The 57671-nt window shown below is 29.5% G+C and carries 62 protein-coding genes and 1 other RNA gene; 38 read left to right on the top strand and 25 right to left on the bottom strand.

Going from position 1 to position 57671, the window contains the following annotated elements; translation table 11 throughout:
* The first annotated feature begins 31 nt into the window (after window positions 1-31).
* On the top strand, window positions 32-2485 hold the full coding sequence (locus tag L8U98_RS05400; RefSeq protein ID WP_263725101.1) for a hypothetical protein: 2454 nt from the start codon (window positions 32-34) through the stop codon (window positions 2483-2485).
* Here L8U98_RS05400 and L8U98_RS05395 read toward each other — a convergent pair whose 3' ends face one another.
* A complete protein-coding gene (locus tag L8U98_RS05395; RefSeq protein ID WP_263725102.1) occupies window positions 2486-3709 on the bottom strand; it encodes a sensor histidine kinase in 1224 nt (407 codons plus the stop codon).
* 56 nt (window positions 3710-3765) lie between these two features.
* Complete coding sequence (locus L8U98_RS05390) at window positions 3766-4425, bottom strand: response regulator transcription factor (RefSeq protein WP_263725103.1); 660 nt, start codon at window positions 4423-4425, stop codon at window positions 3766-3768.
* Window positions 4426-4510: 85 nt separating this feature from the next.
* On the opposite strand from L8U98_RS05390, the gene L8U98_RS05385 reads away from it, so the two are divergent.
* From L8U98_RS05385 to msrA, 15 genes are all read left to right on the top strand, one after another.
* Window positions 4511-5494 carry a substrate-binding domain-containing protein gene (locus L8U98_RS05385; protein ID WP_263725104.1) on the top strand — a complete coding sequence of 328 codons (984 nt, stop codon included), beginning with the start codon at window positions 4511-4513 and terminating at the stop codon, window positions 5492-5494.
* Between the two features lie 14 nt (window positions 5495-5508).
* Window positions 5509-6423, top strand: coding sequence for a phosphate ABC transporter permease subunit PstC (pstC, locus tag L8U98_RS05380; RefSeq protein ID WP_263725105.1), 915 nt, complete (start codon window positions 5509-5511; stop codon window positions 6421-6423).
* Window positions 6420-7508 (top strand): phosphate ABC transporter permease PstA, encoded by a 1089-nt coding sequence (gene pstA, locus L8U98_RS05375; protein ID WP_263725106.1) that lies wholly within the window; start codon window positions 6420-6422, stop codon window positions 7506-7508. The genes pstC and pstA overlap by 4 nt, the downstream gene beginning before the upstream one ends.
* Window positions 7505-8245, top strand: a complete 741-nt coding sequence (gene pstB / locus L8U98_RS05370) for a phosphate ABC transporter ATP-binding protein PstB (RefSeq protein ID WP_263708403.1) — start codon at window positions 7505-7507, stop codon at window positions 8243-8245. Before pstA ends, pstB begins: the two co-directional genes overlap by 4 nt.
* A gap of 165 nt (window positions 8246-8410) precedes the next feature.
* Window positions 8411-9727: an MATE family efflux transporter gene (locus tag L8U98_RS05365; protein WP_263725107.1), complete on the top strand. Its 1317-nt coding sequence runs from the start codon at window positions 8411-8413 to the stop codon at window positions 9725-9727.
* The gene (locus tag L8U98_RS05360) at window positions 9703-10368 is read left to right on the top strand and encodes a M48 family metallopeptidase (RefSeq protein ID WP_263725108.1); all 666 of its coding nucleotides are present in this window, start codon (window positions 9703-9705) and stop codon (window positions 10366-10368) included. The genes L8U98_RS05365 and L8U98_RS05360 overlap by 25 nt, the downstream gene beginning before the upstream one ends.
* A gap of 73 nt (window positions 10369-10441) precedes the next feature.
* Window positions 10442-11263: a dipeptidase PepE gene (pepE, locus tag L8U98_RS05355; RefSeq protein WP_263675297.1), complete on the top strand. Its 822-nt coding sequence runs from the start codon at window positions 10442-10444 to the stop codon at window positions 11261-11263.
* 100 nt (window positions 11264-11363) lie between these two features.
* Window positions 11364-12878: a hypothetical protein gene (locus L8U98_RS05350; RefSeq protein ID WP_263725109.1), complete on the top strand. Its 1515-nt coding sequence runs from the start codon at window positions 11364-11366 to the stop codon at window positions 12876-12878.
* Entirely contained in the window at window positions 12859-15057 is a 2199-nt protein-coding gene (gene hypF / locus L8U98_RS05345) for a carbamoyltransferase HypF (protein ID WP_263725110.1), read from the top strand. Before L8U98_RS05350 ends, hypF begins: the two co-directional genes overlap by 20 nt.
* Window positions 15058-15120: 63 nt before the next feature.
* Window positions 15121-15855, top strand: a complete 735-nt coding sequence (gene hypB / locus L8U98_RS05340; RefSeq protein ID WP_263725111.1) for a hydrogenase nickel incorporation protein HypB — start codon at window positions 15121-15123, stop codon at window positions 15853-15855.
* Window positions 15855-16136: a HypC/HybG/HupF family hydrogenase formation chaperone gene (locus L8U98_RS05335; RefSeq protein ID WP_263725112.1), complete on the top strand. Its 282-nt coding sequence runs from the start codon at window positions 15855-15857 to the stop codon at window positions 16134-16136. Before hypB ends, L8U98_RS05335 begins: the two co-directional genes overlap by 1 nt.
* On the top strand, window positions 16123-17214 hold the full coding sequence (hypD, locus tag L8U98_RS05330) for a hydrogenase formation protein HypD (RefSeq protein ID WP_263725113.1): 1092 nt from the start codon (window positions 16123-16125) through the stop codon (window positions 17212-17214). Before L8U98_RS05335 ends, hypD begins: the two co-directional genes overlap by 14 nt.
* 1 nt (window position 17215) lies before the next feature.
* On the top strand, window positions 17216-18187 hold the full coding sequence (hypE, locus tag L8U98_RS05325) for a hydrogenase expression/formation protein HypE (protein WP_263725114.1): 972 nt from the start codon (window positions 17216-17218) through the stop codon (window positions 18185-18187).
* Window positions 18187-18552 (top strand): hydrogenase maturation nickel metallochaperone HypA, encoded by a 366-nt coding sequence (locus tag L8U98_RS05320; RefSeq protein ID WP_263725115.1) that lies wholly within the window; start codon window positions 18187-18189, stop codon window positions 18550-18552. The genes hypE and L8U98_RS05320 overlap by 1 nt, the downstream gene beginning before the upstream one ends.
* Window positions 18542-19048: a peptide-methionine (S)-S-oxide reductase MsrA gene (gene msrA / locus L8U98_RS05315; RefSeq protein ID WP_263725116.1), complete on the top strand. Its 507-nt coding sequence runs from the start codon at window positions 18542-18544 to the stop codon at window positions 19046-19048. Before L8U98_RS05320 ends, msrA begins: the two co-directional genes overlap by 11 nt.
* Here msrA and L8U98_RS05310 read toward each other — a convergent pair.
* Genes L8U98_RS05310 through L8U98_RS05280 form a run of 7 tightly spaced genes read right to left on the bottom strand, consistent with a single transcriptional unit; the run spans window position 19045 to window position 25905 of the window.
* Window positions 19045-19245, bottom strand: coding sequence for a DUF2892 domain-containing protein (locus tag L8U98_RS05310; RefSeq protein ID WP_012661495.1), 201 nt, complete (start codon window positions 19243-19245; stop codon window positions 19045-19047). The two genes, msrA and L8U98_RS05310, sit on opposite strands and share 4 nt — an antisense overlap.
* A 57-nt stretch (window positions 19246-19302) precedes the next feature.
* Entirely contained in the window at window positions 19303-19908 is a 606-nt protein-coding gene (locus tag L8U98_RS05305; protein ID WP_263682258.1) for a Crp/Fnr family transcriptional regulator, read from the bottom strand.
* A gap of 39 nt (window positions 19909-19947) precedes the next feature.
* A complete protein-coding gene (gene tpx, locus L8U98_RS05300; RefSeq protein ID WP_012661493.1) occupies window positions 19948-20472 on the bottom strand; it encodes a thiol peroxidase in 525 nt (174 codons plus the stop codon).
* Between the two features lie 54 nt (window positions 20473-20526).
* The gene (locus L8U98_RS05295; protein WP_263725117.1) at window positions 20527-22554 is read right to left on the bottom strand and encodes an ATP-dependent helicase; all 2028 of its coding nucleotides are present in this window, start codon (window positions 22552-22554) and stop codon (window positions 20527-20529) included.
* A gap of 7 nt (window positions 22555-22561) precedes the next feature.
* On the bottom strand, window positions 22562-23803 hold the full coding sequence (locus L8U98_RS05290; RefSeq protein WP_087700579.1) for an ArsS family sensor histidine kinase: 1242 nt from the start codon (window positions 23801-23803) through the stop codon (window positions 22562-22564).
* Window positions 23800-24474 (bottom strand): response regulator transcription factor, encoded by a 675-nt coding sequence (locus L8U98_RS05285; RefSeq protein ID WP_039626094.1) that lies wholly within the window; start codon window positions 24472-24474, stop codon window positions 23800-23802. Before L8U98_RS05285 ends, L8U98_RS05290 begins: the two co-directional genes overlap by 4 nt.
* Window positions 24475-24486: 12 nt before the next feature.
* Complete coding sequence (locus L8U98_RS05280; RefSeq protein ID WP_263725118.1) at window positions 24487-25905, bottom strand: DegQ family serine endoprotease; 1419 nt, start codon at window positions 25903-25905, stop codon at window positions 24487-24489.
* A 149-nt stretch (window positions 25906-26054) separates the two neighbouring features.
* Between L8U98_RS05280 and L8U98_RS05275 the strand changes: the two genes are divergently transcribed.
* The 17 genes from L8U98_RS05275 to L8U98_RS05195 all read left to right on the top strand — a co-directional run bounded on the left by L8U98_RS05275 (window position 26055) and on the right by L8U98_RS05195 (window position 41026).
* The gene (locus tag L8U98_RS05275; RefSeq protein ID WP_263725119.1) at window positions 26055-26927 is read left to right on the top strand and encodes a J domain-containing protein; all 873 of its coding nucleotides are present in this window, start codon (window positions 26055-26057) and stop codon (window positions 26925-26927) included.
* 12 nt (window positions 26928-26939) lie between these two features.
* Window positions 26940-27314, top strand: a complete 375-nt coding sequence (locus L8U98_RS05270) for a heat shock protein transcriptional repressor HspR (RefSeq protein ID WP_039668403.1) — start codon at window positions 26940-26942, stop codon at window positions 27312-27314.
* A gap of 27 nt (window positions 27315-27341) precedes the next feature.
* Window positions 27342-28967 carry a cation:proton antiporter gene (locus L8U98_RS05265; RefSeq protein WP_263663303.1) on the top strand — a complete coding sequence of 542 codons (1626 nt, stop codon included), beginning with the start codon at window positions 27342-27344 and terminating at the stop codon, window positions 28965-28967.
* The gene (locus L8U98_RS05260; RefSeq protein WP_263663304.1) at window positions 28964-29296 is read left to right on the top strand and encodes a hypothetical protein; all 333 of its coding nucleotides are present in this window, start codon (window positions 28964-28966) and stop codon (window positions 29294-29296) included. The genes L8U98_RS05265 and L8U98_RS05260 overlap by 4 nt, the downstream gene beginning before the upstream one ends.
* Window positions 29293-29919, top strand: a complete 627-nt coding sequence (locus L8U98_RS05255) for an HAD family hydrolase (RefSeq protein WP_263663305.1) — start codon at window positions 29293-29295, stop codon at window positions 29917-29919. The genes L8U98_RS05260 and L8U98_RS05255 overlap by 4 nt, the downstream gene beginning before the upstream one ends.
* 3 nt (window positions 29920-29922) lie before the next feature.
* Window positions 29923-30186 carry a DUF2018 family protein gene (locus L8U98_RS05250; RefSeq protein ID WP_039618310.1) on the top strand — a complete coding sequence of 88 codons (264 nt, stop codon included), beginning with the start codon at window positions 29923-29925 and terminating at the stop codon, window positions 30184-30186.
* 29 nt (window positions 30187-30215) lie between these two features.
* Window positions 30216-30623, top strand: a complete 408-nt coding sequence (locus L8U98_RS05245) for an exporting protein (protein ID WP_263679458.1) — start codon at window positions 30216-30218, stop codon at window positions 30621-30623.
* A 47-nt stretch (window positions 30624-30670) separates the two neighbouring features.
* Entirely contained in the window at window positions 30671-31564 is an 894-nt protein-coding gene (locus L8U98_RS05240) for a polyprenyl synthetase family protein (RefSeq protein ID WP_263725120.1), read from the top strand.
* A complete protein-coding gene (gene hemA, locus L8U98_RS05235) occupies window positions 31564-32871 on the top strand; it encodes a glutamyl-tRNA reductase (RefSeq protein ID WP_263706170.1) in 1308 nt (435 codons plus the stop codon). The genes L8U98_RS05240 and hemA overlap by 1 nt, the downstream gene beginning before the upstream one ends.
* Window positions 32858-34558, top strand: a complete 1701-nt coding sequence (locus L8U98_RS05230) for a proline--tRNA ligase (protein ID WP_263725134.1) — start codon at window positions 32858-32860, stop codon at window positions 34556-34558. The genes hemA and L8U98_RS05230 overlap by 14 nt, the downstream gene beginning before the upstream one ends.
* Window positions 34555-34950 (top strand): FxsA family protein, encoded by a 396-nt coding sequence (locus L8U98_RS05225; protein ID WP_263663308.1) that lies wholly within the window; start codon window positions 34555-34557, stop codon window positions 34948-34950. The genes L8U98_RS05230 and L8U98_RS05225 overlap by 4 nt, the downstream gene beginning before the upstream one ends.
* The gene (gene hemC / locus L8U98_RS05220; RefSeq protein WP_263725121.1) at window positions 34941-35867 is read left to right on the top strand and encodes a hydroxymethylbilane synthase; all 927 of its coding nucleotides are present in this window, start codon (window positions 34941-34943) and stop codon (window positions 35865-35867) included. The genes L8U98_RS05225 and hemC overlap by 10 nt, the downstream gene beginning before the upstream one ends.
* A complete protein-coding gene (locus tag L8U98_RS05215; RefSeq protein ID WP_263725122.1) occupies window positions 35868-37661 on the top strand; it encodes a menaquinone biosynthesis decarboxylase in 1794 nt (597 codons plus the stop codon).
* Window positions 37662-37782: 121 nt separating this feature from the next.
* Window positions 37783-38124 (top strand): FlaG family protein, encoded by a 342-nt coding sequence (locus tag L8U98_RS05210; protein ID WP_263679419.1) that lies wholly within the window; start codon window positions 37783-37785, stop codon window positions 38122-38124.
* A gap of 2 nt (window positions 38125-38126) precedes the next feature.
* Window positions 38127-40424: a flagellar filament capping protein FliD gene (fliD, locus tag L8U98_RS05205; RefSeq protein ID WP_263725123.1), complete on the top strand. Its 2298-nt coding sequence runs from the start codon at window positions 38127-38129 to the stop codon at window positions 40422-40424.
* Window positions 40425-40442: 18 nt separating this feature from the next.
* Window positions 40443-40814, top strand: coding sequence for a flagellar export chaperone FliS (gene fliS / locus L8U98_RS05200; protein ID WP_263663313.1), 372 nt, complete (start codon window positions 40443-40445; stop codon window positions 40812-40814).
* Window positions 40790-41026 carry a hypothetical protein gene (locus L8U98_RS05195; protein ID WP_263706161.1) on the top strand — a complete coding sequence of 79 codons (237 nt, stop codon included), beginning with the start codon at window positions 40790-40792 and terminating at the stop codon, window positions 41024-41026. The genes fliS and L8U98_RS05195 overlap by 25 nt, the downstream gene beginning before the upstream one ends.
* On the opposite strand, the gene rnpB is transcribed toward L8U98_RS05195, so the two are convergent.
* From rnpB to L8U98_RS05155, 8 genes are all read right to left on the bottom strand, one after another.
* An RNA gene (rnpB, locus tag L8U98_RS05190) (RNase P RNA component class A) lies at window positions 41021-41345 on the bottom strand. The two genes, L8U98_RS05195 and rnpB, sit on opposite strands and share 6 nt — an antisense overlap.
* Window positions 41346-41371: 26 nt before the next feature.
* A complete protein-coding gene (locus L8U98_RS05185; protein ID WP_263706160.1) occupies window positions 41372-41911 on the bottom strand; it encodes a hypothetical protein in 540 nt (179 codons plus the stop codon).
* Window positions 41874-42884: a hypothetical protein gene (locus L8U98_RS05180; protein ID WP_263706159.1), complete on the bottom strand. Its 1011-nt coding sequence runs from the start codon at window positions 42882-42884 to the stop codon at window positions 41874-41876. Before L8U98_RS05180 ends, L8U98_RS05185 begins: the two co-directional genes overlap by 38 nt.
* A complete protein-coding gene (era, locus tag L8U98_RS05175) occupies window positions 42874-43746 on the bottom strand; it encodes a GTPase Era (protein WP_263725125.1) in 873 nt (290 codons plus the stop codon). The genes L8U98_RS05180 and era overlap by 11 nt, the downstream gene beginning before the upstream one ends.
* A complete protein-coding gene (gene hslU / locus L8U98_RS05170; protein WP_039618284.1) occupies window positions 43743-45062 on the bottom strand; it encodes an ATP-dependent protease ATPase subunit HslU in 1320 nt (439 codons plus the stop codon). The genes era and hslU overlap by 4 nt, the downstream gene beginning before the upstream one ends.
* Window positions 45059-45601, bottom strand: a complete 543-nt coding sequence (gene hslV, locus L8U98_RS05165) for an ATP-dependent protease subunit HslV (RefSeq protein ID WP_039618282.1) — start codon at window positions 45599-45601, stop codon at window positions 45059-45061. Before hslV ends, hslU begins: the two co-directional genes overlap by 4 nt.
* Complete coding sequence (gene rplI / locus L8U98_RS05160) at window positions 45601-46044, bottom strand: 50S ribosomal protein L9 (RefSeq protein ID WP_114640308.1); 444 nt, start codon at window positions 46042-46044, stop codon at window positions 45601-45603. Before rplI ends, hslV begins: the two co-directional genes overlap by 1 nt.
* A gap of 12 nt (window positions 46045-46056) precedes the next feature.
* Complete coding sequence (locus L8U98_RS05155; protein ID WP_263663319.1) at window positions 46057-47277, bottom strand: argininosuccinate synthase; 1221 nt, start codon at window positions 47275-47277, stop codon at window positions 46057-46059.
* A 113-nt stretch (window positions 47278-47390) separates the two neighbouring features.
* On the opposite strand from L8U98_RS05155, the gene L8U98_RS05150 reads away from it, so the two are divergent.
* Genes L8U98_RS05150 through L8U98_RS05130 form a run of 5 tightly spaced genes read left to right on the top strand, consistent with a single transcriptional unit; the run spans window position 47391 to window position 50632 of the window.
* The gene (locus L8U98_RS05150) at window positions 47391-47639 is read left to right on the top strand and encodes an RNA-binding S4 domain-containing protein (RefSeq protein WP_039618276.1); all 249 of its coding nucleotides are present in this window, start codon (window positions 47391-47393) and stop codon (window positions 47637-47639) included.
* Window positions 47636-48043: a tRNA (adenosine(37)-N6)-threonylcarbamoyltransferase complex ATPase subunit type 1 TsaE gene (gene tsaE, locus L8U98_RS05145; protein ID WP_263725126.1), complete on the top strand. Its 408-nt coding sequence runs from the start codon at window positions 47636-47638 to the stop codon at window positions 48041-48043. The genes L8U98_RS05150 and tsaE overlap by 4 nt, the downstream gene beginning before the upstream one ends.
* Window positions 48036-48761: an LPS export ABC transporter ATP-binding protein gene (lptB, locus tag L8U98_RS05140; RefSeq protein ID WP_263725127.1), complete on the top strand. Its 726-nt coding sequence runs from the start codon at window positions 48036-48038 to the stop codon at window positions 48759-48761. Before tsaE ends, lptB begins: the two co-directional genes overlap by 8 nt.
* Complete coding sequence (locus L8U98_RS05135) at window positions 48761-50008, top strand: RNA polymerase factor sigma-54 (protein ID WP_039641436.1); 1248 nt, start codon at window positions 48761-48763, stop codon at window positions 50006-50008. Before lptB ends, L8U98_RS05135 begins: the two co-directional genes overlap by 1 nt.
* Before the next feature lie 6 nt (window positions 50009-50014).
* Window positions 50015-50632, top strand: a complete 618-nt coding sequence (locus L8U98_RS05130; RefSeq protein WP_263725128.1) for a YggS family pyridoxal phosphate-dependent enzyme — start codon at window positions 50015-50017, stop codon at window positions 50630-50632.
* Here L8U98_RS05130 and murG read toward each other — a convergent pair.
* From murG to flgA, 8 genes are read right to left on the bottom strand one after another with little or no spacing between them, the layout of a single operon-like run.
* Window positions 50625-51656, bottom strand: coding sequence for an undecaprenyldiphospho-muramoylpentapeptide beta-N-acetylglucosaminyltransferase (gene murG / locus L8U98_RS05125; RefSeq protein WP_263725129.1), 1032 nt, complete (start codon window positions 51654-51656; stop codon window positions 50625-50627). The two genes, L8U98_RS05130 and murG, sit on opposite strands and share 8 nt — an antisense overlap.
* The gene (cysE, locus tag L8U98_RS05120) at window positions 51653-52258 is read right to left on the bottom strand and encodes a serine O-acetyltransferase (protein ID WP_263725130.1); all 606 of its coding nucleotides are present in this window, start codon (window positions 52256-52258) and stop codon (window positions 51653-51655) included. The genes murG and cysE overlap by 4 nt, the downstream gene beginning before the upstream one ends.
* Entirely contained in the window at window positions 52255-54084 is a 1830-nt protein-coding gene (speA, locus tag L8U98_RS05115) for a biosynthetic arginine decarboxylase (protein WP_039628312.1), read from the bottom strand. Before speA ends, cysE begins: the two co-directional genes overlap by 4 nt.
* A complete protein-coding gene (gene hisS, locus L8U98_RS05110) occupies window positions 54081-55307 on the bottom strand; it encodes a histidine--tRNA ligase (protein ID WP_263725131.1) in 1227 nt (408 codons plus the stop codon). The genes speA and hisS overlap by 4 nt, the downstream gene beginning before the upstream one ends.
* Window positions 55300-55884 carry a dTMP kinase gene (tmk, locus tag L8U98_RS05105; RefSeq protein WP_263706145.1) on the bottom strand — a complete coding sequence of 195 codons (585 nt, stop codon included), beginning with the start codon at window positions 55882-55884 and terminating at the stop codon, window positions 55300-55302. The genes hisS and tmk overlap by 8 nt, the downstream gene beginning before the upstream one ends.
* The gene (gene coaD, locus L8U98_RS05100) at window positions 55875-56354 is read right to left on the bottom strand and encodes a pantetheine-phosphate adenylyltransferase (protein ID WP_261545200.1); all 480 of its coding nucleotides are present in this window, start codon (window positions 56352-56354) and stop codon (window positions 55875-55877) included. Before coaD ends, tmk begins: the two co-directional genes overlap by 10 nt.
* Window positions 56354-56932: a UbiX family flavin prenyltransferase gene (locus tag L8U98_RS05095; RefSeq protein ID WP_263725132.1), complete on the bottom strand. Its 579-nt coding sequence runs from the start codon at window positions 56930-56932 to the stop codon at window positions 56354-56356. The genes coaD and L8U98_RS05095 overlap by 1 nt, the downstream gene beginning before the upstream one ends.
* Window positions 56929-57591: a flagellar basal body P-ring formation chaperone FlgA gene (flgA, locus tag L8U98_RS05090; RefSeq protein ID WP_257928191.1), complete on the bottom strand. Its 663-nt coding sequence runs from the start codon at window positions 57589-57591 to the stop codon at window positions 56929-56931. The genes L8U98_RS05095 and flgA overlap by 4 nt, the downstream gene beginning before the upstream one ends.
* Window positions 57592-57671 lie beyond the last annotated feature (80 nt).

The following is a 57671-nucleotide window of genomic DNA, read 5'->3' as shown; positions in this document are numbered from 1 at the left end:
TTGTAAGTTTATTTATTATCAAAGGTTAAAAATGCAAGAATGGTTAAAAGTAGATGAAGAAATTTTAAAAAACAAAGTGCGTGAAGCGTATTTTTCAAAATTTTCTATAGTTGGTTCTAGTATTGATTTTATTGTCACGCAAAAGCACAAAGACTTAGGCGAGATTAATTTATTTTGGGCTGAAGCTAAGCAAGGCATAAGTGATATCAAAAAATCATTTGTTCAACTCATTATGACTATAAAAAATGGAAGTTTTCATACCATGCAAACACCTGCTTTAATAGGTGCATTTGATGCTGAAAAAATCGCATTTTTACCTTATTATAAAATTCAAGAAATTTTTTATCAAAATGATAGGGTTTGGGGTGTAGCAGCTAGCAAACACACAAGTGAGCAGTTTTTAAAACTTTTAAAAGAATTAGATGAAATTTTAAACGAAGCTTTGATTTTTTACTATGAAAAAAATGATGAGGAATTAAAAAATTTCATAAAAGAAAATTTAACAAACGAAAACATAAGCAAATTTAAAATCGACAAAAACAACTTTGTAAGCATATATCACAAATGGAGCAAAAGCGTAAAAGAAAGCATAAGTATAGATTGGGATTTAGCAAAGAAAAACGGCATTATCGATGCGGACTTTTACCTAGCTGATTTACTCTCAAATGAAAATCAAACCATAGTAGAAAAGCTTTTTGCTATCTTGAAAAAAGATCATTATGAATTTAATGCCAAAAAGACGGATCTAGGCTCTATCGCTACAGAAAAAACGGGCTTTAAAGACAATCAAAAAGCACATAAAGATTTTTGGGCTATTTATGAGCGTCCGCCTTTAGAGGAATTTTGGGATTATATGATAGAACGTAGGGATTTGCTTGTAGATCAAGACATTAGAGAAAGAAAGGGGGCGTTTTTTACTCCAAGAATTTGGGTAGATAAGGCTTGTGAGTATTTATCAAAGGCTTTAGGCAAAGACTATGAAGAGAAATACTATATATGGGACTGTGCTGGTGGGACAGGAAATTTACTAGCAAATTTCACAAATGCAAAAAATGTTTTTTGCTCTACCATAGATAAAGCAGATGTTGATGTAATACATGAGCGTATAAAAAATGGTGCAAATTTATTTGAAAATCATGTTTTTCAATTTGACTTTTTAAATGATGAATTTTTTGATAAAGTAGATGATAAAGGTAATGTCATTTATAAATCAAAACTACCTTCAAATTTACAAGAAATTTTAAAAAATGAAAACAAACGCAAAAAACTCATCATTTTTATAAATCCACCTTATGCAGAAGCTACTACTACATCTACCATAGGAAATACAGGAAAACATAAGGATAAAGTTGCTGTATATAATAAAGTTTATGAAAATTATTTGGGTGTTTGTGGTAAATCATTAAGAGAGCTTTTTGCACAATTTATTATAAGAATTTATTGCGAGATTGATGGAGCTGTGTTAGCTACTTTTTCTACTTTAAAATATATAAATTCTACAAATTTTATAAAATTTAGAGAAACTTTTAAGGCTAAATTTTTAAAAGGTTTTATGGTGCCTGCTTATACTTTTGATAATGTAAAAGGAAATTTTCCTATAGGTTTTTTAATATGGGATATGAGTCAAAAAGATGAGCTTAAAAAGGTAAGGCTTGATATTTTTAATGAAAATGGAAATTTTTTAGGTAAAAAAAGTTTTTTTCCTTATGAGAAAAATATAAAAGATTGGTTAAGACAATATAATGATAAATGTAAAAATAATAAGGATAAGTTGGCACATTTAGTTAGAGGCAGTGTTGATTTTCAAAATAATAATGTTGTTTTTATTACTCTTGCACCATCTCAAAGTGTTATAAATGCTAGTAATGAAAATTCTATATTTAAAGAAAACTTATTAGTTAATTCTATATTTTTTTCTGTGCGACATGCGATAGAGCATACCTATATAAATCACAATGACCAGTTTTTATACCCAAACAAAGCATATCAAAATGATAAAGAATTTCAAAGTGATTGCTTGGTTTTTATGCTTTTTCATGGTAAAAATCGTATAAGTGCAAAAGAAGGTGTAAATCACTTCATACCTTTTAGTGAGAAAGAATTAGGCATTACCCAAGAAGCATTTAAGAGCGATTTTATGTATAAATTTATAAATGGTAAGATAAAAAATGATGATGTTTTGTTTGATGATACGCTAGGCAAGGTGGAATTTTCTAATGAAGCAAAAGAGCTTTTAAAAGCAGGCAAAGAACTTTTTAAGTATTATCACACGCATAAAGAAAAGGCGGGGTATTTAGTAAATGCTTCTTTGTATGATATAAAAGAATTTTTTCAAGGTAGAAATGAAAAAGGCAAGATGAATATGCCTAGCAAAGCAAAAGATGAGCATTATAAAATTTTACTTAGTGATTTGAATTTAGCTTTAGATGTTTTAGCTAAAAAAATCGAACCAAAAATTTATGAATATGGTTTTTTAAGAGAGTGATTAGCTAATACTAAAAGAAAAAATACTACCTTTTTGTGGGTTAGATTGAATTTTTAAAGAACTTTTGTGTAAAGTGAGTATTTTTTTAACTAAAAATAATCCTAGTCCAAAGGAGTTGTTTTGTGTCGAGTTTGCTTTGTAGAATTTTTTTGTTATAAATTTAAGATGTTTTTCTTCTATGCCTATACCTTGGTCTATGATAGTAAAATTTTGATTTTTTATGATGATTAGCACCTCTTTTTTGCTGTATTTTAGGGCATTGTCTATTAGATTAATGATGACTTGCTCTATGAGAAATTTATCCGCTATGATAAAGCTTGTTTGGCCTTGAATTTTCAACCTATCATCTCTAAAACTTTCTAATAAATTTTTACTTAAAGCATATAGGTCGAATTTTTCTAAATTTAAAGAATTAAAATTAAGATTAAAAACAAAATTGAGTTTATGTGTTAGTTGGTTGATTTTTACGCTTTGTTTGTGAATTTTTTCAAGTAAAAATAATTTCATATTTCCATCATTAGTTTCTTTTAAAGATTGCAAGCTCAAATCTATAACGCTTATAGGGTTTTTAAGCTCATGTGATATAGCGCTGATTACATTGCTTAGTTGGGTGTTTTTGGTTTGAATTTTCTTAGCTTGTTTTTTGTTTTTTAATTCTTGCTTGATGAGTAATTTTTTAATTTTCAATAAGCGTAAATTTAAATTTTTTAATTCATAAACGAAATTATATTTTAAAATGAAATTAGTATTTGATTTGATACTTTTAACAAACAATAATAATTCTTGAAAATAATTTTTGAAAAAATAAAATACAACAAAATAAAACACAACAAGTACAAGTAAAAAGAAAGAAAAAATAATAATATTTTTAATCCAAAAATTTTGTATCAAAGAATGTATTTTAGGATATACAATGATGATGTATTGATAGTTTTTATAAGCATAAGCTTTAAAATAAATTTCTTTTTGCTTATAAAAATCATGGGTAAAATTAGATTCAAAGTGATTTAGAAAATAAGAATAATCTTTTAATGATGAAAAAATATCATCATTTTGTTTAATGATAAAATCTGCTCTAGTGTTTTGAGCAAATTGCTTGATGTTATTGGAATTTAGTGTATCTAATAATTGAAATTGTAAAACATCATTGAGTGTTTTTAGTTTTTGCTCATAAGTGTTTTTTACTGTAGTATTGATATAGCTTTCATTGAAAAAATAAAACAATATAAAAAAAACAATACAAAAAAATCCAAGTGTAAAAAGGAAAAATGTTTTTATTCTTAGCACAATTTATAACCCACCGAACGCACTGAAATGATATTTTCTTTAATTTGTGGAATTTTTTGTTTTAATCTTAAAATAGCTGTATTGATTGTCTTATCGCTTGTTGTGTCATTTTTCCATACTTGCTCACTTAAAAATTGACGGCTTAGAAGTTGATTTTTGTGATTAAAAAAACACTTGAGTAATTCCACATCTAGGGTTGATAATTTTTCAAATGTATTTGTTTGATAAATTAATTTTCTTTCTTCTATATATAAAGTAAAATCTTGATAAGAAATTTGTTCTTTTGGAGTTTTATTTCTTTTAGTTACAGCTTTAATTCTAAATAAAAGCTCATTAAAATCAAAAGGTTTGCATATATAATCATCACAGCCTTGCTCAAAACCTTCTAAAATATCTTTTTGCAAAGTCTTTGCGCTAAGAAAAATCACAGGCTCCATATAACCTTTTTTTCTTAATTGTTTTATCATCTCTACACTATCGCCACTTGGTAAATTTCTATCCATGATGATTAAGTCTATTTCATTGGTATCTAGAAAATATTCTAAGTCAAAAAAATCAAAATAATTATAAATTTTTATATTTTCTTGGCTAAGTCTTAGTGTGATTAATTCGTTTAAGTCTTTATCATCTTCTATCAAAATAATATTTAGCATATAAAAATTATATCAAAAAATATATGTATCCAAAATGTTTCCAAGTTTTTTTAAATTTTCATCACTTTTTAACTAAGGAGAAAAAATGAAAAAACTTTTAGCTTTAAGTATAGCTACTTTTGTTAGTCTAAACGCAGCAGAATTAAAAATAGCAGGTTCATCTACTGTCTACCCTTTTACTTCTTTTGTTGCTGAAGAGTATGCTGTTATAAAAAATACAAAAACACCTATAGTTGAAAGTCTTGGCACAGGCGGTGGTTTTAAAGTGTTTTGCGAGGGAATTACTGATATTTCTAATGCTTCAAGAGCTATCAAGCCAAGTGAATTTGAAACTTGTAAAAAATCAGGTGTGAGTGATATAGTCGGGATTATGATAGGTTATGATGGCATAGTTTTAGCTCAAAATAAAATCAATGCCCCGTTAAATATAAGCTTGCATGAGTTATTTTTGGCTTTGGCTAAAGAAATTCCGCAAGATGGAAAATTAATCCCAAATCCTTATACAAATTGGCAACAAATCAATAAAAATCTACCAAATAGAAAAATTACAATCTATGGTCCTCCATCGAGTTCAGGAACAAGAGATAGTATAGAAGAGCTTGTAATGGTAGATATTTCTAAAAAAATTCCTGAATACAAAGGTGCATATAAAACTATACGCCAAGATGGAGCATTTATACCAAGTGGTGAAAACGATAATTTAATTGTTTCAAAACTTTCTGTTGATAAAGAAGCTTTTGGGCTTTTTGGATACGGATTTTTAGCTAGCAATGATGATAAAATTAATGCTGCTTACATTGATGGTGTAAAAGCTGATGAGAAGAATATTTCCGAAGGAAAATATAAACTAGCTCGTTCTTTATTTATATATATGAATGCTAAGAAAAATCCAGAAGTATTTGAATTTGCAAAAATTTACATGAGTGATGATTTAGCTAAAAGCGGGGCAGAATTAGAAAAAATAGGATTAGTTCCTTTGGATGAAAAAACTTTAAAACAAACCCAAAAACATATAGAAGAAAAAGGTTTATTAACTGATGAGCTTGTTAAAGCAGGGAAAGTTTTTTGATTTAGGATGAAAAATTGATAAAAGAAAAAATAATAAAATTAACGCTTTTTCTTTGTGCTTTTGTTAGCGTAGTAGTAAGCTTTGCTATTATGCTAACTATTTTAATAGAGGCATTAAAATTTTTTCAAAAAGAAAGCGTATTTACTTTTTTATTCTCAAGTCAGTGGGCAGCAGATGCTGCATTTGTAGGTGCTGATGGAAGTAGCAAGCATGGTGTTTTTGGTGCTTTGAGTTTATTTTGGGGAACTTTTTATATTTCACTAATAGCAATGCTAACAGCCTTACCTTTAGGCATAATGTGTGCTATTTATCTTGGAGTATTTGCAGGTAAAAAATCTAAAAACTATTTAAAACCTATTTTAGAAATCATAGCAGGAATTCCTACTGTAGTTTTTGGATTTTTCGCAGCCATAGTTGTAGCTCCTTTTATAGTGTGGTTTTTTTCTCTTTTTGGTATAGAAGCTAGTTTTCAAAGTGCCCTAGGTGCAGGTTTTATCATGGGTATTATGATAGTTCCTATAGTGGCTTCACTTTCACAAGATTGCATTGAAGCTGTAAGTTTAAAAAGGATAAATGGAGCTTATGCTTTAGGTATGACTAAAAAAGAAGTTGTATTTGCAGTAATTTTACCAGAAGCAATGCCAGGCATAGTTGCAGCTTGTCTTTTAGGACTTTCAAGAGCTTTAGGTGAAACGATGATTGTTGTTATGGCTGCTTCATTGCGTCCAAATTTAACAATGAATTTTTTAGAAGATATGACAACAGTGACTGTAAAAATAGTAGAAGCATTAAGCGGTGATCAAGCTTTTGATAGTTCTTTAGCTTTAAGTGCATTTTCTTTAGGGCTTGTACTTTTTATTATTACATTAATCATTAATATTTTTAGCGTTTATTTGATAAATCGCTTCCATAAAAGGAAAAATTTATGAAAAAACTTTTTAAACAAAGAAAAAAAGCTTCAAAAAATTTCAAAAGATTCTGTAAAATGGGGCTTTATATAAACCTTATTTTTCTTTGTATTTTTTTATCAAGCGTAGGGTATCTTGGGATAGGAGCTTTTAAGCAAACTTACATTTATGCCCAGGCTGATAGAAATAGCCCTTCATATGAGCTTTTATCGCGTGCTGAACAAAGGAAAATAAGAACAGGTCAAATCAAAGAAAAATCTTGGCTTTTAGCAAATTCTGAAGTTGATCAATATATGAAAAAAAACTACAATAAACTAAGCGATGAACAAAAAACTTTAGTTGATGAATTAGTTCAAAAGCAAGAAATCAAACTAAGTTTTAACACAAATTTTTTCTTTAATGGAGATTCTAAATCACCTGAAAATTCAGGAGTCTTTGCTTCTGTGGTTGGAACTTTACTTGTAATGTTAGTATGCATGGTTGTAAGTATCCCAATAGGAGTTGGAGCAGCTATTTATTTAGAAGAATTTGCTCCGCAAAATGTATTTACGCATTTTATAGAAGTGTGTATTAATAACCTTGCAAGTATTCCTAGTATTTTATTTGGACTTTTAGGACTTGGAGTGTTTATTAATCTTTTTGGGATGCCTCGTTCTAGTGCTTTAGTTGGAGGATTAACTTTGGCTATTATGAGCTTACCTATTATTATTGTTTCAACTAAAGCTGCCTTAAAAAGTGTGGATATTAATATGAAAAATGCAGCATATGCTTTAGGCATGACTAAAATTCAAATGATAAAAGGTATTATGCTACCTTTGGCAATGCCTATGATTTTAACAGGTTCTATTTTAACTCTAGCAGGGGCTATTGGCGAAACCGCACCTTTGATGATTATAGGTATGATAGCTTTCATACCTGATGTAGCAAATAGTGTTTTTGCGCCAACAAGTGTTTTACCTGCTCAAATTTTTTCATGGTCAGCTATGCCAGAGCGTGCATTTTTAGAAAGAACAGCAGCAGGGATTATAGTGCTTTTATCTCTTTTGGTGATTTTAAATTTAGCAGCAATACTTTTAAGAAGATATTTTCAAGGAAAATTAAAATGATAGCAAAAACAACAAATCTAAATTTATTTTATGGTAAAAAACAAGCTTTATTTGATATTAATATGGAAATTCAAAAAAATAAAATCACAGCTTTAATAGGTGCTTCAGGATGTGGAAAATCCACATTTTTGCGTTGTTTTAATAGGATGAATGACAAAATAGCAAAAATCGATGGTCTTGTTGAGATTGATGGAAAAGATGTTAAAAATCAAGATTTAGTCGTGCTTAGAAAAAAAGTTGGAATGGTATTTCAACAACCTAATGTTTTTGTAAAAAGCATTTATGATAATATTTCTTATGCTCCAAAACTCCATGGGATGATCAAAAACAAGGATGAAGAAGATGCTTTAGTGGAAGATTGTCTTAAAAAAGTGGGTCTTTTTGAGGAAGTAAAAGATAAACTAAAACAAAATGCTCTAGCGCTTTCAGGCGGTCAGCAACAACGCCTTTGTATTGCAAGAGCTTTGGCTATAAAGCCAAAATTATTACTTTTAGATGAACCAACTTCTGCACTTGATCCTATATCTTCAAGTGTTATAGAAGAGCTTATTAAAGAATTAAGTCATAATCTTTCTATGATCATGGTAACGCATAACATGCAACAAGCTAAGCGCGTGGCTGATTATACTGCGTTTTTTCATTTAGGAGAACTTGTAGAATTTGGAGAGAGTAAGGAATTTTTTGAAAATCCTAAAGAAGAAAAAACAAAATCTTATTTAAATGGAGCTTTTGGATAATTTTTATTTATTTAGAAATTTTGATGATATAATTAATCAAAATTTCTAAAATACATTTGTTTATTCTTGAAATCAGCAAAATTAAAAATATATTTATCTTTAAAAAAGTAATTTTTAAGTAAAATTACTTTTTACTTTCAAAAGATTATTATCAAAAGAGTATTCATGGCAAACAAACAACTTTCACTCAAGCATCTTAGTATGCCTATATTACTTGAAATGTTTTTAAGATATTTTTCTTTGATTATCAACACTGTGATGGTTTCGCAGTATTCTAACTTTTTAGTTGGGGCTATGGGTGCGGGTAATCAAGTAGCAGATTTATTTATTATTATTTTTAGTTTTTTAAGTGTGGGTTGTAGTGTAGTGATCGCTCAAGCTTTAGGAGCTAAGGATTACACTCTAGCAAGAAAGGCAATTCATCAAAGTCTATTTTTAAATGCCTTGCTTGGTTTTGTGTGTGGAAGTTTGATTTTATGGCATGGAGAGTTTTTGCTCTATCTTTTGCAAATTCCAAATGAACTTTTAAAAGACAGTGAAATTTACTTGCATATGCTTGGAATTTGTTTGTTTTTTGATGCTATGGGTATAGTTTTGGCTGCTATTATTAGGGTGTATAATATGGCTTATTGGGTTATGTTTACTACCTTATTGATGAATGTTGTGATATTTATAGGAAATTTTTATGTATTGCATTTTACTAAGCTAGAGCTTTTTGGAGTAGGGCTTAGTAATATACTTGGGCGTTTGGTAGCCTTTAGTATGCTTATAGCAATACTTAGTTTTAAGCTCAAAATTCATCTTAAAATTAAAGAGATGATAAGCCTTGAAAAAGTGGTACTTAAAAAGATTTTTAATATCGGTGGTTTTGCAGCAGGAGAGCATTTGATATGGTTTATACAATACACTATAGCTTTTGCTTTTGTAGCAAGTTTAGGTAAAGAAAATTTAAGTGTTCAAACGATTTATTTTCAAATTTCTTTACTTATCATGCTAGTAGGGCAAGCTATAAGCGTGGCAAATGAGATTATCATAGGTAAATTAGTTGGCGCAAAATACTTAAATGTAGCTTATAAACATACTTGGATAGCTTTGTATTTTAGCGTGGTTGCAAGTGCTTTTGTGGCTTTACTTAATTATGTTTTGCAAGATTTTACCATGGGTGTAGTAAAGCTTGAAGAAAGTTTAAAAGAACTTATGATACCACTTTTTACTCTTTCAATATTCTTAGAAATCTCAAGAACTTTTAATATAGTCATGGTAAATTCACTAAGAGCAAGTGGTGATGCGAGGTTTCCGTTTTTAAGTGGAGTGGTATTTATGCTTGGAGTTTCTTTACCGGTTGGTTATGTGCTTTGTTTTTATGCTGGACTTGGAATTTTAGGAGTTTGGGTAGGTTTTTGTGCAGATGAGTTTTTACGCGGTATAGTCAATTCATATAGATGGAAAAGTAAAAAATGGCAAGGCAAAGCACTAGTATAAAAGGAATTTTAGAATTTAAAGAATTTCGTTTTGCTTTTGAAAAGAAAAAACTTAAATACTTAAGACTTAGGGTAGATAGGGATTTAACTTTCAAGCTTAGTATACCGCTATATTATGAGCAAAGAGATGTTTTAAGATTTTTAGAAAAAAATGAAAGTTGGATTAGAGCCAAAGAAAAAGAACTTTCTTTAAAAAGAGTAGTTTTAGCAAGTGATGAATTGTATTTTTTAGGTAAAAAATACAAGCTAGTTTTTAATGAAAATCATAAAAAAGTTCTCATAAAAAAAGATAAAATTTTTGCAAAAAATCAAAAAGCCTTGGATCTTTTCTTAAGGCGTAGTGCTAGGGTGATTTTTGAGTATTTTATAAAAAAATGGCAATTTATCCACAAGAGAAAGGTGCAAAGAATTTGTATTAAAGAAATGATTTCAAGATGGGGTTCTTGTAATCATCAAAAAGCATATATAAACTTAAATTTAAAACTCATGCAAAAACCTATAAAAGCTATAGAATATGTGATTTTGCATGAACTTACACATTTAATCTACCCACACCATCAAAAAGAATTTTATGATTTTTTACATAAATTAATGCCTGATTACAAGACAAGAGAGGTTTTTCTAAAAAGTCTTATTTTTTAACAAAAATTTATTTTATTTTAAAAAATTATTTATTAAAATAAATTGTTTTTAAATATCTTTTAAAGGAAAAACAATGAAAAGAAGAAATTTGTTAAAAGTAGGTGCTTTGGGTTTAGCTGCTATGCTTTTTAGCGGTGTGGCTTTAAATGCTAACGATGTGGTTAATTTTCCAAAAGATAAGCAAAAAGCTTTATTGCTTTCAAGTTCGGGCTATAAAGACACTGGGTATTTAAACCATGCTTTACCTTGGCTTAAAGAATTTGTTGAAAAAAATAATTTAAAAGGCAAAAAAGTAGCATTTATACCTTATGCAGGTGTTAGAAAAACTTATGAACAATATGAAGCACAAGTTGCTAAAGCTTTAGAGAGTTTAGGACTTCAAATAATTAGTGTACATAGAGGTAATGCTGTTGATATTGTTAAAAGTGCTGATGCGATTTTTGTAGGGGGTGGAAATACTTTTGAACTTGTAAATCAGCTTTATAATAATAACCTAGTAGAACTCATTGCAAAAAGAGTAAGTGAGGGTGTACCTTATGTTGGTTGGTCAGCAGGCTCAAACGTAGCAGGTGCAACTATGATGACAACTAATGATATGCCTATAGTTGAACCAAAATCATTCAATACTTTCAATATCTTCCCTCATCAAATCAACCCGCATTTTATCTCAGGTAAACCAGTAGGACACAATGGTGAAAGTCGCGAAGAAAGACTTGAAGAGTTTTTGATTGTTAATCCTAAAGTAGTGGTTTATGCTTTACCTGAAGGTGTTGCATTGTCACTTGATGGTAAAAAAGCAAAAGTTTTAGGTATGGACAAAAATGCTCCACTTTTAAAACTTGAAAACAAAAAAGAAATTCAAAAAATCGCTATCGGTTCTGAATTTAACTACTAAAATAATAAGCTATCTATATTTTAGATAGCTTGTTTAAGCTTTCCTTAGAATTAAAATTGTTATATTTATACTTTAAAAATTTAATTTTAAGGTTTTTAACTTGCTTTTAGAAATTACTTTTGATTATAAATCTAAAAACGATATTTTTGAGTATTTGTTAGCTTATTATGCTAAAGATTATGTGTATAATTATGAGCAAAAAGATGAAAAAATCATCATTAAAGTTAAAGGTGAAAAAGATGAAATTCAAGCCTTTTGTTCTAATTTAGAAAATATCAGCCATAGTGTTTTTTTAAACAAATTTGACTTAAAAGTTATAGAAGAAGATTTTACACCTATAAAAAAAGAAAAAACCTTCACCAAAAGAAGTTTTTTAACAAGACTCAATGCAAATGCTTATACTAATGGCGAGCTTTTAGAAAATGAATGGGGTGTTTTTGTAGAAGAAGAGTTTAAAATAGAAGAATATTTTATAAAAATCACTAAAGAAAATTTCTGCGATAATTTAAAAAAAGCCTTAGAAAAATTAAAAAACAAAGAAAAAATATATTTTAAAAACTCAAAAGGAATATATGTTTTTGAAATTTTTAATGAAGCATTAGATGATTTTTTAATGCCAAGTGATCCAAAACATATCAATGCATTTTTTTCCTGCAATAACGAGCAATTTAAAATCTTAGCAGGGGTTGAAAAACCTCTAATGAAACTTAAATTTAATGCTATTTTTAGACAAAATCATCAATTAAATCATGAGTATTTTAAAATAAAAATATATGATAATCTTTTCTTGTTTGCCTTATGTTTTGAGCTTGAAAAAGAAGGAATTAAGTTTTTAAATTTTAAAAAGCTAGAACATTTTGAAGATGATTTTGAAGTGACTTTAATCGAAAATGAACTAGTAGTTTGCAGGGGTTATGATTATATTTTACCTGAGTTTAAAAATTTGATTTTTCAAAAAGAAGATAAAAATTTTGCAAGAATTTCTTGTATATTGTCTGATTTTAAAGATAAAAAGCCTTTGCTTTTAGAACTTAGTAAAAAATATGATGATATTATCTTACTTGATAAAGAAATCAATCTTTTAAAACTAAATTTACCAAAAAGCTTTGATGAGTTTTATGAAACTATAAGTCAAGATGATGTTGCTAAGAGATTATTAGCTAATTATGAAAAAGAATTTATTCTTGTGCGAAAAGAACTAAATATGGCTAATAATTTTTTTAATCTTTTTGGCATGGTAGGGATGATTTTAGAGCTTGATGAAGACGAGAAAAAAGCAGCATTAGCGCTTTTGGCCTTAGCAGATGAGAGTAAAATGGCAAAAGGTGTTAGGATAGATTTTAAGCTTAATGAGCAAAAAGAATTTGACTATACTAAGACCTTAAGAAGCGTGATGAGTTTTAAGCTTGCTGGAGTAGAAAATCAAATCATAGCCTTAGGTGTTGTTGAGAGTTTGGCGTATTTTTTAAGAGATTTATTTGATGATTTAAAAGCTAAAGAACAAGTTGATTGTGCCGTGCTTAGTGGGAGCTTGTTTGAGCATAAAAGCCTTAGTAAAAATGTATTCAAACACATACCTTTTTTTAAGTTAAGTGATGTCCCACTTTGGATATGAAATTCACATTAAAGGGCTAGTGCAAGGCGTTGGCTTTCGTCCTTTTGTTTTTAATATAGCTAAAGAGCTTAATTTAAAAGGTGAAGTTTATAATAATAGCTTAGGTGTTGTTATAATCCTTGAGTGTAGCAATGATGAATTAGAAATTTTTAAAGAAAAACTTTTTGCTAATTTACCACCTTTAGCTAGGATAGATGATTTTAGCTTTTCTTATAAAAAACTTCAAAAAACTTATAATGAATTTATCATAAGTACTTCACAAGATAGTGAAAAATTTAGCCCGATTTTAAGTGATTTTGCTCTTTGTGAGGATTGCTATAATGAATTTTACGATGAGAAAAATCCGCGATTTAAATATCCTTTCATCACTTGTACAAATTGTGGACCAAGATTTTCTATTATAAAAAAACTTCCATATGATAGAGTTAATACGACTATGGATGAGTTTAAAATGTGTTCTTTTTGTCAAAGTGAGTATGAAGATCCTACTAATCGTCGTTTTCATGCCCAACCACTCTCATGCCCAAAATGTAAAATTACTATTTTTTTAAAAGATAAAAATCAAAATATTTTAGCCAAAGATGAAAAAGCTTTTATCTTGCTTGCAAAGCTTTTAGAAGAAGGTAAAATCATAGCTTTTAAAGGTATGGGTGGGTTTCATTTAATTTGTGATAGCACAAATAAAAATGCTATAAATGAACTTAGAATACGTAAAAATCGCCCTAAAAAGCCTTTTGCTATCATGGTAAAAGATCTTAAAATGGCTCAAGAATTAGCTTTTATTAATGAAGCTGAAGCAAAACTTTTAACTTCAAATTTAAAACCCATAGTTATTTTAAATAGCAAAAATATCCATAAAAGCTTAGCATCAGATACCAATAAAATAGGTATTATGTTAGCTTATATGGGAACACATTTAATGCTTTTTGAACATTTTAAAAAACCTATCATTGCAACAAGTGCTAATTTAAGCTCACAAAGCATTATTTATGAAGAAACAAAACTTTTAGAGCAACTTAGTGATGTGTTTGATTTTTATCTTGATTATGATAGAGCAATACACAATTCAAGTGATGATAGCATTGCTCAAGTTATTAGCGAAAAAACTATGTTTTTAAGGACTTCAAGAGGTCTTAATCCACTTTATATTAACACAGCAGATATTTTTAATGCAAAAGAAAATATTCTAGCTCTAGGAAGTGAATTAAAAAACGAATTTGCATGTTTTTTTAAAAATCAAATTTTTATTTCTCCTTATATAGGCGATATGAAAAGTTTAGACATACAAGAGAGATTTTTTAAAATTTTAACTTTCTTTCAAAACTCTTATAAACTAAATTTTGATCAGATTCTAAGTGATAAACACCCACAATTTAACTATGTAAAAGAATTTAAAGATGATAAAAATTTTCGCGTACAACATCACTATGCACATTTGTGTGCTTGTTTATTTGAACACAAAATTTACAAAAATGATGTTTTAGCCTTTGTTTTTGATGGAACAGGTTATGGAGATGATGGAAAAATTTGGGGTGGGGAGATTTTTAGAGCGAATTTAAAAAGCTATGAAAGGCTAAATCATTTTAAAAATTTCAAACTCATTAATGCAGATATTAAAAACATTGCAAATTTAGCTTTAGCTTTGATTTTTGATTTTAATTTGGAAAACAAAGCTAGCGAGTTTTTAGCTAAATTTTCTCAAGTAAAATTAAGCAATCTTAAAAAAATTCACACTCAAAGCTCTTTATATACGAGTTCTCTTGGTAGGATTATTGATGCTTTTGGCGCTTTTGCTTTTGATATACAAAAGCTTGATTATGAAGCACAAATTGGACTTTTGATGGAAAAATATTATGATAAAAATCTTAATTATAGTTACAAATTTGAAATTAAAGAAAAAGAAATTTGCTTTAAAAATGCCTTTTTGCAAGCTTTAGAAGATAAAGATAAGGTTAAAATTAGCACAGGTTTACTTAATGGCATTGCAAATTTAATTATAGAATATTCAAAAGATTTTAAAGAAGAAGTGCTTTTGTGTGGCGGGGTATTTCAAAATAAAACCTTACTTGAAATTTTAGATCGAAAAAAATTCACTTATAAGACTTCTTTGCAATTTCCTTGCAATGATAGTTCTATTGCGCTTGGGCAACTTGTGCATTATTTATCTTTAAAAACTTAATAAAACTCATATTTTTTTAATACTTTTTTATATACAATAAAATAAAAATATAAAGGAAAGATTATGTGTAAAGATTGTGGCTGTTCTATTAATGGACATGAACATCATCATGATCACCATCATGAAAATCCAGCTTTAAAAGATGAAAAAACTATTAATGTTATTAGCAAAATTTTATCAAAAAATGATCATCAAGCAGCTCATAATAGAGAGCATTTCAATGAGTATAATACTCTTTGTATTAATCTAATGAGTTCTCCAGGAAGCGGTAAAACAACACTTTTAGAAGAAACTATAAAAACTTTAAAAGATGATTTAAAAATAGCCGTGGTTGAAGGAGATTTAGAAACTAATAATGATACAAATCGCATTATTAAAGCAGGAGGTTTAGCTCATCAAATCACCACAGGACAAACTTGTCATTTAGATGCTTTTATGGTGCATGAAGCTTTACATCATTTTAAACTTAGCGAGCTTGATATAGTATTTGTTGAAAATGTGGGAAATTTAGTATGTCCTGCAAGTTATGATTTGGGTGAGCATTTAAATGTAGTTTTACTTTCAGTAACAGAAGGTAGTGATAAGGTAGAAAAATATCCAGTGATGTTTAGAAAGGCTGATTTATTAGTCATTACTAAAGCTGATTTAGCTCAGCATTTTGACTTTGATTTTAAAGCAGCTTCTATGGCTGCTAAAAGGCTAAATCCTAAAATAGATATTATGATTTTAGATAGCAAAACAAAAACAGGATTTGATCTTTGGATAAGTTATCTAAAAATGAAAAAGGAGCTTAACTAATGTGTCTTTCTATACCTTCTAAAATTTTAGAAATTGATGAGCTAAATTCAGCTATAGTAGAAACTTTAGGGGTTAAAAGAAGAGTGAGTTTAGACTTGATAAGCGAACCTTTAGAAGTAGGTGATTATGTGCTTATACATGTGGGTTTTGCTATGGAAAAAATCGACACTCAAGCTGCACAAGAGAGTTTAAAAATTTATACAGATATAGCAGAGAAAATGCAAAATGGACAAATTGATGAAAATGAAGGCGATATGGGGCTAAAAAATGGATTTAATTAATGATTTTAGAGATAAAGAAAGAATTTTAGCCCTAAAAGAACTTATTGCTTCTAAAATTACTAAGCCTATTAATATCATGGAAATTTGTGGTGGACATACGCATAGTATTATGAAATTTGGTTTACCTGATTTATTGCCAAAAGAAATTAATTTTGTACATGGCCCAGGTTGTCCTGTGTGTGTTATGCCAAGAGAGCGTATTGATGTGGCTTTAAAGCTTGCAAGTATGCCAAATACTATCTTTTGTGTATTAGGCGATATGCTTAAAGTGCCAGGAAGTTATGAAAGCTTAATTGATCTTAGAGCCAAAGGAGCTGATATTAGAGCACTTTATACACCTTTGGATGTGATAGATATAGCCATAAAAAATCCTGAAAAAAATATAATCTTTTTTGCCATAGGTTTTGAGACAACTACACCTATGAGTGGGGTGATTATAGAAAAAAGCATGGCTTTAAATTTAAAAAATTTATTTTTTCATATTAATCATGTTTTGGTTCCACCCGCAGTAGAAACTATCATGCAAGATAAAAATGTAATAATTGATGCCTTTTTAGGACCTTCTCATGTAAGTGTCATCACAGGATCAAACATTTATGAACCTATTGCTAAAAAATACCAAACACCTATAGCAGTAAGTGGATTTGAACCGGTTGATATAATGCTTAGTGTGTTAAATATAGTAGAGCAAATGAATGCAAATACTTTTGAAGTTTATAATGAATATCACAGAGTAGTTAGTAAAGAAGGAAATTTAAAAGCTAAGGCTTTAGTAGAAAAATACTTTAAACCTTGTGATTTTGAATTTAGAGGTCTTGGAGTGATTGTAAATGGTGGGCTTTGTTTAAAAGATGAATTTGCGCACTTAGATGCTAGTAAAGTGTTTGATTGTAAAGTGCAAAGTAAAGATGAGAGTAAAGCTTGTATTTGTGGTCAAATTTTAAGAGGTTTAGCTAAGCCTTATGATTGTAAGGTGTTTGCAAAAGCTTGCACTCCAAAAAATCCTATAGGTAGTTGTATGGTTTCTAGTGAAGGAGCTTGTGCGGCTTATTATAAATACTATCAAGATAAGGCATAAAATGAAACAAATTACTCTAGCCCACGGTGGTGGTGGCGAAGAAATGAATGCTTTGATAAATGAAATTTTTTCTATTTTTGAAAATGATGTTTTAAAAGAAGCAAATGACGCTGCTATTTTAGATGATTTAGCTTTTAGCACCGATTCTTTTGTATTAAATCCTATCTTTTTAAAAGATATAAATATAGGAAAATTAGCAGTTTGTGGTAGCGTAAATGATGTATTAATGGTGGGAGCAAAACCGCTATATTTATCACTAGCTTTGATTTTAGAAGAGGGTTTTGAGATAGAAAAGTTAAAAATTATACTAAAATCTATAAAAGAAGAATGTGATAAAGCAGGAGTAAAACTAGTTTGTGGGGATACTAAAGTTGTTCCTAAAAATAAAGGCGATGAAATATATATTAATACTTCATGTATAGGTAAAAATATACAAAAAATCAATACCAAAGAATTAAAAAGTGGTTGTAGTATCTTAGTTTCAAGGGATATTGGAGCTCATGGTTGTGCAGTTTTGGTTGAAAGAAATAATTTAGAGGCAAATATCCAAAGTGATTGTAAAAGCTTAAAAGATGAAGTTTTAACACTTTTAAATGCAGATATTTCTATAAAAGCAATGCGTGATGCTACGCGTGGTGGACTTAGTGCGGTTTTAAATGAATGGGCTAAATTAAGTAATTTAGAGCTTTTAATATATGAAGAAAAAATTCCAGTTTATGATGAAGTTTTAGGGGTTTGTGAGCTTTTTGGATATGAGCCTTATGAGCTTGCAAATGAAGGAACTTTTATTATTTGTGTAGATAAAAAAGATGAGCAAAAAGCATTAGAAATTTTAAAACAATTCAATGCTAATGCAGCTATTATAGGTGAAATCACAGCTAATGAAAAAGCAAGAGTGGTTTTAGAAAATGCTTATGGAGCAAAACGCATTTTAGAGGCTCCAAAAGGCGAACTTTTACCAAGAATTTGCTAATGCATGAGTTAAGTATTACAGAATCATTACTAGAGCTTTGCGAAGAATATGCTCAAGGAAAAATTATTGAAGAAGTGCAAGTTAAAATAGGGCGCTTAAGTGGGGTTGAGCCTCCACTTTTACAAAGAAGCTTTGAAACTTTTAAAGAAAATAGTCCCTTATGTAAAAATGCTAAATTTATTATGCATATTCAAGAAGTAGTAGTTGAGTGTCAAAAATGCCATTTTAGTGGAGTGCTTGAAAATAATATCTTTTGGTGCCCAAAATGCGAAGATAAAGATTTAAAAATCATAGATGGGGAAGAACTTTATCTTATGCAACTTGTTTTAAAAGAAAACGAGGATTTAGAAAACAATGACAAATAAAGAAATCATTTTAGGTGCAGGTTGTTTTTGGTGTACTCAAGCTGTGTTTGATGAAATTAAAGGTGTAGTTTATACAGAAGTAGGTTATAGCGGTGGTAAGCCAAATCCAAGTTATAAAAGCGTGATAAATGGCGATGGAAATATAGAAGTAGCTAAGATAATTTATGATGAAAAACAAATTTCATTAGAAAAAATCTTAGAAATTTTTCTCAAAATGCATGATCCAACAAGCCTAGATAAACAAGGTGCTGATGAGGGGATGCAATATAGATCAGTTATTTTTTATCAAACTAATGAGGAGTTAAAAATTATTGGCAATTTTTTACAAAAAGTACAAAAATATTACACTAAAGCTATAGTTACGCAAGTTTTAAAATTAGAAAAATTTTATAAGGCTGAGGATTATCATCAAAAATATTTTAAAAATAATCCCAGCCAAGCTTATTGTAGATTTGTCATTACACCAAAGCTAGAAAAACTAGCAAATCATTCCTAGTTTTTCTTTTTAGAAATAGGGCAAACCCCAAGTGGACAAGCTTGTTTTCCACTAAGTACTCTTATAGGACAAACAGCAAAAATACCTGTTAATAAAGGAATTAAACCCAATAATCCCCACCAAGTTGAAAAATAAACTCCTAAAGAAAACGCCACTATGGCTAAAGCTATTCTTAGCACTCTTTCTAATTTACTCATAATTTCTCCTTTTTGTTGATATTATAAATAAATTTTAAAAGTATTTCTGTGATAAAGTTACAAAGAAATTAGTATTATTTTAGATCTTTCAAGTTTGATTTTACCTTCTTTTTCTAATTCTTTTAAAATTCTTGAAACGGCTTCTCTGGCGCTTCCTAAGTGATTAGCTAAAGCTTCATGGGTAATTTTTAAAGTATTGTTGCTAGCATTTTCTTTCAAAAAATCACAAATTCTAGAAGATAAAGGCATAAATAAAGCTTGTTCTAAAACTTTGATTAAGGTATTAAAACGCTTGGTGATTAAACTTAAAACATAATTATTAATTTTTGGGTATTTTTCTTTTAAAATTTGAAAAATTGTTGAGGGGATGATGGCTATACTTGTATTTTGAGTACTTTGTATAAAAACATCATAAGATATGCCATCCATATTACACTCAGAGCAAATAACGCATTCGTCATTTTCTTTAAGGTGAAAAAGTGTTATTTCTTTTGCATTTGGGGTTAAAATAAAAGCTCTAAGCTCACCTTTTAAAATTTTTATAAATCCTAAACATTTATCATTGACCTTAAAGTCTTTTTCAATGTTTATTATTTGTAAGTGCTCTTGTATAAGTTTGAGATCTTGTTTTTCTATTTCAAAACGAGAAAGAAAATTTTCCATGTTTTTAAGTTTTAAAAGCCTATAAAAGGCTTTTAAATTTTAGTGGCAACCACAACCACCACATCCACAACTTTGACCAAAGAAGCTTTCTAAAGCTTGCATATTTGGAAGTTCTGTTACTTCATTTACCAATTCTTTATAAGCAACCACACCATCTTTAACTACAAACACTGCTCTAGCTAAAATTCCCTCAAGTGGACCATCAGCCATTAAAACACCATATTTTTCACCAAATTCTTTAGAAACAAAATCACTTGCAACAGTTAAATTATCTATACCTTCAGTTGAGCAAAAACGACCCATAGCAAATGGTAAATCCATGCTAACTACGATTACTTCTACACCGCTTGCTGCTGCTTTTTTATTAAATTCTCTAGCTTCAGTTGCACATACTGGAGTATCAAGACTTGGTACGCTGATAATAATTTGAGTTTTGCCTTTTGGGGCAATTTCAACACCTGAAAGATCTTTAGCTTTTAAGGTGATATTTGGAGCCATATCGCCAACTTGGATGTTATTTCCTTTTAGATTTACTTTATTTCCTTTGAATAATACACTATTCATTTTTTCTCCTTGAATGATTTTTATTAATCATAATATAAAAAGATTAATAAAGTCTTATTTTTGTTCTTCTTTGCACATACCTGCTTCGATTAGAAAACACGAAGGTTGATAATTGCTTTTTTTAATCTTGTCATATTTTGCATAGCTTAAGTATAAAGTATCCTTAGCTCTAGTTACTGCTACATAAAAAAGCCTTCTTTCTTCTTCCAAACTTCCACCCATGCTCATGAGTTTTTGATTAGGAAATCTTCCTTGTGCAAGATCAATTACAAATACAAGTTCAAACTCAAGCCCCTTGCTAGCATGTATGCTTAAAAGATTAACACCACTACCACTACTCATTTCACTAGCACCAAGAGTAAGAAAATTATAATATTTATAATTATCACTATAATTTTTAGCAAGCTCTTTTAATACAAACATTTTTGCATTGATTTTTTCTAAAATTTCATTTTTTTTATTTAAATCAACATTGGAGTTTTTATTAGTCGCTCTTTTGGTTGCTAAAATATCACAAATTTCTTTAAAATAATCATTTTCTAAGATCAAATTTACAAGCTGGGTTGAAACCTTACACTCGCTTGCATTTTTAATAAAAAGATAAATTTTTTCAAGATTTTTCGCACAAAGCTCGTTGATTTTAGGAAGGCTTAAAATAGGGTGGGTATTAAATTCACTTTCTAAGTTAAACCTTGAAGGCGAGGCTAACTCCTCAATATTATCAAAAAGTCCTAGTTGGTAACTTTGTTTTTTGTATTTTTTTAAACTCACACTACTATCAGGATTTAAAAAACCTTTAATCAAACTAGAATGTCCTAATTTTAATAAAGCGTCAAAAATATCTTTTGCTAAAACCCCACCAACCCCTTTGGTGTATTCAAGTAAATGTATAAAAGCCATGATATCTTTTGGATTAAGCACGATTGCAAGCATAGAGCAAAAGTTTTTAACTTCCAAGCTTTCAAAAAAGCTTCCCCCACCTTTTCTTTTGCTTGCTATACCAAGTTCTCTTAAGGCAACTTCTACTCCATCTGCACTAGAATTGTTTCTAAAAATAACAGCGATTTCATCAAGATTAACCCCGCTTTGTAAGATTATTTTTGCTATAGTAGAGTATTGATCAAATAATTCATTAAAAGTTAGCAAACTTGGCGCTTTAAAATCTCCTTCTCTAGTTACAATTAATTCTTTAGGATATAATCTTTCATTGTTTAAAATAACTTTATTGGCCAGCGCAAGTATATTTTTACTAGAACGATAGTTTTTATTTAAAGTAAAAATATTTGCATCGACAAATCTATCTTTAAAACTTCCTATAATAGAAATATCAGCTCCATTAAAAGCATAAATACTTTGGTCATAATCCCCCACACAAAATAAACTTTTGCTTTTAAAAGCATCAATTAATGAACCTTGTAAAGTATTAGTATCTTGGTACTCATCTACTAAAATCTCATCAAATTCAAAATGATGTGAAACTAAAACATGTTTTAATTTAATCAATAAATCATTAAAATCCACATAATTAAAACGTGCTTTTTCTTCTTCGTATTCTTTTAAAATATCTTCATAAATTTCAGCATAAACAGCTTGTTCATCATAATTTTGACAAAACCAATTATAAAATTCATCTAAATTTGCATTAGTATTTTGAAATAAAGAATACACATCATACAAATAACTTGGCATATAAGGTTTAGTATCACTTAGATGATGAAAAGTGCGTTTTTCAAAAATGGAACGTAAAAGAATTTTAAGCTCACTTGCAGGTTTTAAAATAATATCATGATTTAATTCTTTAAGTAGGGAATAAGCAGTGCTATGAAAGGTTCCTGCTGTGATTTTTGAAGTAATGCTTTTATCAAAATACCTACCAAGTCTTTCTATCATTTCTTTACTAGCTTTGTTTGTAAAGGTTAAAAGCATAATTTTTTCAGGCTTTATACCATTTTGAAGCAAAAAGGCTATTCTTGCAACTATGGTTGAAGTTTTACCTGTGCCTGCGCTTGCTATGATTAGATTGTGTCCAAAAGGAGCACTAGCAGCTTTGTATTGTTCTTCATTTAAACGCGATAAGGGCATGAGCTTCCTAGTTTAAAATTATATTTTGTATATCATTAAAATAAAAATGATTGATACCATCTTTATATTCATAATAAAGTGTAAGTTTATGAGAATCTAAAATAGTCTTAACAATATATAATCCAAGTCCAAAACTATCTTTGTTTTTCTTGCCTTGCGTAAAAGCTTGAGTGTAGTATTTCAAGTCTTTATCTAAAGCTTTTCCTTTATTTTTAAAGCAAAGATAATCTTTAGTTATTTCTATGGTAACGCAATTTTCATCAGAGTATTTTGTTGCATTATCTATCATATTTTTCATTGCAGTGGTAAAAAGTTTAAAATCAACATTAACACTAAAGCTTTCTTTGATACTAATTTTTACTTTTTCATCATCACTCATAGCTATATCTTTAGCTTCATCTAAAAGATCTAAGATATTGTATTTTTTTAAATTAATCAAACCAGCACCTGAAGTAATTTGTTCAATGGCTGCAAATTCATTAATCAAAATTTCCAAACGATTAAAAGCACCCACTAATCTTTCTTTATATTTGCTATCTTCAAGCATTTCTAAAGTAATTAAACCTTTAGTAATAGGTGTTTTTAACTCATGCATAATATTTCTTAAGAAAAATTGCCTTGAAGTGTTTAGTTTTTGAATTCTCAAAATAGACTCATAAAAGGCTGTTGCTACTTGAGAAATTTCATCATTGCCTTTACTGACATTTTGAATTTCATTGAGTTTATTTTCACCAAATTTATCTATTTGTCTTTTTAAAGCTCTAAGTGGTTTTAATTTTCTAATGATAAAAATATATAAAATCAATAAAACCATTACAACTATACTAGCAATAAGCTTAATCACAAAATAACGATAACCTTGATATTCTAAATCTTTGTACAAATAAAGCTTACCATCAAAAATGATTTTTAAATATACATTATCTTCTAAAGTAATGATTTCAACTACACCTGTGCTAGTTTGAGCGCGTGCTATGGTTTCAGCTTTGTAGATGATTTTTCTTATAGAAGATGGGGTTGTTAGTTCTATCATTTTGTAATTTTTTGTTTGCTCATAAAATTCTTTTTCGCTAATTACATGGTTAAAATACAATAATCTTGCATTAGCTATAAAAGAATATTTCGCATTAAGCTCATTAGTGTAATTTTGCTGATCATATTTTATAAGCCATAAAAATGCCAAAATCACACTAACACTAGCAAGCAAAAAAACAAAGGTTATGGTATAAAAAATTGATGATTTATTCATTGAGTTAATTTATACCCTATACCTCTAATTGAATGAATGTATTTTGGAGTTTTAGGATCATCTCCGATTTTTTGTCTGATTCTGCTAATGATTACATCTATACTTTTATTGCTAGAATCTTCACTAATAGAGCTACAATTATACACAAGTTCTTCACGACTCACCACTCCACCTTCTTTTTTAATTAAATAACTCAAAATATCAAATTCAGCATTGGTAAAGCTAATTTCTTGATCTTTCATAGTGATAGTATGTTTATATTTATCATATACAAGATCTTTTTTAACTTGAGCTTGAGCGGTTTTTGTATTTGAAATTCTTCTTAAATGACTTTTAATCCTTGCTTGAAGCTCTTGAGGATTATATGGTTTTGGTAAATAATCATCTGCACCCAAATCAAGCGCAGCAACCTTATCGCTAATATCATGTCTTGCACTTGAAATGATAATAGGTGTATCATATTTTTTACGAATTTCTTCACACACTTCAAGTCCATCAAGTCCAGGCAAGCTTAAATCTAAAATGATTAAATCATAAGGATTTAAAGCAAGTCTTGAAAGACCTATATAAGGTTCATGAGCAATATCTACTTTCATATCAAATTGCTCTAAATATTCAGCTATAATCTCAGCTAATTCTAAATCATCTTCTATCATTAAAATATTTGTCATTTTCTTCCTTTCTTAAAAAAGTAAAGCTCTAACCATACCACCTCTATTAATCCAAATTTTAACATATTCTTTGCCTTTATTTAATTCTAAAGCCTTAGATAATTCTTTAAAATTTGAAACTTCATATTGATCAATACCTATAATAATATCACCTTGCTCAAAGCCTATTTTTTCTGCTTTTGATTTTGGAGTAACTTCAGTGATTAAAATACCACTAATATTTTCAGGTATGCGGTATTGTTGTTTATTTTTAGAATCAAGCTCTACTAATTTTAAACCATCAATATAATCTTTTTCATATTGTAGCGATTTTTCATCTGTTTTTAGCATAAATTTAGCTGTTTTAACTTTATTATCTCTTTCATAAGTTACCTCTATAGCTTGTTTTGGATCAATACTTCCTATATAATTTTTTAAATCCATAGGGCTTTTAATCACAGTTTTATCTACTTTTATAATCAAATCACCTCTTTTTAATCCCGCATTATAAGCTGCTGAGTCTTTTTGAACTTCTGTTATTAAAGCTCCTTCTTGATTAGTATAAGCTTTTTTAATATCTTGAGTTAAAGCTCCTATAACTACACCTAAATATCCTCTTTCTATTTTTCCATGCTCGATAAGTTTTTGTGCAATAGATTTTGCCATATTAGAAGGGATTGCAAAGCCTATACCATTATTTCCTCCACTTCTTGAAAGTATGGCTGAATTTATCCCAACTAGAGCCCCTCTGCTATCTACTAAAGCCCCACCTGAATTTCCAGGATTAATTGAAGCATCCGTTTGAATGAAATTTTCATATTGATTTAAACCTATATTGTTTTTGTTTAAGGCCGAGATAATTCCACTTGTAACACTGCTTCCAACACCAAAAGGATTACCTAGAGCAAATACTACATCACCTTCTAATAATTTATCCGAATCAGCAAAAACCACAGCAGGTAAATTTTTTGCTTCTATTTTTATCACTGCTAAATCTGTTTTAGGATCAGCACCAATTAATTTAGCTTTATATTCAGTGCTAGAATCAGGTAAATTTACAGTGATTTTTTCAGCATCTTCTATAACATGATTATTTGTTATAATATAACCATCACTTGAAATAATTACACCAGATCCAAGTGAACTTACTACTTCTTTTTTATTTTTTTTGCTTTTTGGAGCTTGTGGAAAATCAAAACCAAAAAATTGTTTAAAATAAGGATCATTGAAAAAATCATCAATCCCAAAGGAATTACTTTGAACGGTTTTAGAAGTTGAAATATTCACAACTGAATTTTTAACTTTTTGTATAGAATCATGATAAGAAAGTATAGTATTTTGATTATCAGTTGGTAAAGATCTTTTTACATTATCATCTGCTTGTTTAAAATCAATACTAGCACTAAAAAGACTAGTTGCTAATGCCAAAGAAAGAACCATAGTTTTTTTCATGTATTATCCTTTGTAAAATCAATTTATGCAAGTATAAAATTTTATTTTTACGCAATTGTAAATAAAACCTTTAGTTTTAAAACTTATAAAAGTTGATTGACTAAGACTAAAGTTTATGATATAATCTTATAAAAAATAAGGAATAAAAAATGAGTAATAGTTTATATGAAACACTAGGTGTTTCACAAAATGCTAGCGCAGATGAGATAAAAAAAGCTTATAGAAAATTAGCAAGACAATACCACCCAGATATCAATAAAGAAGCAGGTGCTGAGGAAAAATTTAAAGAAATCAACGCCGCTTATGAAATTTTAAGTGATGAGAAAAAAAGAGTTCAATATGATAGATATGGTGATTCTATGTTTGGTGGGCAAAGTTTTCATGATTTTTCAAGAAATGCAGGTGGAGCTGATATTAATGATATTTTAAATAATATTTTTGGCGGTGGCTTTGGAGGTTTTGGTAGAGGTTTTAGTTCTAGCAATAATTTTAGAAGTGGTTTTGGAGGTTTTGGGGGCTTTGAAGAGGATTTAGACTTACAAGCAAGTGTTAAAATTCCTTTTGAAAAAGGAATTTTAGGTGGTGAACACACAATAAATATCAATAACGAACAAGTTAAAATCAAAATTCCACATGGTATAAAAGATGGCGAAAAGCTACGCATACGAGGTAAGGGAAAAAGCTTTCAAGGACAAAAAGGAGATTTGATTTTAAAAGTAGAGCTTGAAAAAAGCGATGAATACGAAAGAGAAGATGATGATTTATACAAAAAGGTTGAAATTAGTTTAAAAACAGCACTTTTTGGAGATAAAATCAGCGTACACACCCCAAGAAAAGAAGTTAAAATCACCATACCGCCAAATTCTAAAAACAATCAAAAAATCAGACTTAAAGGCTATGGGGTGCAAAATAGAAAAACAGATCTTTATGGGGATATGTATTTAATTTTAAATGTAAAAATACCTGATATTAATAGTCTTGATCCTGAATTTGTAAAAATTTTAGAAGAAAAATTACCTTGAAAGGAGTAAGTAATGGAGCATAGTTATGATGAACCGGTGTATCTTATAAGCGTTGTTGCAAAGGTTTTAAGCATACACCCACAAACTCTAAGACAATACGAAAAAGAAGGTTTGGTTGAACCAAGTAGAACTGATGGCAAAATGAGGCTTTATTCTCAAAAAGATATAGATAGAATCAAAATGATTTTACGCTTAACAAGAGATCTTGGAGTTAATTTAGCCGGTGTTGATGTGATTTTAAAGCTAAAAACAAAAATTGATGAGTTTGAAAATACCATTGAAGAATTAAGATTAGAACTTGATAGAAGAGATAATCCTTCTAAATCAAGAGCAGTAGTCAAACACAGAAGTAATTTTGACTTAATTTTTTTAGAAAAAATAAAATAATAAAACATTACAAAAAAAGGTTGGTGAGTGGATGCTTTTATAACTTTATTTTTAACTGCAGTAGCAGTTGCTGTCGTACTTAATGTTATACTTAAAAAATTTGGAATTCCAACCATTATAGGCTATATAGCTACAGGTTTATTTGTGCGTGAATTTTATGGTTTTAGCACGAATGAAATCATTATCCATGTGGCTGAGTTTGGTATAGTTTTTTTAATGTTTACCATAGGGCTTGAATTTTCATTTAAACACCTTTTAGCAATGAAAAAAGAAGTGTTTTTAAATGGAAGTTTGCAAATGCTAACTTGTGGCTTGGTTTGTACTTTGCTTGTAACTTATATTTTAGGTATAGCAAACCATATAGCAATGATAGCAGGTTTTGCTCTAGCTTTATCTTCTACAGCTATAGTTTTAAAAATACTTAATGATAGTGGCGATATCAATGAAGAATATGGCCGAAAAGCTTTGGGAATTTTGCTCTTTCAAGATATTGCTGTGATACCACTGCTGTTAATGATTGATATATTTAGCTCTCAAAATGCTGATATTTCAAAGCTTTTATTTACAACCTTAGTCAGTGCTGTGATTTTACTTGTTTTGCTTTATTTTATAGGCAAATACCTTTTTACTTATGTTTTAAAATTTATCATTAAGACTAATGCAAATGAAATTTTCATCGCTACCATACTTTTTACCGTAATAGGAGCAAGCTTTTTAGCGCATTCTTTTGGTTTTTCATATTCACTTGGGGCATTCATAGCTGGAGCTTTGATAGCTGAAACTAAGTATAAACACAAAATAGAAGCAGACTTGGTTCCTTTTAGGGATTTACTTTTAGGGTTTTTCTTTATCAGTGTTGGCTTGCAAATTGATTTTCATATAGTTTTTGAAAATTGGTTTTTGATTTTTGTTTTTGTAAGCTTGGTGTTATTGATAAAATTTGTAGTAATTTATGGTCTTTTAATCCTTTATACGAGAAAAAGAGTAGCTTTAAAAACTGCTTTGAGTATTTCTCAAATTGGAGAATTTGCTCTAGCGGTGTTTTCATTAATGCAAGTAAATTCGCTTATAGATGAAAAAACAGCACAAATTTTTATTATAGTTTCTATCATCACTATGGTTGCAACACCTTTTATTTTAAATAATCTTAGAAAAATAGCCAACGCAGCCGAAGGTGAGCAAAATGATATGGCTAAATTTTATCTATGTGATCAAAAAATGAAAGATCATTTTATCATTTTTGGTTATACAAGATTAGGTCAAGAAGTGGTGCAAAAGATCAAAAAAACAGGTATTCCATATCTAGTTTTAGAAAGTGATTTAAATTTAGTTGAACTTGGGCGTAGCAGAAATGAGAATGTTTTTTTTGCTAGTGTAGCGCAAGTAGAAACACTAAAGGTAGCTAATATAGAAGAATGTTCAGTTGCTATTATAACTATAAGCAATGAAGCTAAACTTGATATGCTCTATCAAGTGCTTTCTAATTTCAATAAACCCATACAAACGGTTTTAAAAACAAGTGGTACAGGTGCTAAGATCATTTTCCCACACACTGATAAACATTTACACATTGTAGATGCTGAAGCTTCAATAGCTAGAAATTTAGTACAAGAAGCATTACAATGTAGAATCAATACAAGTGCAGCAGAATGAAAAATGATGAAAAAGCTTTAAGAGTTAAATATGTAAGAGCTTTGGAAAAATTTACCAACTCTGCTGTGAATGCTTTAAAAAGGGAAGATTTTGATTTAACACTTTTTAGAGAAAGAATGCAAAAAAATGCTAAAATCTTTGAAAAAGTTCAAGCGGTGTTTTTGGATTCTACTTATACTAAAGCTTTAGAGCTTTTTGTAAATGAGTGTTTAGATGAAAGTTTAGACCAAAAAACCCTAGCTTCAAAAGCCAATGCCTTATATAAGCTAAAAAATAATCAAAGTTATAAAAAAGACAAACATAAAATTAAATTTAAGGATGAATATTGATAAATGTAATTTTTGATATGGATGGCACGCTTATAGATAGTGCTAATGCCATAGTATGTGCGGTAAATGAAATAAGATCGGATTTAAATTTAGAACCTTTAAAAAGAGAGTTTATTTTAGATACTATCAATACTCCTGGGCAAAATTATGCTAAGATTTTTTATGGGGTTGATACTTACTCACATACTAGTTTTAAAGAAGGTTATGAAAAATATTTTATTAAGCATTATGATCAAAGTGTGGTGCTTTTTGATGGTGTGCTTGAGGTTTTGGAATTTTGTAAAAAAAACGATTGTTATCTGGCTATAGCTACTAATGCACCTCAAGAAAGCTTGGTGCCTATTTTAAAAAAACAAAACATTCTTTCATATTTTGATAAAATACTAGGTGTTAGTTATGGTATAGAAGCTAAGCCTGATCCTATGATGCTAAGATTAATCGCAGATGAAGCAAAATATGAAAAAAGTATTTTTATAGGCGATAGTTTAAAAGACAGACTTTGTGCTAAAAATGCTAAGATGGATTATATACATATTTCTTGGCAAAAAGAAACTAAAGACTTAGATGAAGTTAACGATAAAACTACTTTAATAGAAAAAATTCAAACTCACATGAAAGGTTAAAAAATGGATATTTTTGATGAAATGTTTGCAAAAAGCCCTAAAGAAAAATTTATCGAAACAATAAAATATGCAAATTTAGGTGCATTAGAAAATGTTTTAGAAAAATTATTAGCCGATCATATCGCTATGATAGAGCTTTTAGAAAAAAATAATTTAAATGAAAGCGATGTAGCGCAATTTCAAATGGAAAATTCACTCTTAATAGATGAGAGAAAAAATGATTTTTACATAGGCTTAAGTGCTGAAATTTTAGGACATGAGGGTTGATTTTGCGTTTACTTTTATCTTTATTTTTGATGTTTAATTTTTTAAAAGCTGAAGTATTTTTTGATTATACTTATAAATTTACCCTGAGTAAAGATGAAAAAGCAAGTGTAAAAATAAAAGAAATTGACTATCCTGATGAGATTTATTATTTTGACTTCTCATGGACTTTATTTGATCAAACTAATATCATTGTTCATTCAAAGTATAAAAAATACCCTAGACAATTTGTGATGTCTTTAAGAAGAAATTTAAACTGGGTTGATCAAACCTTAGTGCCTGATTATAAAAATCCTCATATAGATAGAGCAAGATTGATACTTGAATTTAGTGATTTTAAAAAAGGTGAGGCTATTTTTACTGTGTATATAGAAGATAGAGATAAGAAATTAGAAGTAGAATTTTTAGACCCTAGAAAAGCCACTCTTAATCAAAACTAAAGTAAAATTTAATAAAATATAATTATAAGAAAACTAAGGAAAGCATAGTGCAAAAGATCGATCAGTATATGCATGAATTTTTATCTGAATTAAATTATGAGCCTATTTTAACCATGAGTTCAAAACTTCAAGGTGGTAAAAAATTACGCTCAAAACTACTTTTAAAAATAGCTGGGGAAAGTGATATTAGCTATAAAATCTGTGCTATTATAGAGTTAATTCATGCTGCAAGCTTATTGCACGATGATGTGATTGATGAAGCAAAATTAAGAAGAGGTGTAAAGTCTATCAATGCACAATTTGGAGCTAAAAATGCCATCATGCTTGGAGATATTTTATACTCAAAAGCCTTCTATGAACTTTCTTTGATTGATTTAAAATTAGCAAAAATTATCTCTAATGCCGTTGTAATGCTTTCTGTTGGTGAATTAATGGATGTAAATTTAAGCAAAACTTTCAATACTAATAAAAACGCTTATTTACAAATGATATATAATAAAACAGCCATTTTAATCGAAGCTAGTGCAAGGTGTGGGGCAATACTTGCTAATTTAAATGAAGATGATTTTGCAGAATATGGTAAAAATTTAGGTTTAGCTTTTCAAATTGTAGATGATATTTTAGATATCAAAGGTGATGAGCAAACTTTAGGTAAACCTGCTATGAATGATTTTAAAGAAGGTAAAACCACTCTTGCTTATATATATTTACACGAAAAATTAAATCCACAAGATCAAGAAATACTTAAGTCTTACTACAAGAAAGATTTAAGTGTGAATGAGCTTGCTTGGATTAAAAAGCAAATGCAAGAGCATGAAATTTTTAATCAAGTTGGCCAAGAACTAAACACTTATGCAAATAATGCACTAAAAGCTATAAAAAAATACAATATAAAAGATTTAGAAGATATTATTAAAAGCATGATAGAAAGGGAATTTTAATGCATTATTACTGCATCAGTTTTACACATAAAAATACAGATATTGCTACTAGAGAAAAACTTTCCTTTTCTAATGAAGATAAAAAAAGAGAATTACTAAAGCTAATCCATACTAATAATAAAATTTTAGAAAGCTTAGTGCTTAGTACTTGCAATAGGGTTGAAATTTTTCTTTTTGTTGGGGATGTTGAAAGCATTAATGAGCATATTTTAAAAACACTTAGTTTGCTTTGTGGAGTTGATAGAGAAAATTTAAGCATCAAGGCTGATTTTTATGAAGATAGCGGAGCCATCCATCATTTATTTTCTGTGGCAAGTTCGCTTGATAGCTTGGTTATTGGTGAAACACAAATTGCTGGACAATTAAAAGATGCTTATAAATTTGCTCTGCAAGAGCAAAGATGTGGTGTGCATATAACTAGAGCAGTGCATTATGCTTTTAAATGTGCGGCAAATGTTAGAAATCAAACTGAAATTTCTAAAAATCCTATTTCGGTTGCTTCAGTGGCGGTGGCAAAAGCTAAAGAACTTGTAAATTTAGAAAATAAAACTGCTGTTGTAGTAGGTGCAGGAGAAATGAGCGAACTAGCCTGTAAGCATTTACTAAATGCCAAGGCTAAAGTATTGATATTAAATAGAGATATACAAAATGCCCAAAAGCTTTGCGAGGATTTAGGTGAAAATGCAAGCTATGAAAGTATTGCAAATTTAAAAGAAGCACTAAATCAATATGAGATATTTTTTAGCGCCACAAATGCTCCACATGCTATCATAACTAATGATTTATTAGAAGAAAAAGATTATAAAAGATATTTTTTTGATATAGCAGTGCCTAGGGATATTGATGTGAAAGCAAATGAAAAAAATATAGTCTATGCTGTTGATGATTTAGAAGAAGTTGTAAGAAAAAATTTAACTCTAAGAGAACACCAAGCCCAAATTGCTTATTCCATAGTAGGCACTATGACAAATGAGTTTTTTCAACATCTAAGCAAACTAGCAACCTTGCCTTTAGTTAAGCAATTACGCTTACAAGCTGATGAAATCGCTAAAGAACAATTACAAAAGGCTATAGATAAAGGATATTTAAAACACTCAAACCATGAAGAAGCAAGAAAGCTTATAAGACAAGTAATGAATGCATTTTTACATCATCCAAGTGTAAATTTAAAAAAACTAAGCGGAACTATGCAAAATGATTCAGTAATTAATGCTATGCGTTATGTGTTTGATTTAAAAAATGAAAATATGGAAGGTTTAAACCTTTATAAATGTGAATTTAATTTGGAGAATAATCATGAAATTTAGTAAATTTTATGCCATAAGTACAAAAGAAAATCCAAAAGACGCTACTTTACCAAGTCATATATTTTTAGTTAAAGGTGCCTTTGTAGAACAAATTGGAAGTGGTTTGTATAATTTTTTACCTTTAGGAAAAAGAGTTTTAGATAAGATTAAAAATATCATCAAAGAAGAAATGGATAAAGCAGGGGCTTTAGAAGTAAATTTAAGTTTTAATACTCCAGCAGAACTTTGGAAAGAAAGTGGGAGATTTAATGTTTTTGGCAAAGAGCTTTTACGCTTTAAAGATAGAAAAGAAAATGATTTTGTCTTAGGGCCAACTCATGAAGAAGCTATGGTGGCTTTAGTAAGAAATAAAATAAATTCTTACAAACAACTTCCTTTACATTTGTATCAAATAGGACTTAAATTTAGAGATGAAGCTAGACCTAGATTTGGACTTTTAAGATGTAGAGAATTTTTAATGAAAGATGGCTATAGTTTTCATAGCAGTGAAGCTGATTTAGACAAAGAATTTAATCTTATGCATGAAACTTATAGTAAAATTCTTACAAGATTAGGACTTGAATTTAGAGCTGTTGAAGCTGATAGCGGGGCTATTGGTGGCAGTGGCTCAAAAGAATTTATGGTTTTGGCTAAAAATGGCGAAGATGATATATTATTATGTGAGCATTGTGATTATGCTGCAAATATCGAAGCAGCAAAAAGAGCTAAAAAAAGTTGTGAAGATGAAAGGCCAGAAGCTGATTTTGCTACACAATTTCACACTCCAAATGTAAAAACTATAGAAGAATTAGCGGAATTTTTTAAAATTAACCCTTACTATACTATTAAAGCTATTGCTAAAAAAGCTATTTATGAAAATGAAGAAAAAATTATAGTATTTTTTATACGCGGTGATGATGAATTACAAGAAGTTAAAGCACTAAATGCAGCAAATGCACTAGAGTTGGCCGATGTAAGTGAAGAAGAATTAGAAAAAGCGGGTTTAGTGCCAGGGTTTATCGGCTTTGTAGGATTAAATGGCGTTGATTTTTATATTGATCATGAGCTTGAAAATGAAACAAATATGATTATTGGTGCAAATAAAAAAGATTATCATTTAGTCGGGATCAATGTTGTAAATTTAAATAAAGAACGCTTTAAAGATCTTGCAGCAGTTAAAGAACATGATCTTTGTCCAAAATGTCAGCACAAGCTTAAGCAAAGCAAAGGTATTGAAGTAGGGCATATTTTTAAACTTGGAAATAAATACTCAAAAGCAATGAATGCAAGCTATTTAGATGAAAATGGTAAAGCTCAATTTTTCACCATGGGTTGTTATGGTATGGGAGTGAGCCGTTTAGTAGCTGTTGCTATAGAAGCAAGCCATGATGAAAAAGGTTGTATTTGGAATAAAACTCTAGCTCCTTTTGTTTTAGATATTATCGTTTCTAATATAAAAGATACAAAAGCTATGGAATTTGCTGAACAAATTTACACTCATTTTAGTGATAAAGAGATTTTATTTGATGATAGAAATGAGCGTTTTGGTGTAAAGATTAATGATTTTGAATTAATGGGCTTTCCTTATGCTTTAGTTATAGGTAAGGGCTTAGAAAATGATGAAGTAGAGTTGATCCATAGAAATACCTTAGAAAAACAAGTTTTGAAAACCCAAGAAGTAATTTCACACTTAAAGAAAATTCTATGATGGTAAAAACAAATTTAAGTGCATTTTTGATTTTAGAATTAATCGCTAGTATTTTATTTATAACCTTTTTTGGTTTTTTAAATTTTTTTATGATAGTTTTTGCAAGTATGTTTTTAGGTGCAATGTTTTTAGCAAAGACTTGGACAAATCTCATCACTATGCAAAATACCAACACGAATTTATTTGGTATGATTAAATTATTTTCTTTAACTATAGTAGGAATTTTGCTTTTAATACCAGGAATTTTAAGTACATTTTTAGGAATTTTACTCTTATTTTTCATGATGATATTAAAATTATTTACAAAACAAAAAAGAAAATATCATCAAACGAACAACGAAGAAGAAATCATAGATGTAGAAATCATACAGGAGCATAAAAAATGCAATTAATCATCGCAACAAGAAAAAGCCAACTTGCATTATGGCAAAGTGAGTATGTAAAAAATAAATTATCTCAAACACATCCTGAATTAGAAATTTCTTTAGAGGGTTTTAAAACTAAAGGCGATGTTTTACTTGATTCACCTTTGGCTAAAATAGGCGGAAAAGGACTTTTTACAAAAGAACTTGAAGAAAGTATGCTTAGGGGTGATTCGCATTTAGCTGTGCATAGCTTAAAAGATGTGCCGAGCTTCTTTCCTGATGGCTTAGTTTTAGCTGCTATTTCAAAAAGAGAAGTGGTAAATGATGCTTTTTTAAGTGAGTATTATGAAAGCTTAAATGCTCTTCCAAAAGGTGCAAAAGTAGGCACTACAAGTCTTAGAAGAAGAATGCAACTTTTAGCGTTAAGGCCTGATTTAAACATCATTTCTCTAAGAGGTAATATCAACTCGCGCTTAGAAAAACTTAAAGCTAAAGAATTTGACGCTATTATTTTAGCTTTAGCTGGTATTAAACGCTTAGGTTTAGATAAAGAAATAAAATACATTAGAGCTTTTGAGCTTGATGAGATGATACCCGCAGCTTCCCAAGGAGCTTTAGGTATAGAAAGCATTGATGATAAACAAATTTTAAAATACCTTGAATGTTTAAATGATGAAAATGCCTTTATAGAAACCCATATAGAAAGAGATTTTATAAAAACTCTAGAAGGTGGTTGCCAAGTACCTATAGGTATTAATGCAAAAATCATTGATGAAAAAATAGAAATTCACGCCATAGTAGGCTTACCTGATGCAAGTAAAATTCTCAAAGAAAAAAGAGTGATTGATAAGCAAGATTATGCAAAAGCAGGCGAGCTTTTAGCTAAAGAAATGATAGCAAAAGGTGCAAAAGAAATTTTAAAAGAAGCAGAGAGTATGATATAAATGCAAAAATTCATAGAGCTTTTAGAAAAAAATAATTTATTAAAAACCATTCATGAGCCCATTGATGTTGATCTTGAAATGGCACATTTAGCTTATATAGAAGTTAAAAAAGAAGACTCAAAAGCCTTACTTTTTACTAATGCAGTAAAAAATGGTAAAAAATACGATTATCCTGTTCTTTTAAATACTTTTTGTAATGAAAAAGCTTTAAAATTAGCATTTGGGAAAGACTATGAAGATATAGCTAAAGAAATTAGCTCTTTACTTAAAATGCATATACCACAAAGCTTTGGTGCAAAATTAAATTTTTTCAAAACCTTACTTGATTTAAAAAATATCCCACCAAAACGCATTAAAAAAGATGGAGAATTCAACTATAAAAGCTTAAATTCATTATATGATATGCCTATTTTAAAAACTTGGGAAAAAGATGCTGCGCCTTTTATCACCATGGGGCAAGTTTATACTCAAAGTATAGATGGAAAGCAAAATAATCTTGGAATGTATCGTTTGCAAGTAGTTGATGAAAAAACCTTGCTTATGCATTGGCAAATTCACAAAGATGCGAGCCATTTTTTCCATGAGTATAAAAAAGCAAATCAAAAAATGCCAGTAAGCATAGCCATAGGTGGAGATCCTTTATATATTTGGTGTGCTCAAGCGCCTTTGCCAAAAGGAATTTTTGAACTTTTACTTTATGGTTTTATCAAGAAAAAACCTGCCATTTTGGCAAAATGTAAAAGCAATCATCTTTATGTGCCTTATGATAGTGATTTTGTGATTGAGGGCTTTGTAGATCCAAATGAATTCGCACCTGAGGGACCTTTTGGAGACCATACAGGTTTTTATACTCCGGTTGAGCTTTGTCCTATTTTAAAAGTAGAAAAAATCTTTGCTAAAAAAAATGCGATTTATCAAGCTACTGTTGTAGGAAAACCACCTTTAGAAGATAAATACATGGGACTTGGAACAGAAAGAGTTTTTTTACCTTTACTTCAAACAAATGCTCCTGATTTGATAGATTATAACATGCCTGAAAATGGAGTTTTTCATAATCTAATCTTGGCCAAAATAGAAGCAAAATATCCAGCTCATGCAAAACAAGTCATGCATACTTTTTGGGGAGTAGGGCAAATGAGTTTTGTAAAACATGCTATTTTTGTTGATGAAAATGCGCCTTGTTTGAAAGATTATGACAAACTCATACCTTATATACTCAATCGCTTTGATGAAGAAAAATTACTTATTAGCGAAGGAATTTGCGATCAACTCGACCATGCTTCAAGCACTTATTGTTATGGTGGTAAAGCAGGGCTTGATGCATGTGGTGATGAGAAAAAAGTTGAACTTGAAATTCTAAGCGATGAAGCTTTACTTTCACTTTTTAAAGAAAAAGATCAAAGTATTTTAAAATTAAAGCAATTTTATACTCAAACCTTTGCTCCAGTTTGCGTGATTTTGATAGATAAAAAAGAAAAAATAACTCAAGTTTTTGAAAAATTACAAACTTATAAAAAACATTTTAGAATTTTAGTTTTCTTAGATTCAGATGCTATTTTAGAAAATCCTTATATGCTAATTTGGCGTGTGGTAAATAATATAGATGCAAAAAGAGATATATTTATCAAAAAAGATTGCGTTGCGATTGATACAACAAATAAAGGATCATTAGAAGATTATCATAAAGAATGGCCTTTAATGACAAATTGCTCTAAAGAAGTCATAGATAGACTTATTACAAGAAATTTACTTCCAAATGATGAAAAATTATTCAAAAAGTTTGAAATTTTTTAATTTTAAGCTTTTTGAGAACACTTTTTGCTTATTAATAATATAGAGATTTTTAATCTAAATATTAAGTTTTTTAAAATTATGTCGATAGAGTATTTTAAAGTCTTTTAAAAAGGAGTTTAAAATGGACATTGGAAATATTCAAAGGGATGCAAACACAGCACAATTTAATACAAAAAGCACTGGAAAAGTATCTCAAGAAAATCAACAGCAAACTAATTTAAATAATCAAGATGAGAATTTAAATGAAAAATTGAAAAATGCAACAGAAAAACTTAATAATCAAATGGAAACACTAGAAACAAACGTACGTTTTGCATATAATGATAAAATCAATGAAATGTATGTTAGTGTAACCGAAAAAGATACTGGTAGGTTAATACGCAAAATTCCTAGTGAGGAAGTTATGAAGCTAATAGAACATTTTCAAGGTGTTATTGGCACTATTTTTGATAAGGAGAGTTAATTATGGCGGTAGGTAGTTTAGGAAGTTTAGGAATAGGTTCAGGAGTTTTAACAAGCGATACATTAAACAAGCTAAAAGAAGCAGAAATGAATGCGCATTTAGGTCTTTATAACTCACAGCTTGAAACTAATACTTCAAGACAAAAAGACCTAGCAGAACTTGAAGCTAAGCTACTTGCGTTTCAAACAGCCGTAAATAGCTTAGGTGATGCTTCACAATTTAACAAGAAAAAAGTATCACCTAGCGTAAGTGGAGATAGTGCAGCTGCTGGTTTAACAGTAGGATCTTTATCTAACCTTACAAACATGAAAGTTATTGTTGATCAACTTGCGCAAAAAGACGTATATCAAAGTAATGGATTTAAAGATAAAACTGCTACTGTAATGGGTAGTTTAGGTATAGAAGGTGTAAATGGCAAAACTTCTTTTACTATTACCCAAGATGGAAAAGATTATAAAATCGATATTGATGAAAGTACTACTGTATCTCAGCTTGCAGAAAAAATAAATGCCGCAACAGGTGGAAAAGTAGAAGCTAAAATAGTCAATACAGGAGATAAAGATAATCCATACCGCTTAGTAGTACAAAGCACTGAAACAGGAACTAAAAATAATATTTCTTTTTCAGGCGATGAAAAACTTTTGGAGGCTATGGGTTGGGGGCTTGATAAAAATAGCATTAGCGCTGGTGGTTTGTATGGTTTTAGACCGATAGGTGCTGGAGATACTGATAAAGATAAAATAACTGGAACTATAGGTTCTTTAGAAGATAAAAAGCAAGAAAAACTATTAAATCAAGGTGAAAAAACTTCTTTAACTTTTGTTATTAAAAATGGTGAAAGATATGATAGATTTACTATTGATATAAATGATCAGACAACCTATGAGAGTTTAGCAGAAGATTTAAAAAAACAAACTAATGGAAAAGTTGAACTCGATCTTAAAACAGGTGGGTTTAGAGCTACCAATGGTGGACAATTAAGCGTATTTGATGGTGGTTATGCAACTGATGCTGAAGGCAATATAGATCAAGCTAATTATGCTAGAGATAGCAAAGCTACTTCATTATTGAAAGATAAATTTGGTATTGAATTAGATACAAGTACACCGCAAGGTTATAATGTAAAAGCAGATAATGAAAACCATATCCAAAAAGGCATGGACGCTATCTTTAGTGTAGATGGTGTTAAAATGACAAGACCAACTAATACTATCACTGATATAGCTCCAGATGTTACCTTAGAGTTAAAACAAAAAGGAGAGATAACTTTTAACGTTTCTCAAGACACTGAAGCACTTGCGCAATCTTTAGAAAGTTTAGCTACTGCTTATAATGATTTAATGATAAATCTTAACGCAGCAACAAAATATGATCCCGATGCAGGTACAAAAGGAAATTTCGTAGGTGTTAGCGAAATTTATAATATAAAATCTGAAATAAACAATATTTTACTTCAAACTATAACAGTAGATGGAACTGTTACGGTTGGTGATAGTGAAAGTTCAGAAGGGATTGAAGTTTCCTCTAAAGTAAGTTTATCTTTGGCTGATTATGGCTTAACGCTAAACGATGGTGTTTTATCTTTTGATTCAGGAAAATTTAACTCTAAATTTAACGAAGATCCTGAATTAGCTGAAAAATTTTTCGTAGGAAGTAATGGTTTTGAAGATATTGATTTAGCTGGTGATAGAGTAAGTAATCTTGGCAGTGAAAATATAGAATTTAAAGAAGGTAGTTTTACTATCACTTATAATGATACAACCATAGATTTAAGCAAAACTCCAAATGGAGATCCTTTTGTATTAACAGGTGCAGATGATATTGAAAAAGCTAAAAATTTGGTTGATCATATAAATAGTTTTGGCTTAGAAGGTTTAGAGGCTAGCTTTGAAATCATTAACCAAGGTAATCAAAATCAACAAATTCAATTTAAAATCAAAGGAACTTCAGGCAGTAACTTAGAAATTCAAGGTGATAATGAATTTTTGAAAAAATTTGGTTTAAGTTCTAGAACCTTATATTCAGTTTATAAAGAAGAAACTGGAACTTTTGGTATGCTAAAAAATACCATGGGTGAAATAATGAGTTCTGAAGGTTCATTTGGAGGTTATAAAGAATCTTTAACAAAAGAATCAAAAAATCTAAATGAAACCATAGAAAGCACCAAAGCTTCCATAGAAAGTAGATATGATACAATGTGGTCAAGATGGGCAGCATATGATGGTATCATTGCAAAACTAAATAACCAAGCAAGTGTTATTGCAAATATGATTAATGCAGCAAATAATCAAAATTCTTAAAATAAAGAAAGGGTTTAAATGCTAAATAGTGCAGTTTATAGCGCATATTCACAAAATCAAACTGGTGTAGAATCCCAAGAGAAACTTATAGAAATGCTATATAGTGGGATTTTACGCTTTTCAAGTAGGATAAAAATAGCTATACAAAATGAAAATATAGAAGAAAGAGTGTATTATGTAAAAAGAGCTAGTGCTATTTTTATTGAATTGTTAAATTGTCTTGATTATGATAAGGGCGGTGAAGTAGCACATTATTTAAGTGGCTTATACACTAGAGAATTACAACTTCTTTCTTTAGCAAACATAGAAAACAGTGAAGCAAGAGTAGATGAAGTAATAAATGTAGTAAAAGGCTTATTAGAAGCTTGGAGAGAAGTACACCAAAAATGAGTGAAAAAAAATGGATTGATGAGTTTAAACTAGCTGTTTATACTGAAGATGTAGAAAAAATAGTTAAACTTATGGAAAAACCGGATTATAAAGATTGCCCCAATGAGGCTTTAGCGCTAACTAATGAAGCGATAGCTTTTATGAAAAAAAAGCAAGATGAAATAGCTATTAATTTACAAAAACTCAAAAAAGCTTCTGCTTATATAAAGTAAAACATGGCTATAAGCCGAGTTCTGTCAAGAACGATCATTTATCTAGACTTGTTTTTACAAACAAGTTCAAGCGAAGGGTTATATTATAAGACAAAAACCACCCCTTCTTGCTGCAGATTGGGTTTACATAGCTAGCTTTGTTACCAAAGCTACTGGTAGGCTCTTACTCTACCGTTTCACCTTTTCCATATAAAATATGGTAGTTTTCTTTCTGTTGCACTTTCCCTTAGGTTGCCCTAGCCATCCATTAGATGGAATCCTTGTCTTATTGCAGCTCGGACTTTCCTCTTCAAAAAGAAGCGATCGCTTGCCATGTTTAGAGAAATTCTACCAAAAAAAATATTTTTATACCAGAGCAAAAACAAGATTTAATGTAATTTTTAATTTATTTTCATATTTTACAAGTTCTAAATTTTTAACTTTTATATAAGGATCTAATTTTTGCAAAAACTGCGTTAAAAAAATAAAATCGCCAACAAAACTTAATCTTAATTCATAATAAGCAAAATATTCATCTTGACTTTTGTAACTTTGAATTTGCAAAGATTGAACTCCATTAAGATTCTTTTCTATATCCTTTAAAATACTTTGATAATCTTTATTTATGCTTAAAAACGAGTGATCATTATAAGATATATTTTCATCTTCTTTTAAATCAGAAATCACTTCTTGTTTTTGCTCGTATTTTGTTTGTAAAATATATAGTTCATCTTTTGACAACTTCATTTGTTTTTCAAAATAGTCAAAAACACCCATATAAACCATGAAAAAACCAAAAACAAAAACAACTATCAAAGACAATATAAATTCACGCTCAGATAACTTAGCAAAGATATTTTCTAAATTTTTATAAAGATTTTTCAAAAACAAGAGTGATTTTTCCATTATTAACTTCTTTATTTTTTAATACAAAATGATACTTTTTAAAATCTTCATAAAATTCATAGTCATTTTTAAGCTCTATAATAAAATCATTATTTTTAACATGCAAAGCTTCTATATAAGCTTGATGAGAATTTAAAACTTTTAAAAAATTATAAAAATCTTTATAACAAAGTGTATTTGTATAAAATTTTTGCAACAAATCAACCTTTAACTCATTTTCTTCTTGTAGTTTTTTAAACTCTTGATTTTGCTTTTGATTAATTTTTACCTGTTCTAAAATATCATCTTGTTTTTTTATTAAATTTTCATATTTTGTTTTCTCATTTTCATAAAATGATTTTTGTGTATACAAATACAAAGGATAAGCTAAAGCTAGTAAAACTCCACAAACAAAAGCCAATAAAATCTTAAAACTAAAAGATTTTAAATGATTTATTTTTTCTTTGTTGGTAAAATTAATCTTGACTTGATCGCAATTTTTTAGTAATTTTTGATAAAAAATATTACTATTAAATTTATCAAAACTACTAAGATTTTGAGTATCATCTATGCTTATAATGTGCTTATAGGTATTCTTTAATTTTTCATTATATATTTTATCATAAACATTTAATGGTATAACTTTACAATTTTGAAAATCACACCCCAAATACTCCACTAAAACTATGTATTTTTCTTTAAACAATAATGCAAGATTTTCACTATTTACATCGTTCTTAAAATACACTTCAAAAAGCAGGGGTTCAGGTATTATATAATCGATATCTAAAATATCTTCATACTTGCACAAGAATACATATGCAAAAGATTTATCTTGAAAATACTTTAGCTTATAAGAAAAATCATCTTTAAGACCAAGCTCCTCAAAGCTCTTTTTTAAAATTTCATCTTCGTTAATAGGATTTGCAAATTTAATATATAAAAGCTTTTCATAAGCAAGAAAATCTTTTAGAATAGTTTTCTTACTCATCATAAAGGATTTTCTTAAGGTTTTGCTCGTTTTTGTGCCAATTTTTCTCAAGTTGAACGAATAATTTTAGCATTACCTTTTTTTGTGCTAATTTTTCTATTTTCACTCTAGCTTCTTTACCTATACGCTTAATTGTAGCACCATCTTTACCTAATATCATTCCTTTGTGAGAATTGCTATCTGTAATGATAGTGGCATTGATATAATAAATTTGCTCTAGTTCTTTAATTTTTTCTATTTTTACTTCAGTGCTATAAGGAATTTCATCACTTAAATTTTCATATATAGCTTCTAAGATAAAATCTCTATAAATATCCTTTTCATTTGTAGTAGTAATAAACTCAGGATCAAAATAATACGGGTGTTCAGGCAAATACTTAACCATCTCATCTAAAAGAATTTTTTTATAAAATTTTTGCTTAGCAGAATAGGGGATAATAGCGCTAAAATGTGAGCTAAACTGAGAATACTCACTTAATTTTTTAAGCAAAACCTCTTTTTTTACTAAATCAACCTTATTGATTAATACAATATGTGGCACTTTAGGATTTAAACTTAAAAAATTTTCATAATCTTTAATATCATCATAAATACTAGCTACAAATAAAATCACATCACAATCAGCAATGCTTTTAATCGCTAAATCAATCATAAGCTGATTCATAGCCTTAGAGCTTGCATGCAAACCTGGTGTATCTATAAAAATAAGCTGATGATTTTCATGCATTATGATCGCATTAATCTTTCTTCTTGTAGCGTTTTGCTTATGAGAAACCATAGCAACTTTTTCTTCTAATAAAGAATTTAGGATAGAACTTTTTCCTGCATTAGTTCTACCCACTATGCTTATAAAGCCACTTTTCACAAGATATACCTAGCTAAATCTTTATTTTCTATGATATCTCCAAGCTTAACTTGCACTTTAAAATCATCTATTTTATATACCTTACCTGCGTATTCATCTGCTTCAAAACTAATATCTTCTAAAAGTTTTTCCACTACTGTATGTAAACGTCTTGCACCAATATCTTGCATTTCTTCATTGGCCTTGCTTGCTATTTTTGCTATTTCTCTAATAGCCTCATCTTCAAAAACAAGCTCTACATTTTCAGTTTTTAAAAGCTCAATGTATTGTGTTAGTAATGAATTTTTAGGTCTTGTTAAAATAGCATATAAAGCATCCTCATCTAATGAATCAAGCTCAACTCTTAAAGGAAAACGCCCTTGAAGTTCAGGGATTAAATCACTTGGCTTACTTAGATGAAAAGCACCTGCAGCGATAAATAAAATATGATCAGTTTTTAAAGGTCCAAATTTAGTTTGTATAGTACTACCTTCAACTATAGGAAGCAAATCTCTTTGCACCCCTTCTTTGCTTGGATCTTGGCGGTTTGAATTGGAGCTTGAAACTGCTACTTTATCTATCTCATCGATAAAAATAATCCCTTCGTTTTCTGCTCTTCTTAAAGCCTCGCCTTTAATACTTTCCATATCAAGAATTTTCTCACTTGCTTCTTGAGCTAGAGCTATTCTTGCATCTTTTACCTTCATTTCTTTTTTAACTTTTTTATTACCCACACCAATAACTTTTACTATATCTTGCATAGCACCCATTTCAGGTGGTAAATTTGGATTAGTATCAAACACGCTTTGTGAAATTTCAACTTCTATCGTGCTATCATCTAAATCACCAGCTTTTAATTTCACGCGCATTTTTTCTAAAGAATTTTGATATTCTTCTTGTTTTTCTTCACTAACACCCTTTGGTAAAGGCGGTAAAAGTTTTTCTAAAATCTTATTTTCTATAAATTCATTAATCTTTTCTTTGTTTTTTTCTTTTTCTTCATTTTTTACTAAATTTAAAGCAGCATTAGCTAAATCTCTAACCATGCTTTCTACATCACGCCCAACAAAACCAACTTCAGTATATTTACTTGCTTCAACTTTTACAAAAGGAAGTCCCATCATCTTAGCAAGGCGTCTTGCAATCTCTGTTTTACCAACCCCAGTTGATCCTATCATTAAAATATTTTTTGGCATGATATCATCTTGAAGTTCAGGACTAAGCTGCATTCTTCTATAACGATTTCTTAAAGCAATTGCTATGATTTTTTTAGCATTTTTTTGTCCAATTACATAATCATCTAAAAATTTTACAATCTCTTTTGGAGTTAAATTCATTTATCATCCTCAATTACATAAGTTTTAATATTTGTATTAGTATAAATGCAAATTTCACCAGCTATTTGCAAGCTTTCTTTGACTAATTCCTCTTCATCTAAACTTGAGTGTTTAGCTAAAGCTCTTGCAGCAGAAAGTGCATAATTACCCCCACTACCAATAGCTGCTATAGCGCCATCTTCAGGCTCAACTACATCTCCAGTTCCTGAAAGTAAAAATATATGATTTCTATCTAATACTAACATCATTGCTTCAAGTTTTCTTAGGTATTTATCTTTACGCCATTCTTTTGAAAAATCTATCGCAGCTTTTAATAAATCACCCTTAGAACTAGAAAGTAGTTTTTCAAACATATCAAAAAGATTAAAAGCATCAGCAGTGCTCCCTGCAAAACCTGCTAATACTTTACCATTATTTAATTTTCTAATTTTAACTGCATTATTTTTTAAAACAGTATTTCCAAAACTTACTTGTCCATCTCCGCCAATTACAGACTTATTTTTACCTTTATAAGCTAAAATTGTAGTTGCGTGAAACATTATTCTCCTTTAACTTCTAGCTTAAATACAGCATGAATCGCATGGCCTAATTTTGCTGAAATTTCATGCACGCCAAGTTCTTTTATAGTATCACATTCTAGGCTTTTTTTATCAAGCTCTATGCCTTTTTGCTCTTTTAGTGCATGAGCGATTTCATCTTTAGTAACCCCACCAAACAAGCTTCCATTAGCTCCCACAGGCTTAGCTATACAAATAGTGATTTTAGATAATTCCTCTTTTAATTTTTCCAAATTTGCAAGCTCAAATCTTAAATTTTCTGCCTTTTTCTTTTGCTCTGCTTCATATTGTTTTAAAACTTCATGTGTAGCAGCCTTAGCAAAACCTTTGGCAATTAAAAAATTTTGTCCATATCCATCTTTTACTTCTTTAACCTCTCCTGCTTTTCCTAAGCTTTTTACATCTTTAATCAATAATACTTTCATTGTTTTCCTTTTTTAAAATTTTCTTCCATTTTTACCTGCAATGATAAATCTTAAAGCATTTAATCTTATAAAACCTGCTGCATCTTTTTGATCATACACAGCATCTTCTTCAAAAGTACAATAAGCCTCGCTAAATAAACTATCATTCGCACTTTCTCTGCCTATTACCATTACATTACCTTTGTATAATTCAAGTTTAACTTTACCATTAACGTATTTTTGTGACTCATCAATTAAGGCTTGAAGCATTAATCTTTCAGGTGAGAACCAATAGCCATTATAAATTAAACTTGCATATTTTGGCATCAATTCATCTTTTAAATGTGCTGCTTCTCTATCAAGTGTGATACTTTCTATAGCACGGTGTGCTTTTAAAAGTATACTTCCACCTGGAGTTTCATAGCAACCTCTACTTTTCATACCCACATAGCGATTTTCGACAATATCAAGACGACCTATACCATGTTTTGCACCAAGTTCGTTAAGTTTTGCTAAAAGCTGTGCAGGAGTCATTTTTTCTCCATTAATAGCACACAAATCACCTTTACTAAACTCAAGCTCTATCACTTCGCTTTCATTTGGAGTTTCTTTTAAATCTTTCACCCAGCGCCACATATCCGCTTCAGGTTTAGCCGCAGGATCTTCAAGCACTAAACCCTCATAAGAAATATGCAATAAATTTGCATCCATAGAATAAGGTGACTTACCTGGCTTTTTAGCTATATCAATACCATGTTTTTGTGCATAAGCTAAGAGTTTTTCACGGCTATTTAAATCCCATTCTCTCCAAGGAGCAATAATGGCCAAATTTGGATTTAGCGCCAAAGCGCCTAATTCAAAACGCACTTGATCATTTCCTTTGCCTGTTGCACCATGGCTAATAGCATCTGCTTTTGTTTTATTTGCTATTTCTACTAAAGCTTTTGCTATCAAAGGTCTTGCTATACTTGTACCTAGTAAATATTCTCCCTCATAAATAGCATTTGCTCTAAACATAGGAAATACATAATCTTTTACAAATTCATCTTTTAAATCTTGAATAAAAATATTTTCTTCTTTTACACCCAAAGAAAGCGCTTTTTTTCTAGCAGGCTCAAGCTCTTCACCTTGTCCAATATCTGCTGTAAAAGTTACCACTTCACATTTATACTCATCTTGTAGCCATTTTAAAATTATACTTGTATCAAGTCCACCAGAATATGCTAAAACCACTTTTTTGATATCTTTTTTCATTGTCTTTCCTCTTTGTAAAAATAATTTTAAAATTTAACGAATTTAGCTTAATATAATGTAAAATATTTAGACATTTTATAACATTTTCTTGTATTTTTTGATAAAATATTTTTATGAGAATAGATAAGTTTTTAAATGTAGTTAATATTACTAAGCGTCGTGCTATTTCAGAGGATATGTGCAAAAGTGGCGTAGTGAGTATAAACAATCAAGTGGTTAAAGCTAGTAAAGAAGTAAAAATTGGCGATGAAATAAGCATTAAATTTATAGAATATACCAATATTTATAAAGTTTTAGACATACCAACAACCAAAAGCATACCAAAAGCTATGCAAGAAAAATATGTGGTAAAAATTCAATGAAAGAAATGATTTTAAGTCAAAATGAGCTTTATAAGCTTTGTGAAATTTTACCTAAAAATGGAGTTATTTTACTTCAAGGGGATTTAGCAAGCGGTAAAACTACTTTGGTTCAAAATTATGCTCAATTTCTTGGAGTAGAAAAAACGCTTAATTCTCCTACATTTTCTATCATGCAAGCATATGATTTTCAACAAGGTAAAATGTATCATTACGATATTTATCAAGAAGGTTTTGATGGACTTTTAAAAAATGGCTTGATTGAAAATTTTTTTGAAGAGGGTTTGCATTTGGTAGAGTGGGGTGATGAAAAATTAAAAAAATACTTAGATAAATATCAAATTTTGAATATAATTTTACAAATCATTCCTTATGAAAATAAAAGAAAGTATATAATACATGAGTAAGCTAGAAGCTAGAAATTTAGAAAAAATCATTAAAAAAACAAAAATCATACACGATGTTTCACTAGAAGTACACAGTGGGGAAGTTGTAGGGCTTTTAGGGCCTAATGGAGCAGGAAAAACTACAAGTTTTTATATGATATGTGGGCTTATTTTACCAACAAGTGGGCAGGTGTTTTTAGACTCACAAGATATCACAAAAGAACCGCTTAATAAAAGAGCAAAGCTTGGCATTGGGTATTTACCTCAAGAAAGTAGTGTTTTTAAAGACTTAAGCGTAGAAGAAAATTTACTTTTAGCTGCCCAAGTAATATATAAGGATAAAAATTTATTAGAACAAAAGATAGAGCAAATGTTAGAATTACTTAGCATAGAGCCTATTAGACACAGAAAAGGTATGAGTTTAAGTGGGGGTGAAAGAAGGCGTTGTGAAATCGCAAGATCGCTTATGTGTGATCCTAAATTTTTACTTTTAGATGAACCATTTGCTGGGGTTGATCCTATCGCAGTGAGTGAAATTCAAAGCTTGATTAATGACTTAAAAGCTATGAATATAGGTGTTTTAATCACTGATCATAATGTAAGAGAAACTCTAGCAATTTGCGATAGAGCTTATGTGATTAGAAGTGGAAGGTTGCTAGCTAGTGGCAATGCTAATGAAATTGCGCATAATGAAGATGTTAAAAAATACTATCTTGGAAGTGAGTTTAGACTTGAATAATGCTTAAACAAAAAACCTCTATAACACAAAAAGCAAAACTATCACAAACCTTAAGATCTTGGCTTCCTATATTGCAAGCTAACATTGAAGATCTAAAAGAAAGCTTAGATGAATTTGCTAAAGAAAATCCTTTTATAGAGATCAAAGAAAACTCAAGCATTACAAACAATCAAAACAAATATTATCAAGAATATTTTAGTAAAAATACCACCACACAAATGATTGATGCAAAAAGCTTAGAAGTAAAAAATGTGTATGAACTTTTAAGCGAGCAAATCATACCACCATTTTTTCCTACTAAAAAATCCCAAACCATTGCTGAAAAAATCATAGAATGTTTAAATCATGAAGGTTATTTTGAGTATGATGAAGAAATTTTAGGTGAATTTGATCCTCTAGAAGTAGAAAAAATCAGACAAAGATTTAAATATCTTGATCCCGTTGGAGTAGGGGCAAAAGACAATCAAGAAGCTTTTATTTTTGCATTAGAGCATTTTGACTTAGATGATGAGCTTTATGAGTTTTGTAAAATGTTAATTTTAAATTTAGAAAATGCAAAAGATTTTATCAAAGATCCTTTATATAAAAAGGCTATAGCGATAATTAAAAAAATCTCTATTCCGCCTTTTTTAGAGTATTTTGAAGAGAGTATGGAAATCATTCCTGATATATTTATTTATCAAGAAAATGGTGAAATTAAAATTAAAATTAATGATGATTATTACCCTGAAATTGCTTTTGAAGCAGATGGTTTAGATCATGAGTTTTTAAGTGCTTATTTAAAAGATGCTAAAAATTTAATTGACGCGCTAGCCATGCGTAAAGCTACCCTTTATAAACTAGGGCTTATGATTATAGAATATCAATATGATTTTTTCATGGGCGGGGATATTAAACCTATGCAGCTTAAAGACTTAGCGCAAGATCTTGAAAGAAATGCTTCTACCATCTCAAGAGCAATTGCAAATAAATACTTAAGTTGTGACAGAGGCTTAATACCCTTAAAGTCTTTCTTTACCACTGCAGTGGATGATGGTGAAACTTCTAATGCAACTATTAAAGATTTTCTTAGTAATTTAATTAAAAAAGAAAATCCTAAAAAGCCTTTGAGTGATTTAAAAATTCTTGAACTCACTCAAAAAGAATTCCCAAGTGTACAACTAGGGCGTAGAACTATCACTAAATATCGTATGCAACTTGGCATAGGAAGCTCAAGTGAGCGTAAAAAATTATATGAATTGATGTAGGAAAAGATGAATTTAGAAAGTATTTTTGAAAAAACCATAAAACAAAATGTGCGTTTAGTAGCAGCTAGCAAGTATGTTCAAGATGAGCAAATTCGAGAGCTTTTTAAGCAAGGTGTTGTAGAGTTTGGAGAAAATCAAGTCCAAGCTTTAGCTTTAAAAAAAGAAAAACTTCAAGACTTAGAAATCAAGTGGCATTTTATAGGTAATCTTCAAAGTAATAAAATCAATCTTTTAATCAAACAAAACCCATTACTTTGGCAATCTTGCAATGGTTTAAAAAGCGCCAAAGCTGTAGATAAAAGACTTGATTATAAATTAGATACTTTATTAGAAATTAACATTGCCAATGAAAGTTCTAAAAGTGGCATAGAGCAAAATAAGGCCATAGAAGAGTATTTGCAAATACAAGAAGAGTGTAAAAATTTAAACCTTATAGGCATTATGTGTATAGGTTCTATGGATGAGGAAAAAGTTCAAGAAAGTTTTGAGCAAACTTTTAAAATCTATGAAAATTTACAAAAGCACGGGGCAAAAATTTGCTCTATGGGTATGAGTGGGGATTTTGAGCTAGCTATAAAATGTGGCTCAAATATGGTGCGTTTGGGGAGTATTTTATTTAAATAAATCCCATTTGTTTTGCTTTTTCTATCATAAAATCTGCACCATTTTCACTTTTTAATTCTTGCAAGGCTAAAGATTTTTCTTCTAGTGAGAAATTTTCTACCAAATTTAAAAATTGATGTTTTTCTTCTTGAGTTAAAATTACACACAAATTACGCTCTTTTAAATACAAAGCATTGAAATACTGATGATTTTTAGCCGCATATGGATAAGGAATAAAAATACAAGGAAGTAAATTTGCACTAAGCTCAAAAAGACTACTTGCACCTGATCTTGATATGGCTAAATCTGCTTTAGAAATTTTATCTATAATGTTTTTATCAAAGTCAAAAAGCTCTACATTGACATTTAAATCCTCATAAGCTTTTTTACATCTTTCATAATCATTCTTACCACATTGGTGAATGATATTTATGCCTTTTTCTTTAAAGTATAAAGCATTTTCTAAGGCAAGATCATTTATAAATTTAGCCCCTTGAGATCCACCAAGAAAAATAATATTTTTTAATTCTTTTCTCACTCTTGCTTTTTGTGAAAAAATTTCACTAATAGGATAAGGACAAAAGAAAGTATTTGCTTTATTAACTTGATCATCAAAAGCAGTAAAAAAAGCTTTAGAAAAAGGCTTTAAAAGTGAATTTAAACTTCCCATTTTTGAATTTTGCTCATGGATTAAAAGTGGGATATTTGCCATTAAAGCACCAAAAGCGCCTGGAGCACTGCTATATCCACCCACACTAAAAACTACTTTAATATTATGTTCTTTTAAAATTTGTTTTGCTTTTCTTGCAAGTTTTACAATATGCAAAAACGATTGAACCTTAGCTAAGCCTTTTTTATTAACAACGCCTTGAGAGCTTAGAAAATATTTTTTATAAAAACCATTTTCATTTTCAAACCAAAGTCTATCTTGGCCATTTTCACTTCCTATGTAAATGCATTCTACACCTTGTTTTCTTGCACTTTGCAATAAACATCTAGCTATAGCTAAATGCCCTCCTGTGCCTCCACCTGTAATTGCTATCATTTATCCTCTTTATTTAGCTTTTCTTCCAAAATAGCAAGTCTTGCTTCTAATTTAGCGATTTTTTCTTCATAATCAATCTTACCATGTTTTTTAATATAAGCAGGTATACCAATAGCTGTTAAATTTGGCCCAACATCTTTTAATACAACTGCATTTGAACCTATTTTGGCGTTTTTACCTATGATAATATTGCCTAAAATTTTAGCACCAGAACCTATGATCACGCCATCTTCTATAGTAGGGTGTCTTTTGGTATTTTTATCTAAACTCGTTCCACCCAAAGTAACACCTTGATAAATCAAAACATCATCACCTATAATAGAAGTCTCACCAATCACAACCCCACTTGCATGATCTATAAATATCCTTCTACCTAAATGTGCTCCAGGGTGTAAATCAACTCCAGTAAGAAACTGAGAAATTCCACTAATAATCCTTGCTATTTTTTTAAAACCTTTTTGGTAAAAAAAATGCGCAAAGCGATAATTTACCACAGCCCAAACACCAGGATAGTTAAAAACTAATTCCACCCAAGATCTATATGCAGGATCTTTTTGTTTTGGCATAGAAAAATCTTCTTTGATTAGTTTAAAAACACTCATTTAGAACCTATGCTTTTTAAATATCCATTATCGTTTAAGAATAAATAAATTTCACCCAAAATATGCTTTTTTTGATTTTCATTAACAAGTTTTGAAGCATAAATTTTTTCATTAATATTATCCATAATTGCATGAATATCATAATCAAGATCTTCTAAGGTATCTAAAATAGATTGAGCCTCTAATACGCTTTCTACTTCAAAACCCTTTTCATTGATACTTATGCAAGCTTCGGTTGGATGTGTAAAAAGATTATGCTTCATACCAAGGACTTCTTGATAAGCTCCCACTAGGAAAAATCCTAAAAAATAATCTTCAGCTTCTACATCAATATCATGTAAAAACAAAGGATTATCTTTAGAATAAGAAATTTCTCCATCACTATCACAAGTTATATCCCATATACTTGCGCTTCTTGTAGGTTTTTTATTGAGTCTATCAAGTGGCATGATAGGGAAATTTTGCTCCAAACCCCAAAAATCAGGTAAAGACTGAAATACTGAAAAATTCACTAAATATTTTTCTTGTACTTCATTTTGCAAACTCGACAAATCAGCTTGATCACCCACTAAAGAAATAGCTTTTCTCATAATCAAATGCACTAAAATTTCACTATTTGAGCGATCTTGTAAATCCACATAACCCAAATCAAACAAGGTTAAAATACTCTCCATATGATCAATGCTATCATGTAAATACTCAAGCGCATTAGAAGCTTTAATGTTTTTATACAAATCATAAAGCTCATCGATAAGTTTTGGATTTTTATCTTTTAATAAAAGCTTACTTTCTGTGTATTCTTGGGAAAAAAGCTCTAAAACAGGCGCTACCAAAACAGCATGATTAGCCGCTACAAAACGCCCGCTTTCTATAAAAATATCAGGTTCTAAATCTTTTTTTTGTTCTGCTATGCTTTTTAAAATAAACACAACATCGTTTGCATACTCACTTAAGGTGTAATTTCTGCTTGTTTCATTTTTAAACTGAGAGTATTCTACTGCTAAACCCCCGCCAAGATTAATAGCTTTTAAATTTTTTGCCCCCATTTTTCTAAGCTCAGTGTAGATATTGCCCGCTTCATTTAAAGCTTTTTTCAAAGGATGAATTTCAGTAATTTGTGAGCCTAAATGAAAATGTATCATAGTAAATTGATCTAAAAGCTTATTAGCTTTTAAAAGATTTACCGCTTCAATAAGCTCAGTAGAAGTTAAACCAAATTTTGAATTTATACCTCCACTTTTTGCCCAAATTCCTACTCCAGCTGAATGCAAACGCACTCTTAAACCTATATTTGGCTTTGGCTTAAAACGATTTTTAGCAATTTCAATCATTGCTTCAAGCTCATTAAGCCCTTCCATAGTTAAAGTGATATTATGACCCATTTCACACGCTATAAAGCCCATATTTATGAGTTCTTTATCTTTAAAACCATTGACTGTTATAGGAGCGCCTTCATTATTATAAGCCATAGCTAGTAAAAGCTCAGCCTTACTTCCTGCTTCTAAACCATAGTTATATTCTTTACCTAGATTAACTAAATTTTTTACAAAACCTGGGTATTGATTGACTTTTAAAGGATACACAGCATTAAAAGAACCTTTATAGTTAAATTCTTTTTTTGCTTTGGCAAATTTATTATAAATTTGCTCGATTTGCTTATGGATTAAATGAGGAAAACGAAGCAATAATGGCCCCTTATAGCCATCATCACGCAAAGTATTTACTATATCTATAATGGCAGGTTTTTTACCATGATTTACACATACTTTGCCATTTTCGATGATAAAATTATTTGCACCCCAAATATTAATACCATAATCAATCATAACTCATTCTCCAAATTTGCTAATTTTATATTTTTATTTTCTTTACTATCTAAATTTTTATAAAAAATCTCTTCTTTTTGCATTTCATCTTCACCTATACACAAAAAGATTTTAGCATTAGCATTATCTGCTTGGTTTAAATGCTTTGCAAGTTTTTTTGCTTCATAGCTTAAATATACCTTATGTTTTTTTCTTAAAGTATTTGCTAATTTAAAAATAGTATCTATATAAGCTTCATCCATAGCACAAAGATAAATTCCTTCTCTTGGCTTTACACTTTGTTTTTGCTCTAAAATAGCCATAATCCTTTCTATACCCATAGCATAACCCACACCATAACCACTTTTACCATCTAAGTATTCAATCAATCTATCATACCTTCCACCACCTGCCACAGCAGCCTTTGCACCGATTTCATCGCTAACAAACTCAAATGCACTTTTAGAATAATAATCAAGCCCACGCACTAATTTCTCATCACATTCAAACTCAACATCATTTTCTTTTAAAAGTTTTTGTAATTTTTCATAATCTTTTTTACAACATGGGCATAAATTTTCACTTAGTTTTGGTGCATTTTCGATTAAACTTTGACAATGATCATTTTTACAATCAAGCACTCTAATAGGATTTAAGTCTTTTCTTCTTAAGCAATCTTCGCAAAAACCTTCTTTAGAATTTAAAAAAGCTATGAGTTTTTCTTTATATACACCCATACATTCTTTACAGCCTAAAGAATTAATTTTCAAACTTGTGTGAATTTCTAAGCGTTTAAAAATTTCATTTAGCATTAAAATAATACTCGCATCCTCATACACACTTGCTATACCAAAGCTTTCTACACCAAATTGATGAAATTCACGCAATCTTCCTTTTTGTGGTCTTTCATAGCGAAACATAGAACCATGGTAAAACCATCTTTTAACACTTTGAGCCTTATCCATTTTAGCTTCTATGTATGATCTTACCACTCCAGCTGTCCCTTCAGGCCTCAAACACACATCATTGCCTGCTTTATCAACAAATTCATACATTTCTTTGCCAACTATATCAGAGCTTTCTCCAACACTTCTTTTAAAAAGCTTAGTAAGTTCTAAATGCGGACAATTAATAAAAGTAAAACCATAGTTTTTAACTACTTCCTCACAAGTTTTAACTACTTTTTCATAAAGAACAGCTTGGTCATCTTGTAAATCTTTCATTCCTTTTAAAGCATTAATCATCTATAAATTCCTTAATCTTTTCATGTAAATTTTCAATACTCAAAGAAGCATCTAATTTTAAAATTTTTATATCTATTTTAGTTTTTAAAAACTCTAAAGTTTCTTCTAAAGCTTTTTGTATATTTAAAAAATACTCAATCCCTCTTTTTTCAATACTATCTAAATCTTTTTTAGAAAGTCTTTGCTCAATAAGCTCTTTAGAACCATGTAAAAACACAACCTTTTGTGGAAAAACTCCACCTGTGGCAAAAGAATTTAACTCAAATAAAATATTTTGATCAAAATCACATCTTGCATAAGCCATATTAGAAATAAAACTACGATCTGAAATGATAAATTTGTTTTTATTTTGCGCTAAATGCATGTCGATTAAATTTGCTCTATCTGCTAAAAAAAGCAAAAGCTCAGCCTTTTTAGAAAATTGCATTTTACTTTCTAATAAAATTTTTCTCAAATGCACTCCAAGCTCACTTCCACCTGGTTCTTTAGTAAAAAATGCATTATGAAAATATTTTTTCAAAAGCTCTATTTGCGTGCTTTTGCCTACACAATCAACCCCTTCAAAAGCTATATACAATCTCTCTCCTTTAATAAAGGTATAATTTCTTTTGGCACAAGCTTACTCACATCGCCATTATGCATACAAATTGATCTTACTATGGAGCTTGAAATAAAAGAATTTTTTAAATTTGGCATAAGATATATAGTTTCAAAATCTTCCCAAAGCATGTGATTTGCATAACCAAGTTGTAATTCATACTCAAAATCACTCACCGCTCTTAAGCCTCTTATAATGATATTTATTTGCAAATTTTTAGCAAGATCTACTAGTAAGTTATCAAAAGTTGTAATTTTAACATTTTTTAAGTCTTTTGTAGCAATTTTTACCATTTTTTCTCTATGCTCTAAGCTAAACATAGGCTTTTTACTCTCACTTTTAGCTATGGCAACGATTACTTCTTCAAACATCTTGCTAGCTCGAATGATTACATCTAAATGTCCATTAGTGATAGGATCAAATGTCCCTGGGTATATACAACTAGCCATCATTGCCACCTTTGATATAAATTATGCTCAATATTTGCTAGATCAAGCCATTTTCCTATGATAAATTCATATAGTTTTTCCAAATTATCAATCTTAGCATAACTTGCCATTACAGGAGGAGCGATGATAACTCCATAGCTAGAAAGTTTAGCCATTTGTTCTAAATTTAAAGTAGAATAGGGCATTTCCCTTACTCCAAGTATGAGTTTTTTGCGTTCTTTTAAAGCCACTCCTACAGCTCTTGTAAGTAAAGTATCATTTATACCACAAGCAATTTTTGCCAAAGTATTAATCGAGCAAGGTGTGATAAAAGTCGTTTCTATGCCAAAAGATCCGCTTGCTACGCATTGACTAATATCTTCATTATCTAAAAAATTTACATGTTCAAGTTCAAATTTATCTTTTATGTGTTGCAAAAAGTCTATATTTTCTAAAAGAGAATTTTCTTTTGCAAAGCTTATTTTTGCATTTTTACTTATAATGGCATAAATTTGCCCTTTTTCTTTTAAATGTTTTAACAATAAAAAACCAAGTTCACAAGAACTAGCCCCGCTAATACCTACTAAAATTTTTCTCATTTTAGCTCCACATAATTTTTACTAATGACTTTACCATGCACGACTTTTCCATCTTTATTTTTAAGGCGAATTCTTTGGTTTAAATTCCCGCTTTGCAAGGCTTTTAATTCTATTATCATGCTTAAATCCCCATCTTTGATAACCCCATAAACAGAATCATTTCTTTGTATAAGGGTTTTGGTTTTAAACATATTATATTTTAAAATCATATTTTCTCTTATATTACTTTTGGCTATTAAATTTGCGATTTCATCTTTTTTTAATACACCTTGAGGAGCTTTATCAAAAGGAATTTTTAAAATTTTAAAACTAGCAGGACTTAAATTTTCATTACGCGCAATAGGGCGCGTGGTTTGCAAAACTTCTAATTTTGCCTTTAAAAAATACTTAAAAAATATATTTTTTTTATATTGCTCTGGAGTTTTAAATTCAGCCTTTACAAAACCATCTGCTCTATCAAAATTATGATTACCCAGCTTTAAAAAAATATATTGATTAAAATCAGCAGGCAAACTTGATTGAGTATTAAGATCTAAAGAAATGATTTCTAGTTGTGGATAATTTGTCTTAAATTCTTTAATCAAAGCTAATTTTACTTCATCAAAATTTGAAGCAAAACTTAAAGTATAGAAAAATAAAAACAATATAATATATCTCAAATAATACAACCTCTGTAATAAATTTAAAACTAATATATCATACATAAAAAAAGTTTGAATTTAGTTGAAAATTGCTAAAA

The sequence above is a fragment of the Campylobacter sp. RKI_CA19_01128 genome (assembly GCF_025771175.1).
Lineage (GTDB): Bacteria > Campylobacterota > Campylobacteria > Campylobacterales > Campylobacteraceae > Campylobacter_D.
This window is presented reverse-complemented; position numbering and strand designations above follow the sequence as displayed.

What these genes read in the sequence shown, in the direction of transcription:
- L8U98_RS05260 (WP_263663304.1), top strand. Translation starts at nt 28,964, where the DNA reads ATGAAAAATGATGAAAAAGCTTTAAGAGTTAAATATGTAAGAGCTTTG.
- tpx (WP_012661493.1), bottom strand. Translation starts at nt 20,472, where the DNA reads ATGAATAGTGTATTATTCAAAGGAAATAAAGTAAATCTAAAAGGAAAT.
- L8U98_RS05310 (WP_012661495.1), bottom strand. Translation starts at nt 19,245, where the DNA reads ATGAGTAAATTAGAAAGAGTGCTAAGAATAGCTTTAGCCATAGTGGCG.
- lptB (WP_263725127.1), top strand. Translation starts at nt 48,036, where the DNA reads ATGAGTAAGCTAGAAGCTAGAAATTTAGAAAAAATCATTAAAAAAACA.
- L8U98_RS05290 (WP_087700579.1), bottom strand. Translation starts at nt 23,803, where the DNA reads ATGAATAAATCATCAATTTTTTATACCATAACCTTTGTTTTTTTGCTT.
- L8U98_RS05130 (WP_263725128.1), top strand. Translation starts at nt 50,015, where the DNA reads ATGAATTTAGAAAGTATTTTTGAAAAAACCATAAAACAAAATGTGCGT.
- L8U98_RS05180 (WP_263706159.1), bottom strand. Translation starts at nt 42,884, where the DNA reads ATGATGAGTAAGAAAACTATTCTAAAAGATTTTCTTGCTTATGAAAAG.
- pstB (WP_263708403.1), top strand. Translation starts at nt 7,505, where the DNA reads ATGATAGCAAAAACAACAAATCTAAATTTATTTTATGGTAAAAAACAA.
- speA (WP_039628312.1), bottom strand. Translation starts at nt 54,084, where the DNA reads ATGATTGATTATGGTATTAATATTTGGGGTGCAAATAATTTTATCATC.
- hslU (WP_039618284.1), bottom strand. Translation starts at nt 45,062, where the DNA reads ATGAATTTAACTCCAAAAGAGATTGTAAAATTTTTAGATGATTATGTA.
- L8U98_RS05095 (WP_263725132.1), bottom strand. Translation starts at nt 56,932, where the DNA reads ATGAGAAAAATTTTAGTAGGTATTAGCGGGGCTAGTTCTTGTGAACTT.
- L8U98_RS05320 (WP_263725115.1), top strand. Translation starts at nt 18,187, where the DNA reads ATGCATGAGTTAAGTATTACAGAATCATTACTAGAGCTTTGCGAAGAA.
- L8U98_RS05210 (WP_263679419.1), top strand. Translation starts at nt 37,783, where the DNA reads ATGGACATTGGAAATATTCAAAGGGATGCAAACACAGCACAATTTAAT.
- L8U98_RS05225 (WP_263663308.1), top strand. Translation starts at nt 34,555, where the DNA reads ATGATGGTAAAAACAAATTTAAGTGCATTTTTGATTTTAGAATTAATC.
- hemC (WP_263725121.1), top strand. Translation starts at nt 34,941, where the DNA reads ATGCAATTAATCATCGCAACAAGAAAAAGCCAACTTGCATTATGGCAA.
- pstA (WP_263725106.1), top strand. Translation starts at nt 6,420, where the DNA reads ATGAAAAAACTTTTTAAACAAAGAAAAAAAGCTTCAAAAAATTTCAAA.
- coaD (WP_261545200.1), bottom strand. Translation starts at nt 56,354, where the DNA reads ATGGCTAGTTGTATATACCCAGGGACATTTGATCCTATCACTAATGGA.
- hypD (WP_263725113.1), top strand. Translation starts at nt 16,123, where the DNA reads ATGGATTTAATTAATGATTTTAGAGATAAAGAAAGAATTTTAGCCCTA.
- fliS (WP_263663313.1), top strand. Translation starts at nt 40,443, where the DNA reads ATGCTAAATAGTGCAGTTTATAGCGCATATTCACAAAATCAAACTGGT.
- L8U98_RS05135 (WP_039641436.1), top strand. Translation starts at nt 48,761, where the DNA reads ATGCTTAAACAAAAAACCTCTATAACACAAAAAGCAAAACTATCACAA.
- hslV (WP_039618282.1), bottom strand. Translation starts at nt 45,601, where the DNA reads ATGTTTCACGCAACTACAATTTTAGCTTATAAAGGTAAAAATAAGTCT.
- L8U98_RS05295 (WP_263725117.1), bottom strand. Translation starts at nt 22,554, where the DNA reads ATGCCCTTATCGCGTTTAAATGAAGAACAATACAAAGCTGCTAGTGCT.
- hypF (WP_263725110.1), top strand. Translation starts at nt 12,859, where the DNA reads ATGTCCCACTTTGGATATGAAATTCACATTAAAGGGCTAGTGCAAGGC.
- L8U98_RS05390 (WP_263725103.1), bottom strand. Translation starts at nt 4,425, where the DNA reads ATGCTAAATATTATTTTGATAGAAGATGATAAAGACTTAAACGAATTA.
- L8U98_RS05385 (WP_263725104.1), top strand. Translation starts at nt 4,511, where the DNA reads ATGAAAAAACTTTTAGCTTTAAGTATAGCTACTTTTGTTAGTCTAAAC.
- hemA (WP_263706170.1), top strand. Translation starts at nt 31,564, where the DNA reads ATGCATTATTACTGCATCAGTTTTACACATAAAAATACAGATATTGCT.
- L8U98_RS05185 (WP_263706160.1), bottom strand. Translation starts at nt 41,911, where the DNA reads ATGGAAAAATCACTCTTGTTTTTGAAAAATCTTTATAAAAATTTAGAA.
- L8U98_RS05335 (WP_263725112.1), top strand. Translation starts at nt 15,855, where the DNA reads ATGTGTCTTTCTATACCTTCTAAAATTTTAGAAATTGATGAGCTAAAT.
- L8U98_RS05360 (WP_263725108.1), top strand. Translation starts at nt 9,703, where the DNA reads ATGGCAAGGCAAAGCACTAGTATAAAAGGAATTTTAGAATTTAAAGAA.
- L8U98_RS05305 (WP_263682258.1), bottom strand. Translation starts at nt 19,908, where the DNA reads ATGGAAAATTTTCTTTCTCGTTTTGAAATAGAAAAACAAGATCTCAAA.
- msrA (WP_263725116.1), top strand. Translation starts at nt 18,542, where the DNA reads ATGACAAATAAAGAAATCATTTTAGGTGCAGGTTGTTTTTGGTGTACT.
- L8U98_RS05245 (WP_263679458.1), top strand. Translation starts at nt 30,216, where the DNA reads ATGTTTAATTTTTTAAAAGCTGAAGTATTTTTTGATTATACTTATAAA.
- rplI (WP_114640308.1), bottom strand. Translation starts at nt 46,044, where the DNA reads ATGAAAGTATTATTGATTAAAGATGTAAAAAGCTTAGGAAAAGCAGGA.
- hypE (WP_263725114.1), top strand. Translation starts at nt 17,216, where the DNA reads ATGAAACAAATTACTCTAGCCCACGGTGGTGGTGGCGAAGAAATGAAT.
- L8U98_RS05155 (WP_263663319.1), bottom strand. Translation starts at nt 47,277, where the DNA reads ATGAAAAAAGATATCAAAAAAGTGGTTTTAGCATATTCTGGTGGACTT.
- L8U98_RS05250 (WP_039618310.1), top strand. Translation starts at nt 29,923, where the DNA reads ATGGATATTTTTGATGAAATGTTTGCAAAAAGCCCTAAAGAAAAATTT.
- L8U98_RS05285 (WP_039626094.1), bottom strand. Translation starts at nt 24,474, where the DNA reads ATGACAAATATTTTAATGATAGAAGATGATTTAGAATTAGCTGAGATT.
- hypB (WP_263725111.1), top strand. Translation starts at nt 15,121, where the DNA reads ATGTGTAAAGATTGTGGCTGTTCTATTAATGGACATGAACATCATCAT.
- L8U98_RS05150 (WP_039618276.1), top strand. Translation starts at nt 47,391, where the DNA reads ATGAGAATAGATAAGTTTTTAAATGTAGTTAATATTACTAAGCGTCGT.
- L8U98_RS05400 (WP_263725101.1), top strand. Translation starts at nt 32, where the DNA reads ATGCAAGAATGGTTAAAAGTAGATGAAGAAATTTTAAAAAACAAAGTG.
- tsaE (WP_263725126.1), top strand. Translation starts at nt 47,636, where the DNA reads ATGAAAGAAATGATTTTAAGTCAAAATGAGCTTTATAAGCTTTGTGAA.
- L8U98_RS05270 (WP_039668403.1), top strand. Translation starts at nt 26,940, where the DNA reads ATGGAGCATAGTTATGATGAACCGGTGTATCTTATAAGCGTTGTTGCA.
- hisS (WP_263725131.1), bottom strand. Translation starts at nt 55,307, where the DNA reads ATGATTAATGCTTTAAAAGGAATGAAAGATTTACAAGATGACCAAGCT.
- L8U98_RS05275 (WP_263725119.1), top strand. Translation starts at nt 26,055, where the DNA reads ATGAGTAATAGTTTATATGAAACACTAGGTGTTTCACAAAATGCTAGC.
- fliD (WP_263725123.1), top strand. Translation starts at nt 38,127, where the DNA reads ATGGCGGTAGGTAGTTTAGGAAGTTTAGGAATAGGTTCAGGAGTTTTA.
- cysE (WP_263725130.1), bottom strand. Translation starts at nt 52,258, where the DNA reads ATGAGTGTTTTTAAACTAATCAAAGAAGATTTTTCTATGCCAAAACAA.
- L8U98_RS05365 (WP_263725107.1), top strand. Translation starts at nt 8,411, where the DNA reads ATGGCAAACAAACAACTTTCACTCAAGCATCTTAGTATGCCTATATTA.
- pepE (WP_263675297.1), top strand. Translation starts at nt 10,442, where the DNA reads ATGAAAAGAAGAAATTTGTTAAAAGTAGGTGCTTTGGGTTTAGCTGCT.
- murG (WP_263725129.1), bottom strand. Translation starts at nt 51,656, where the DNA reads ATGATAGCAATTACAGGTGGAGGCACAGGAGGGCATTTAGCTATAGCT.
- L8U98_RS05215 (WP_263725122.1), top strand. Translation starts at nt 35,868, where the DNA reads ATGCAAAAATTCATAGAGCTTTTAGAAAAAAATAATTTATTAAAAACC.
- L8U98_RS05280 (WP_263725118.1), bottom strand. Translation starts at nt 25,905, where the DNA reads ATGAAAAAAACTATGGTTCTTTCTTTGGCATTAGCAACTAGTCTTTTT.